The sequence below is a fragment of the Anaerosphaera multitolerans genome (genome assembly GCF_004006535.1).
Taxonomy (GTDB): domain Bacteria; phylum Bacillota; class Clostridia; order Tissierellales; family Peptoniphilaceae; genus Anaerosphaera; species Anaerosphaera multitolerans.
On record NZ_RLIH01000006.1, the window covers coordinates 1 to 57,671 of the forward strand.

Below are 57,671 nucleotides of genomic sequence, written 5' to 3' on the forward strand. Positions count from 1 at the left end.
CGCTGTTTTAAAACAGCTTATTTATTATATTATGCTTACACTTTGTTGTCAATACCTTTTTTTATTTTACTTTAAAAGTTTTATCACTTTTAAAATAAAGCAATCAGCCTCAGCTGACTTAATTTAGTTTACCATTTCTACTTTTTTATGTCAATCATTTTTTACTTCATTTTTTTAAAATTTTAATCTTTATTCTATTAAATTTAAAAGTTCTTCATTAGGCTCCAGTTGATAAGCTTTTTTTAAATATTTTTTATAATTATCATCTTTTTTATTCAATAAAAGTATACCCAAGTTATAATTTAAGATATAACTATCCTCAACTTTAGATAGACCGTCTAAATAAGTTTGTATAGCTTCATCGGAATAGTCCATAGCTATATAGCACATTCCCTTTTGATTATAAAATTGCTCTTCCCTATCATCTAAACTTATAGCTATATCAATACTTTCTAAGGCTTCGTTTATAAATCCCAAATTATATTGACTTAAACTGAAATAGTAATATAGAAGCGACTGTTCCGGATATAATCCAGATACATTTTGTAAAACACCATAGGCATCTTGGAACTTCCCGTAGCTTATATAGGTTTCAGCAATTTCTACATTGGCATAATCCTCCAGCTCCATAAGCACTTCTCTTACTTCTGTCTTTAAATCCTCATAATCACTTTCACTATTTAAAAATTTTTCAAAATACAATTTTGATTTTAAATATTTTTTTAAATCTCTAAATATATATCCCAATCTATAGTAGGCTAAATAATATTCTTCATCCTTACTTATAATTTGTTCATAGGATTTAACTATATTATTTATCATCTTTTCCTTGTCTTTTTCTTCTATTTCATTAAAATAACGGTTATATATATTCTCCAGTATATTTGTCTTCATAAACTTTATTTCATTATCTTCACCTATTATTGAACTTAAGCCATTTAAGTAAATATAACCATCTATCAGCTCATTATTTTCAACTGATTTTGAACTTAAATAAATCACGTAATTTTTTAAATCTCTAATACTGTGATTTAAAATTTCAATATACTTTTCCCTATATTTAAATTCTCCGTCTATTCCCAACAAATAGATAATTCCTTGATTTATCTTCTCTATACTGATTTCTTCTTCAAACTCACTTGTCCTAATTCCCTCTACTAAATTATTTAAATTCATAGGTAGAGGTAAATCTCTATCTATTTTAAAATTGGCAATTTCAGTGTCTTTTTTCAATTCTAAAAAAACTATATTTTTTAACTTCTCTTGTATCTCCATCTCTAAATTCATTAGATACCACCTAAATTTTTCAATTGTTTTTCGTTAATTTTTTACATACATCTAAAAGGACATTCGCTCCATTTTCAATATCTTTATCCTCAGTCTTTTCATTTGGATTGTGACTTATACCTCCGATACTTGGTACGAAAATCATTGCAGTCGGAGCTATTCTGGAAATCATCTGCGCATCATGTCCTGCTCCGGAAGTCATTTTCTTATATGTGAATCCTCTTTTTTTAACCGCTTCTTCTATTATATTTACAATGATTTTATCAAACTTAACCGGATCAAACCTAACTAGCTGCTGAGATTTTATTTTTACTCCGTCAGTTTTTTCCAATTCTTTATAAAATTCCTTTAGTTTGTTTTCTTCCTCTAATAATGTTTCATTGTCAGGATTTCTAAAATCTATAGTAAACTTCACCTCCGCCGGTATTATGTTTATAGCATTTGGCTTAAACTCCATAGTTCCAATAGTAGCAACTGTGGACTTATTTATATTTGCTCTTTCTCTTAAGTATGTGTTGATTTTTGCAGCAACAAGTCCCGCATCTTTTCTTAGATAAGTAGGCGTTGTACCGGCATGGTTTGCTTCACCTAATATAGTAACCTCCTGCCATGAGATTCCCTGTAGGTTTTCTACAACACCTATGGAAATTTCTTCCTTGTCCAAAATAGGACCTTGCTCTACGTGAAGTTCTATATAGTGTTCTATTTCAATAAATCCGGGTTCCCCTATCCCCGGCATATCCAATACGATTTAATTCATCGCCAAGTACTGTCCCGTCAATTCCAATTGTAGATAGAGCTTCATTAATATCTAAACCGCCCGCATAGACTAAAGAGCCCATCATGTCAGGCTGGTACCTAATTCCTTCTTCATTGGTAAATGCTCCTATTACAATAGGACGACCGGGCTTATAATTTAATTCTTTTAAAGTTCTAACAACTTCTATTCCTGAAAGTACACCGTAGCACCCGTCATAAATTCCAGCATCTACTACTGAATCAATATGAGAACCAATCATTAATACCTTTTCATCTTTGTTTTCCTCATCTTCCCAAATTCCAAAAATATTTCCTATCCTATCTACTTCAACTCTAAGTCCAATATCTTCCATTAGCGATACTACGTAGTCTCTTCCCGCTTTATCCTCATCACTTGCGGCAACTCTTGACCTTCTGCCCTCTTTATCTATTCCCTTACTACCAAGTTCCTTTAAAGTACTAACCAATCTATTTCCATTAATAGTACTCATAGTATCTCTCCTTATCCTTCTATATTATATACAGCTTTAATTAACGCCTAATAAAATTGTTTAGACGTATCCTTGTGCCAAATTATATAATAACCAGCAATTAAATACGCCTTTAACTAACAAATTTTAAATTATAGTTTAATTTTACTATTAAATACCACCCATGTACTGTCTCTTTCTCATAGAGCTTGAACTTAAAATCCTAAACAGCTCTCCTCTAAAAACTACATATATGGCAGTTATAACCTGAATCACAAAAGTATGAGCCAGTACCCTAATTGCCACATGTACAGGTATACTCAATGATAAATAGACATCCATTCCCAAAGTTACTTCAATTATATTTCTTTGGATAATGTTTCCAAAGTTGTATCCTAAAACTTGACATACTACCATGTAGATAGCCAAGGGTATTAACCAATGAATAAAATTTTCCTTCATAAAATTCAAAGAATATCCATAGGCAGATGTATAGGATTCTCCTCTTACATAAATTGCTTCTGAGAGAGGATTAAATATTACAAATACCACGATTAAAACTAACTGATACAATGAATATCCAAAGCTACCTCCAACTATGTTTATTAACATCAATATAAAGTAAGCTGAATAAATTGCATAAAAATAATTTTTAAATGAGGAACTTAAATATTTAAAACTTATCCTATTATAAAAATGTAAATCGGAAAGTAGGCTAAAATAACTTGATAATATTAAGGCATAGGCTATTGCTATAATAAATCCCATTAAAAAAGATCCGCCTGTATAAAATCCCACTCTAGATAAAATATTATTTATTAAGAAAAAAATAAAACTATATATAAAGGGCAACAATAAAACTATGGGATTTTTTTTAATTCGGTTTAAAGTTTCCATAGCAGCCTTCTTATATACCATACCTATATCATTTAAATAATTCATATAAATACCTCCATTTGATTATTATACCAAATTAATATCCATATCTTAAACTTTTATAGATAAATATTTGAGAAATCTTTTAATAACTATTATACTTATACTTATAAATAAAGTTAGGAGGATTATATGAAAGATAAGATTAGAAAAATATTGGCTTTAATCTTAATTACATGTTTACTTAGCACACCTTTAAGTGTATTTGCAGAAGAACCTCAATTTTCTGAAATAATTTCTCAAGGTGTTACAAGGGAACAATATACCGTTAACAGAGGTGGCTATGATACTGTAGTTAACGTATTAAAATGCGACCTTACAAACCAATACTTAAATATAGAAGTCGTTGCAGGAGGAGGAAAATATACCAATAAGGCAACTGTTTCCGAAATGGCCAGTAGAACAGATGCCACAGCTCTTGTAAACGGAGACTTTTTCAATATGTTATTACAAGGTGCTCCCGAAGGACCTTCAATTGTAAGCGGAAAACTTGAAAGTTCTCCATGTGTCTATACAGGATTGTACTCTTTAGGTATTACCCAGGATAATACAGCACATATTGAACAAATTCAATTTAGCGGTAAAGTAACTGCCAAGAACGGAAAGTCATACCCTATTGACGGACTTAATAAATCCTACTATTGGTATGACGGAACTAATGAATATTCTCATGAAAATAAAATTCAACTTTACAGTGACTTTTGGGCATCATCTTCAAGAGGAGATAAAAACAATTCCGAAATCCTTGTAAATGGAAATGGTGTTGTTGAACAAATAAGTGAAAATCAAAATTTTAATTTCTCAGTTCCTGATGGAAAGATGATTTTGCAAGCTGACGGACTTGCCTATGATTTCATAAAACAAAATATAAAAGTTGGCGACGTTATAAAAGTGGATTACGCAATTACCCCTCAAAGAGATTTTAAATTTTTAATTGGAGGACATGCGCTTTTAGTAGACAACGGAGAAATTGTTCCATATACCAAGGACGTAAATGTACTTGGCGGAAGCAGAGCCAGAACAGCAGCCGGTATCTCTAAAGACGGCAAAACTCTGTACTTGGTTTCAGCTGAAGGTAGAACTTCCCGAAGTGACGGTTTTAAACTTGAAACCCTAGCTGACTTTATGAAATCCATAGGTTGTCATAGAGCTGTTAACTTAGACGGTGGCGGTTCAACAGCTATGGTCGTTAAAAACCTAGGTGAATTTGAAAGAACCAGAGTTATAAATCCTGAAAGAAATGCAGCTGAAAGAAAAGTAGTAAGCGGAATCGGAATTTATAATACCGCTCCAAGTACCGGAGTTCCTATAGGAGCCAAAATTAAGGGGCCAGACGTTTTAGTAATTGGTCAAAGTGCTGAATACTCTCTTGGCGGAGTTTGGGATGAAAACTACAAACCTATTAATACGGAAAACTCCGTTTATACTTTTTCTTCTGATGAAGCAACAGATGGCGTGTGGGACGGAAAGTGGTTCTTAGCTTTAAATTCCGGTACCGTTAACCTACACTTAACCACTGCTCAAGGATTTAAAACTACAAAGCCAATTGAAGTTAAAGGTTTTGACTATATTGATACACTAAGTGTAAAGGCAAATAAACAAAGAGTCAGTGAAGGTGAAACTATTAATATAACTGCCGAGGCTACTCTAAAAAATAAAGAAAAAGTTGTTTTAAGTCCAAAAGTTTTAGAGTATAGCATTGAGGGTTTTGACGGAAGTTTTGATGAAAACGGCAACTTATTAATAAATGCTCTTAATGATAATCTAAGCGGTAAAGTAACGGTTAAGGCCGGTGATGTAACTGGTAGCACTACGCTTACAGATAATAATGCTAAAATTATAAATATGAATATTGGCAAAAAAGACTACACTTTAAATGACGAAAAGAAAGAAATGGATGCAGCTCCTTACATTAGTAACAATCGTACCTTCGTTCCTGTAAGATTTATAGTAGAAGGCTTTGGCGGAAAAGTTGATTATGATGAAGAAAATAAAGTGGTAAAAGTAACTTATAATAACAATGAGATTTTAATACCTGTTGGCAGCAGTACTATTGAAGTTAATGGAGATGAAGTTACAATTGATGCACCGGCAGTAATTAAGGAAAATCGAACTTACATCCCGGTTAGGTTTGTAGCTGAGGCTTTGGGAATGGAAGTAGATTACAACTCCGCTACTAGAGGAATTACCATTATAGAATTAGCCAAAGAAAATCTACAAACTAATAATGATTTTGATGAAACTATTATAGAGAATATTGAAGAAGAAAATTTAGAGATAAATTTAAATAATGTTGATGAAAACTCTGAAGATGTTCAAAATATAATAATTGAGGGTTCAAAAGAAAACAATACAATTAATTAAACAAAAAATCGATTATCATTTATTTGATAATCGATTTTTTTACGCTCCTAAATAAGCTTCCTTAACTGATTTATCCTCCATTAACTCAATGGAAGTTCCTTCCTTTACAATTTTTCCCGTTTCAAGTACATAGGCTCTATCTGAAATCGAAAGGGCCAAATTTGCATTTTGTTCAACTAAAAGAATAGTTACTCCCTCTTTCTTTAAAGTCTTTATTACATCAAAGATTTTTTCTACAAATAAGGGAGACAAACCCATAGATGGTTCATCTAAAAGAATAAGTCTGGGTCTACTCATAATAGCTCTTCCCATAGCAAGCATTTGCTGCTCGCCTCCGGATAAAGTTCCTGCAAGCTGATCCTTTCTCTCCAATAAAATCGGAAATCTTTCATAGATTTTCTCTATATCTTTATTAATATTTTCTTGGGAATCCCTAACTGTAAAGGCTCCTAATTTTAAATTGTCAAGTACGGAGAGACCTGTGAAAATCCTTCTGCCCTCAGGCACTTGAGCTATTCCATTCTTAGTAATTACATTTGCCTTCGTCTTGGTAATGTCCTTACCTTCAAAAATTACTGTTCCCTCTCTCTTGGGAATAATTCCTGAAATACTTTGAAGTGTAGTAGTTTTACCTGCACCGTTTGCTCCTATTAAACAAACAATTTCTCCTTCATCAACAGTTATATTTACTCCCTTTAGTGCATGGATATTATCGTAATAAACATTTAAATTTGTAACTTCTAACATCTTACGCACCTCCAGAGCCCAAGTAGGCATTAATTACTTTTTCGTCGTTTATAACTTCTATGGGATCTCCCTCTGCCAGTACTTGGCCATAGTTTAAAACCATTAATCTTTCACATATTCCCAGTACAAGTTTCATATCGTGTTCAATTAAAAGTATGGTAATCCCAAATTTATCCCTTATAAATTTTATTGTATTCATTAACTCTTCAGTTTCTGTAGGATTCATTCCCGCCGCAGGTTCATCTAATAGCAGTAGCGACGGATTTGTTGCCATGGCTCTTGCTATTTCGAGCTTCCTTTGTTGTCCATAGGGAAGGGTATTCGCGGAGTATTGTTTGTAATTATCCAAGTCAAAGAGTTTTAAAATTTCCATTGCCTTTGAGTTTACCTCAAACTCTTCCTTCCAATATCCCTTAGTCCTAAACATACCATTTAAAATGGAATATTTCATATCCTTATTCATTGCAATTTTTACATTGTCTAAAACGGAAAGATATCCGAATAACCTAATATTTTGAAAAGTTCTTGCAATTCCCGACTCCACTATTTTGTGAGGTTTAAATCCGTTGATCTTCTCCCCATTTAAAATTATATCGCCTTCAGTAGGTGCATATACTCCTGTAATCATGTTAAATACAGTTGTCTTTCCTGCACCGTTTGGTCCTATAAGTCCAAGCAATTCTCCCTTATTAATTTTCAAATTTAAATCTTTAACCGCCTGCAATCCGCCAAATCTTATTCCCACATTCTCGCAAGTTAAAACCGTATCGCTCATGATTTTTCACCTCTCTTTTTCTGGGATCTATTAACTATGCTGTTAACCAAACCTGTAATAGAAAATTCCTTTCTTCCCAGTAATCCCTCCGGTCTAAAAATCATCATTAATATTAATACCAATGAATACACAATCATTCTATACTCGGCAAACTTTCTCAACATCTCCGGTATAATAGTTAAAACAGTAGATGAAAATACAGCTCCCGTAAAAGAACCCATACCTCCAAGAACTACCATTACCAAAATATCAAAGGATTTATTGTAGCCAAAGTCCTTCGCCCCTATAAAACCTACGTTATGCGCATACATTGCACCGGCGACTCCTGCAAAAAAAGCCGAAAGTGCAAAGGCAAAAGTCTTATAGTAAGTTACATTTATCCCGGAGCTTTGTGCTGCAATTTCATTTTCACGAATGGCAAGTACTGCTCGACCATGACGCGAAGTCATAATTGAAAACATAAGTGCCACAGAAATACACATAACTGCAAATAAAATACCGAAATTCTGAACTCTAGGTATTCCCGCTATACCTTGGGCTCCTCCAGTAAAGTCAAAATATTCAATTAATACTCTTATAATCTCTCCAAAAGCCAATGTTACAATGGCAAGATAATCCCCTTTTAATCTAAGGGTAGGTATTCCTATTAAAACTCCTACTAAACAGGCAAATAAACCTGCCAATAACAATCCCACAACATATCCCGGAATTCCCGGAATAACTCCAGTCTTTGCAAACAGAGCAGCTGTGTACGCTCCAATGGACATAAACCCTGCATGACCTAAGGTAATCTGTCCCAAGTTTCCCACAGTTATATTTAAACTAACTGCAAGGACTATATTTATACATACAAGTCTTATAATTGAAATTCCATAGCTATTTATTATTCCCAGTTTATTAAAGGCAAATACAAGTACATAGAAAAGTACCAGTAATATTAAGATTAAAGTATATATTCCTTTTTTCTGTCTCGTCATAATATCACCTATACCTTTTCCTTTAAATTCTTTCCAAGTAAACCTGTAGGCTTTACTAAAAGAACTACTATTAAAAGTCCAAATACAATGGCGTTGGTAAGTTTGCTGGAAATATAGGCCTTAGTTAGAGCCTCTATAATTCCAAGTATTAAACCGCCTAAAACCGCTCCCGGGATTAATCCTATTCCTCCTACAACTGCCGCAGTAAAAGCTTTTATTCCCAGTGTTGAACCCATAAAGGGATCTACTTGGGGATATGCCGAAACATATAGCACTGCTGCAACACCTGCAAGAGCCGAACCTATAGCAAAAGTCATTGTCAAAGTATTGTCTACGTTAATTCCCACTAATTCCGCAGCAGCATAATCTTCACTAGTAGCCACCATAGCTTTTCCATACTTGGTTTTCTTCATAAATAATTGCAATAAAACAGTTAAAATAAGAGTTATCAATATGGTGTAAAGGCTGGTCTTAGAAATAGTAAAGTTTGCCGTACTAATTGCTGTTCCTTCAAAAATTGGCGGTACCGGTTTTGCCGTAGCCCCAAAAATTTTCATTACGGAATTTTGTAAAAGTAAGCTCACTCCAATTGCAGTTATTAAATTGGCAATTCGCGGGCTGTTCCTTAAAGGCTTATAGGCCAATCTTTCAATTAATACACCAAAAATTGTACATACTATTATTGAAGGTATTATTGCAAGATAAAAAGGAAGTCCCATATTTAAAAGTGCATATTGAATTGCCAAAACTGTAGTATAGGCGCCAATCATTATAATTTCGCCGTGAGCAAAGTTAATTAAAAGTGCTATTCCATATACCATGGTATATCCCAAAGCCACAAGAGCATATATGGAACCCAGTTGCAATCCATTGATAATCTGTAGTATTAAACCCACTTTGGTCTCCTTTCTCTAATCATAAAAGCGGCAAAAAAAGGCTTTTGCCGCTTATTACATATGCTTATCTTCTATTCCGGTGAAACTACTGAGTCAAAAGTATATTCTCCATCAGCTATTTTTATAATAGTTGCAGTTTTTACAGGGTTGTTGTTTTCACCGAATTTTATTGAACCGGTTACTCCTTCAATTTCCACAGCCTTAATGGCTTCAACTATATCTTCATTTGAAAGTGACTTTGCTGATTCAATAGCTTCTTTATAGATATAAACTGTATCGTATCCAAGTGCCGCAAAAGCAGATGGAGCTTCATTGTATTTTTCTTCATAAGCTTTTACAAAGTTTTGAACTTTTTCAGCATCATCTTTTACTGAATAGTGATTTGTAAAGTAAACGCCGTCAAAAGATGATTCCGTTCCATCAACTGCTATGGCTAAAACACCATCCCAACCGTCCGGTCCAACTATAGTCGCATCTATTTCAAGTTCCTTCGCCTGTGTTAAAATAGTTACGTCTTTTTCATAGTACTCAGGAATTAACAATACATCAGGTTCTTTTTCTTTAATCTTTGTAAGTTGAACTTTAAAGTCCACATCATCTTCACTGTAGCCTTCGTCTGCTACAATTTCAATTCCCTTAGCCTCAGCTTGAACTTTAAAAGCATCTGCTACTCCGTTTGAATAATCATCGTTATTATTTCTTAAAACAGCAGCTTTTTTAGCTTGCAACTTGTCAGCTGAAAAGTTAGCTAGTATTTGTCCCTGTAACGGGTCTGTAAAACAAGTTCTAAATACATTGTCCTTTCCTTCAGTTATAGATTCCATAGTACCTGTTGGAGTAATTATTGGAGTAAAATCATCTACAGAATTTTCTGCAACAGCAACTGTAGGTTTAGAAGTTATTCCTCCTATAATTCCATGAACTCCTTGTTCCACTAATTTTGTGTAAATAGTAACAGATTCTGTCGGATCGGCCTTGTCATCTTCAGAAGTATATTCAACTTGCTTTCCACCAATACCTCCATTTGCATTGATCTCATCAATAGCAAGTTTTATTCCGTTTTCAGTAGTATTTCCATAAACAGCAGCTGCTCCGGTTTTAGGAATAATACCTCCAAGTTTTATAACCTCTGCTTCAGCTGTATCTCCGCCATTTGCCGCATTACCGTTATTGCCATTACCGCCACAAGCTGTTAACAACATTGTCATTGACAAAATTGCCACTAATAATTTTTTCTTCATTTAGTTTCCTCCCACATATTAAGATTTTTTCCATTATATCATTTATATTTAGCTTATCAAAGGATAAAAAACAAATTATTTTTAAAATAAGTTACTAACTGAAATATAAGAAATTAAATAGTATGACATAATATTTTAATTTCCTGTAATTTTTTTCAATTTCAAACGTAGTACTTATTAGAAAGGCAAATAAATATTAATTATACTGTGCATAGTTAATTTAATACAATATAATAAGGAGGTTGCAATGGAAAATGTAACTACAGATTACTACAGGGAGGTAATTGATACTTTGAGCTTCGATGAAATCTATGAAAAGTTCTATACTAAAGTCTATCGATACGTTGGATATAGAATCTATAACAAAAGTGACGTTGAAGATTTAGTGTCACAAATTTTCCTTAAAATATATAAAAATTTTAACAGCTATAATTCCAATAGCGGTTCTTACTCCCAATGGATATTTACTATTGCAGGTAATACAATTAAAGACTACCATAGAAAAAATTCCATTAGAAATATTCTGTCCTTAGGAGCGCTTAATAAAGAACCTGAAGATGATTTTTCTATGGAGGAAAACTTTGAACGTCTAGATGAATATAAATATCTTAGAAAAATTATTCACAACCTTCCAAAAAGAGAACAGAATTTAATTTCTTTACGCTATGGTGCGGAACTTAGTTACGATGAAATAGCAGGAATTATGAAACTTAAACCGAATCATGTGGGAGTTCTGCTCCATCGCAGTTTAAAGAAGATAAAAAGTAATATGGAGGAATATTATGATAAATAAAGATTTAGATAAATTGCTCTATGACCTTGTAGACAATGGCGAAGAAAGCAAAAATAAAATATATAATAATACCGTCCAGCACAAAGATAAAAAGAAAATGAAATTCAAACCTCTAGTAGTTACTTGTATACTACTTCTAATCCTTACTACCTCAGGAATTGCAAGAGATGTTTATAACTACGTCACATCTTCAGATCTGCCATCGGGAGAACACATAGAATCCCACGAAGACAAGTATTCACTTCGTCATAAAATACCGATGCCCATACCGAAATTTTTAAATTTAGCAGGAAAGGTTTTTGATGAAGATGGCAAAAAAATTCATTTAATTACAGGAAATGATTGGCATGAAAAGCTATTTATATGGAATGAAGGTAAAGATTCTACTCTTTACAATATAAAAGGCGAACCCATTGTAGACTATGATAAGGAAAAAGGAGAAGTTTTTACTGCTGCTGAACGAGAAGCAAAAATAAAAAAAATAACTTTAGAAGAGGCATTGCCAAAGCTCACCTTTAATCCTTTTATTTTAAAAGACGATTATGATTTTGAATACGTCATTGGAAATAATATTGATGAATTCGATAAATCTGATTACCTATTTATTAAATATCAAATGGGCGACAAGGATATCTCAATTACAGAAAAGAAAGCTATACCTGAAACTATTATCTATGGATCCTTTGACCAAAAGATAATAGAGAAAGAAATTGAAGGAGTTAAACTACAGATAATGGAAACTACCCTTACCTTTGAAAAAGATGGAGTAATAGTTACTTTCAGTATTGAAAAAGATGGGAAAACAGTGAGAGCTACTCCTGAAGAATTAATAAATATTTATAAGGGCTTTGTTCCCTATGAAGCTAATTAAATAATATTGAAAAATATAGAAAAACCACTTTAAATCAATCAAAGTGGTTTTCTATATTGACTTTATATTTTATAGAGCACCTCTTCTAATTAAAGATTTTTAGTTACTACTTTAACTACAAAGATAAATGTAGTTTTTTTAACTATTAAGTTAAAGAATTTTTTTAACTTACAAGTTCAACAAAACTTTACAATAAATTAAAACTTCTATTTGTAATGATTTATTACTATTGTATTTCTCCTATGATTAAAACTTAGGTGAAAAATTATTTTTTTATTCTCATATATTACTTTCTATACCATCAAAAAATAATTTTAGTATAAGCTAGGCATTAAACTTTTATGTTTAAGTTTTAATCCTCCAATAAATTTACTTTGTTTTACTTTTATTTGGACTTAATACCAATATAATAGTAGATGCACATATTAATATTATAGCAATAATATTTAAGCCACTTAATTTTTCATGTAGGATAAAGACTCCCACTATTAAACTAGTTACAGGTTCAAAAGCACTTAATATTGAAGCCTGCTTTGCACTTATTGAAAGAATTGCCCTTTGATAAAAATTCGCAGCCCCCACACTTAATACAGCCGAATAGAGTATTAGGATTAATAGGTTTTTAGCTGAAGAAATATTAAAATTTATTCCTCCTGAAGGCAAGGAAACAACGTAGGCCATTATACTACTAAATAATATTAAATAAAAACTTAATTTAATTACATTCATGCTTCCCAACCCACTTTTTTCTAACCAAATGGAATATAGAGCATAAGTTAATCCCGATCCGAAAGATAATATAATGCCAAATATATTGTTAACTTCTCTAAAGTCCATTAACATTGTTATTCCAAGCATAGCAAATATAATGCATGTTTTTTCTCCACTTTTTGCTTTTTCTTTATATATTAAAACCGATGCTAAAAAAATTAAAATGGGATAAGAAAAATGTATAGTCGTTGCAGCTCCAGAAGATATGTAATTATAAGAATAATACAATAAAATCGGAGTGAAAACATAGCCAAGAGATAAGATTAATAGCTTTAGAAATTCATCTTTCGTAATTAATAAATTTTCTTTATAAACATACTTTGCCATAAACCAAAGTATTGCAATAGACATAGCATTTCTGTAAAAAACTGCATCAATTGCATTCATTCCTATTCCATAGACTTTTTTAGTCATCAACGGCATCAAGCCAAAGATAACTGCCGAAATAATTGCATATAAATATCCAGATTTTAAGTTTCTCATTTAAACCCCATTTCTTTAATTATATAAAATTATAATAAATAAAAATAAGTACCGTCTATCTTAATATAATAACATAGCTGGTACTTTAAAAAATTCAAATTACTTACATTTTTTCAGGAGCTTCTACTCCAATTAAGTTAAGTCCTTCTTTAATTACTGTCTTAACAGCATAACAAAGCATAAGTCTAGTGTTTTTAAGAAGCTCATCCTCTATTAAAATTTGAGTTGAATTGTAATACTTGTTAAATTCTTTAGCCAACTCAACAGTATACCTAGTTACAAAGTAAGGCTCATATTTTTCATGAGCATCAATTACTATATCAGTAAATTTATAAAGCAATCTTAGTATATTAATTTCTTCCTCTTTAGTTAAAAGAGAAGGATCATACTTATTATTAAGGCTGAAATTTCCTTTTTCCAGCAGAGAGGAAATTCTGGCATGAACGTATTGAACATAGGGTCCGGTTTCCCCTTCAAAGGAAAGCGTCTTTTCCCAATCAAAGACATAATCTTTAATCCTTTGATTAAAAAGTTCTTGGAATTTAACAGCTCCAATACCTACTTGGGCTGATAGCTCCTCCTTATTTTCAATTTTTATTCCCTTATCTTCCTCTCTAGCAGTTAAAATCTCTTCAACTTTTTCCTTTGCTTTATTTAATACATCCTCAAGATATACAACTCTTCCCTTTCTTGTAGAAAGTGTACCATCTTCAAGAGATACCATACCAAAGGCAACGTGTACAATTTCATCTGCCCAGTCATAACCCATTTCTTTTAAAACAGCTTTAAGCTGTTTAAAGTGAAGTATCTGTTGAGAACCTACTACATAGATATTCTTATAGGGTTTATAAGTGTCATGTCTATACTTAGCAGCTGCTAAATCTCGCGTAATATAAATTGTAGAGCCATCAGATTTTATAATTAATGATGGAGGTAAATCATATTTTTCCAAATCTACAATTTGTGCCCCCTCTGATTCCGTAAGTGCTCCGCTGCTCTTTAAGCGTTCTACTATTGCAGGCATTTTATCCGAATAAAAGCTCTCACCTGCATAGGAATCATAATGAATATCAAGCATATCATAAACTTTATTAAACTCCTTTAGAGATACGTCTCTAATCCACTGCCAAAGCTCGGTTTCTTCTTTTCCTCCATTTTCCAATGCAGTAAAAGCCTTTCTTGAATCTTCAAGCAAAGTAGGATCTTCTTCCATTTCAGCGTTTATTTTAACATATAATTTCAGAAGTTCGGAAATAGGATTTTCTTCAATTACTTTAATATCTCCCCACTTCCTTATAGCCACAATTAAAAGTCCAAATTGTGTACCGTAGTCACCAAGATGATTTATAGAAATTGTATTATAGCCTAAGAAATCGTAAATTCGTTTTATTGCATCTCCAATAATAGTGGTTCTAATATGTCCTATATGGAAAGGTTTGGCAATGTTTGGAGAGGAATATTCCACAATTACATTTCTCCCCTCTCCTATATTAACTTTCCCAAAATTTCCCTGCCTATTATGAGCTTCATTTAAAACTTCACTTGAAAGTTTTTCCTTATTTACAAAAAAATTAATATAGGCGGATTGCGACTCAACCTTTTCAAAATATTCACTTTCTATAGACTCCGCTATTTCAGCGGCTATTATTGCAGGATTCTTTCTGTAAACCTTAGCCAATGAAAAAACCGGAAATGCATAATCTCCCATTTCATAATTTGGAGGTGTCTCTATGGAATTTCTAATTTCTTCCTCTGTAAGATTTTCAATTTTATTTGCTAAGAGCTTTACAATTTCCTCTTTAAAATCAATCATAGTTTCTCCTTTTCTCGTTATAATTTAATAAAATTTATTATACATCACTTATTTTAATTCCACAATGCTGACGCCCATTCCGCCCTCATTGTAGTTGGCATCTTTAACGGACTTTACATTTTTATTTTTCCTTAAATCCTGTTGCAATTTATCCCTTAAAACGCCCGTACCCTTACCATGAATTATTCTAACACTTTTTATTCCCGAAAGGTATGCATCATCAACATATTTATCCACTATTACTTTAGCTTCATCAAAATTTTTACCTCTTACATCTATTTCCGATTTTATAAATCTGGATTTTGTATCAATAATTCGCTTTACCTTACTTTTGCTTTTCTCTTCACTTTTATCTGAGTAGACAAGGGTATTCTTCGGAAGTTTCATTTTCATCATACCCATTTGAACCAGAACATTATCGTCATTATCAGGCAGTTCCAATACAACTCCCTCCACATTTAGCGAAACGGATTTTACGCTGTCTCCGATCTTTAAATCTTTAACGGGTTTTTTAGCCTTTTCTAATTTAATTTCATATCCATCATCAGAAACCTTTTTAATATTATCTCTAAATAGATCCTGTGCCTGTTGCAATCTTCTTGCCTGTTCCGTAGTTAACTCAGCTTTAATTTCATTTATCTCTTCAATTATTAAATCAATTTCCCCTCTTACTTGATTTAACATTTTTTTAGCTTCCTGTTTTGCATCTCTAAGAACTTTATCCCTTTGAGCTTTAACTTTTTCAATTTCTTTCTTAAGCTCTTCATTTTTTAACTCAAGCTCCATTTGACTTTGCTCAGCTCTTAATTTATGTTCCTCTATTTTACTTCTGTCCTCTTCTATGGACTGTAGTACATTTTCAAATTCAATATTATCTTCACTTATTAAATCTCTTGCGTAGTCAATAATTTCATCAGATAGCCCAAGTCTTTTGGAAATTTCAAAGGCATTTGATTTTCCCGGAACCCCTATTAGAAGTTTGTAGGTAGGAGATAGTGTATCTACATTAAATTCCATTGACGCATTGGCAACTCCATCTACAGTTAAAGCATATATTTTAAGTTGGTTATAGTGAGTTGTAGAAACCGTCCTTATTTTTCTTTGCAGCATATAGTCCATAATAGCTCTTGCCAATGCCGCACCTTCAGTAGGATCCGTTCCCGCTCCAAGTTCATCAAAAAGCACTAGGGACTTTTCATTTGCCCTTTTTAATATTTCAACAATATTTACCATATGGGAGGAAAAAGTTGAAAGCGACTGCTCAATACTTTGTTCATCGCCTATATCCGCAAGTACTTCCTCAAAAATTCCCATTTCAGAACTTTCCTGTGCAGGAATGTGCAAGCCGTATTGAACCATTAAAGTCAAAAGTCCTAAAGTTTTTAAAGTAACAGTCTTTCCGCCAGTATTGGGACCGGTAACTATTAAAGAAGTAAATTCATCCCCTAGGTAAATATCTATGGGAACTACTTTTTCCACATTTAAAAGAGGATGTCTTGCCTCTTTTAAGTTTATATAACATCTGTCATTTAATATAGGTCTGTTTCCCTTTAACTCAATGGAAAGTTTCCCCTTTGCAAATATAAAATCCAACTCTTTTAATATTTCTTCATTTGCTTCCACTTGATATCCTATATCTGCCACTAATTCAGATAATCTCAAAAGAATTTTTTCAATTTCATCTCTTTCTTCCGCCTGCAAAGTCTTTAACTCATTATTTAAATTAACAACTGCCATAGGCTCTACATAAACTGTTTGTCCACTTGAACTTACGTCATGGACCAAACCCTTTACTTTGGATTTGTTTTCCTGCTTTACGGGAACTACGTACCTTCCCTCTCTTATAGTTACTATGGAGTCCTGTAAATACTGTCTTTCAGAGTCACTTGTTACTATGGAGTTTAATTTATCTCTTATTGCATCTTTCTTTTTCAATATCTGTCTTCTTATTGAAGCCAACTTTGAAGATGCGTTGTCCGAAATTTCATTTTCTGAGATAATAGCGTTATTTATCTCATCTTCAACACTTTTAAAAGTATTTAAGCTTGTAGCAAGTTGCTCAAGCAAGGGGAAATTCTCCGCTCCCTCTTCAAAATTAAAATATTTTTTTAAGTACCTTGAAACTCTTAAAAAATCCGAAATTTTTATAAGTGCTCCAGGACTTAAACTGCCACCTATTTTAACTCTTCTCATATAATCCCTCATTGGGTATATGCCAAAAAGTGGTGGTTCTCCTTTTTTTATAATTATACTTGAAGCTTCTGAAGTTTCATCAAGCCTTCGATTAATTTCATTTATATCAGTGGAAAGTAATTCCTCAGAAGCTTTAGCTCTACCTAAATCCGATACGATAATAGAATTTAATCTGTCTAAAATCTTATCAAACTCAAGTACTCGCTTGGATTTTTCAACTAAATTATCCATTTAAAATCCCCCTATTATAATGACCATAGGTTATATTTTCATATTTTTTTATTAACATTTCTTTAAGTTGTGAGCTGTCCACATCTTTTCTTTCTATTGCCTCTTTATATAATGAGCTGGTAAAGTTTATATCCTCTCTAAGATTTAATTTAAAACTTGAAACTCCATAATTTTTAAGTTTTTGCAGTTTGTCTATTAATACTATGGGATAGGGGTTAAAAATTTCCGAAACTCCATTATATCTTTCTACTAAAAAGTCCACATTCCTTTTATCTCTAATATAAAATCCCTTTTCAAAGTTACAATTTCGGCAATCAACATCACTACTACAATTTTTAACTATTGATGCAGGACAGTGCTTCATAGTCATTACCGGTACCAAACCATGAGCTAAAACCTCAATTACATCTCCGTAATTTTTTGCTATGGTCCTAATTTGAGAGCTATTAACCTCAGGTGATAGGATAATTCTATTAAAATTCTGTTCTAAAAGGAATTTCACACTGAATGAATTAAAAATATTTAAACCTATATCTGCAACTTTTCTGATTTTTAAATTTTTAAATTTTTCTACTTGCCCTATATTATTTATAAGAATTTCATCTATTATATCTAAGTGGTTATTAATAAAATTAAAATCTTCTTCTAATTCAGTTGAATTTTGAAATTTTCTTAAAACTACACTTACTTTTAAATCATTAGCTCTTAGATAATCTGTTATTTCCGCTGTAAAAACCTTAATAGGAATATAAATTCCCTTTACCTTTGATGTTTCCAGCTCTTTCAAAGAACTTAAATTATATATTTCAACTCTTATACCCACTTCTTTTTCTCCAGGTTCTCTATTTATATTAAAATCAGAATCATTAATTGTAATAGTTTCCCTATCTACGGAAATAAAAATATTATTTAACTTTTCAATAGCTTCTCTTCTTAAACTGTTTAATATTGAAATCGGTAAAAATATATTGTCATCACTATTAATTTCAATACTATTTAACTTATAGACACTATCTCCCAGTTTAGAAAGATTTTCTTTTATTTTCTCCTCAGTTAATGGAGCTTTTTTAGCTTCTTCGACAATAGCATTAGAAAATACTTCCACCTCTATATCTTCAGAGCTAACTCTTATATTAGGTTTCTCACCTAGTTTAAAATTTCCCTTTATATCTATGGTTCTATATTTAGGCTCACTGTTTAAATCTCTTTCTATATTATCCGATAACTCTTTAGAATAGGTTTTATAAATTCTAGAACCAACTGCAAGATTTTTATTGGTTTTAAAAATATACTTACCTTCTGTGTTAAAGTTGGAATTAAATCCGAAGCTTTTTTCCTTGCTGAAAATTTCAAGTCCGTCGCCTCCTTCTATGGGATAAGTAAAGTTTAAAATATATCCGTCTTTAACTTTTTTTAAAACTTCTCCTACTAAAATCCCTCTGTTGTCCGGTCGGTCATAGGATATAAAGGCTCTGCCAAAGTCTCCATTAAAAAGCCCCTTAGTAAATCCTCTATTAAATATTTGTTCTGTATTTTCCAAATCAACCTTGTTTAAATTTTCTTCCAAAGCCTTTTTATAACTGGATACAATTTGATATACGTATTGAGGTTTTTTCATTCTACCCTCTATTTTAAGAGAGTAAACTCCTCTTTTTACATAATCATCTACAGTTAAAAGAGTGTTTAAATCCTTGGGAGATAGAATATATTTTTCTTCAGAGATAAGGTCTTTCTTTAAATTTAAAATACCATATTCCTTTCTACAAGGTTGGGCACATTCTCCTCTATTGCCCGATCTGCCCCCTATCATGGAGCTCATAAGACATTCCCCTGAAAAACAAACACAAAGGGCTCCGTGAACAAAGCCCTCTATTTCAATATTCGTATTCTCTTTTATTTTATTAATTTCATCCAGTTCCGTTTCCCTTGCAAGTACAACTCTGTTAAAGCCTAAATTTTCAACTGCTTTTGCTCCGTAAAAATTATTAATTGCCATTTGAGTACTTGCGTGAATATCAAAATTCTTAAAAATACTTTTAGCTAAAATTCCGAAACCTAAATCCTGAACGATTATACCGTCTACTCCTATTTCATACAAATAGTTTGTAAAATCAATAGCCTCTTTTACTTCACTATCTTCTAATAAAATATTCATTGTAACGTATATTTTCACTTTTCTTAAGTGCGCAAAATCTACAGCCCTTTTTAAATCCTCATCGGAAAAATTTTTTGCCTTTGCCCTTGCGCCGAAATTTTTCCCGCCAAGATAAACAGCATTGCAACCTGCTGTTATCCCCGCTTTTAAAGATTCAAAATCACCTGCCGGAGCAAGTATTTCATAACTATTTTCATTCATTAGTTTTCAATTTCCCTACTTAAATCTATTATTCTCTTTTGAGCATCATAAATTTGTTCTTCTAAAGTTTTTTTGTCCTTTTTAAGATTCTCAATTTCAGCTTGTAGCTCAATAAATTCTTTATCTCTGCTGATTTTTTCCAATCTCAATTCTTTATTTTCAGCTTCCAAGTCTCTTACTTCATCTCTATATTTGGAAATTAGTTTATCACTTTTTTCTTTGTCATCTATAAGTGTCTTTTGGAACTTCTTTAATTCATCAATAGTTTTAAGACTGTCCCTATAAAGCTCGCCGTTTTTATCTAACTTTTGTACTTTATTCTGTTCGCTTTTAAACTTTTCTTTTTCATCAAGTATGTTTAAAGCCGTTAAAACCAAGCATTGAGTTTGATTTAATTTATAATTGGACTTTTGAACTTTCTTTATTCTATCATTTAGCGACTTCGCCAGACTTTTTATATAATTAGCATCTTCATCACCAACTACATAAAAATTCATATCATTAATTTGAACTTTTACTTTTTTATCCGTTGCCACAATAATCCCCTCTTTACTCAATAAAGGAAATTTATATTTCCCAACACTATGCTCTTAGTTTTGCTTCTAACTTAACATTTAAATCGGCGATAATAGATTCAATTATATCGTTTACTTCTCCATCTACTAAAGTTCTATCATGAGCTCTAAACTGCATTGAAAATGCAACAGACTTTTTATTTTCTTCAATTCCCGCTCCTGTATATACATCAAATACATTAAACTCCTCTAAAAGATCTCCTCCATGTTTTGAAACTATATTTTCAATTTCAATTACATCTATATCTCTATCGATTATAACAGCCAAATCTCTCTTAATAGCAGGATGTTTAATAAGCTCTTTAAATAAATAATTTTCCTTGCTGTACTTTATTAGCTTTTCAAATTCAATTTCAGCTACATAGCATCTCTTCTTTAAATCATGGTTTTTGGTAACATTTGGATGAACCTCTCCAAAAACGCCCACTTTTTCGCCATTTAAACTTATTACAGCTGATCTTCCCGGATGTAGAAATGAAACATTCGCTCTTGAATATTCCAGCTTTTCAATTCCTATATTCCAAAGAGACTTTTCTATAGCTTCCTTTAAATAATAGAAATCTCCCAAGTCATAAAAACCAATGGCCAGTTTTAGATTTTCTTCAGGCAGTTCTCCTTCTTGCGGAATAAAAGTATTTCCAAATTCAAAACCACCTACATTTTCATTTCCTCTGTGTTCATTTTTTGAAAGCACCTCTAGAATATTTGATACTATAGTAGTTCTCATAATACTATATTCCTCACCAAGAGGATTAATTATTTTAACAACCTCTCTTAAAGGCGAATTTTCATCTAATTCCAATTTATCAAATATAGAAGGGCTTACAAAGGAATAAGTCATAAATTCACTTAATCCAAAGGACATTAAAATTTTCTTTACTCTATCTTCAAGGTGCTTGATTTTAGGTTTCCCTCCCACAGTAAGAGCTCCTTCAAGTTCCTTTGGCTCAATATTGTGGTAACCATAAATCCTTGCCACCTCTTCAATTAAATCCTCTTCTATATCAATATCCAACCTAAAAGTCGGTACCTTTGTAACTACAAGGTCTTTTTCAACTTTAGACTTTAATTGCAGTCTATTTAGAATTTCTGCTGTTTGCTCCGCACTTAATTCAAATCCTATTAAGTGATTGCATCTATCAACTCTTAAGCTGACTTCTTTTTCTTTTCTTATGTTTTTATAATTGTCTATTTCACCTGCAACTATTTCACAAGCTCCAAGCTCCTCTGCCAATTGACAAACTCTATCTACTGCTATCTTAGCTATATTTGGATCAATTCCCTTTTCAAATCTCGATGAGGCCTCAGATCTAATCTGTAATTTCTTAGAGGTTTTTCTTACACTTTCATCACTGAAATTAGCACCCTCCAACAATACATTTACTGTTGTAGGTTTGATTTCAGAGTCAAAACCACCCATTACACCTGCAATACCTACAGCTTTTTCTCCATCTGTTATAACTACGTCTTCCTTAGACAAAACTCTATCTACGTTGTCAAGAGTTTTAATTTCTTCACCTTCTCTAGCTTGACGAACTACAATTTTTCTTGACTTTAAAAAATCTAAATCATAAGCGTGAAGAGGTTGTCCATATTCCAGCATTACAAAGTTTGTAAGATCTACTATGTTGTTAATAGGTCTTACTCCCGCTGCCATTAGACGATTTTGAATCCAAATTGGCGAGCTTTCTATTTTTACATTTTTTAAAACCTTTGAATAAAATCTACTACAGTTGTCAGTTTCAATTTCTATAGCATCAAAATAATCGTAAACATCTTCAACTTCATTTTTAAATTTTATTTCAGGTTCTTTTAAATCCTTATTAAAAGTTGCAGCTGTCTCTCTTGCCATTCCAATAATACTTAGACAATCAGGTCTGTTTGGAGTTACCTCTATTTCTATAATTTCTTTATCTAAATCTAAAACTTCAATGGCATTTTTCCCAATTTCTACATCTTCCGGAAAAATATAAATTCCATCTCTAGCCTCTTTAGGTATTACAGAATTGTCATATCCAAGTTCTTCTAATGAGCATAACATTCCATTAGATTCTAGACCTCTTAACTCACCCTTCTTAATTACCAAATCATTAGCTAGGTGAGCTCCATCAACTGCTACAGGTACTATAGCCCCTTCAAATACATTAGGCGCCCCTGTTACAATTTGAAGAACTTCACTTCCTATATTTACTTTACAAACCACAAGCTTATCCGCATTTGGATGTTTTTCTATCTTTTCAATTTTTCCAACTATTACTTTTTCAAGTCCGAAGGATCTATCTTCTATGGACTCAACATGAGAACCCGTTGCAGTAATTTCATCTGCAATTGCCTTTATATTTTCATCTATCTCAACATAGTCTTTTAACCACTTAACTGGTAATAACATTCTAAACCTCCACTAAAACTGTCTTAAAAATCTTGCATCATTTTCAAATAGCAATCTAATATCGTTAATTCCATATTTAACCATTGCAATTCTATCAATTCCCATTCCAAATGCAAAACCACTATATATCTCCGGATCTATTCCACAATTTCTAAGTACATTTGGATGTACCATACCGCAACCCAACAGCTCCATGCTCCAACCGGTATAGTTACAATCTGCACATCCCTTTCCACCACAAGTCATACAAGTTACGTCCACTTCCGCACTTGGTTCAGTAAAAGGAAAATTATGTGGTCTAAATCTAGTCTTCATTTCATCTCCAAAAAGAGTCTTTACAACAATATTTAAAGTTTCAAATAAATTTGCCATAGATATATTTTTATCAACTACGATTCCTTCCAATTGATGAAACATAGGAGAATGTGTAGCGTCAACTTCATCTGATCTAAATACTCTTCCCGGACATACAACTCTAAGTGGTGCTCCAAGATCTTTCATAGCTCTAATTTGTACTGGAGAAGTCTGAGTTCTCAAAATAGTTTTATCATCTATATAAAAAGTATCACTTAAGTCTCTAGAAGGATGGTTTGCCGGAGCATTTAACAAATCAAAATTATTTTCTACAGATTCAACTTCAGGACCATCATAAACTGTAAAACCCATTCTAATAAATAAATTTTCCAATTCTTCCAAGGTCTTTTTTAGAGGATGTTCATGACCTAAAATTTCAGTATTCTTTCTTAAAGTAATATCTATTCTTTCATCTTTTAATCTTTTATTAAGTACAATGTCATTTAATTCTTTTGTTTTTTTGGCAATACTTTCTTCAATTTCAGCTCTAACTTCATTTGCCAAAGCACCAATTACCGGTCTTTCTTCCTTTGACAGTTTGCCCATTTCTCTCAATACAAGTGTTAGTTCACCTTTTTTCCCTAAATAAGAAACTCTTATATCTTCAATTCCTTTTAATTCTTCCACTTTATCCAACTTACTAACAACTGTATTTTTTATTTCAATAAGTTTCTCTTTCATCATGTCCTCCCATTTCATTATAACTTAGATTATAGCATTTAAGCTCTATATTATCAACGTTAGCACTATTTATATTATAGCTGGAAACTACTAATATAAACTTTATGCTTGATAATGTAAAATTTTTATGGTATCATTATTAATGCTCAGGGCGACATAGCCAAGTGGTAAGGCACGGGTCTGCAACACCCTTATCACCAGTTCGAATCTGGTTGTCGCCTCCATAAGTACTAATCTTTAGGTTAGTACTTTTTTATTTTTGAAATCTTTATACAAAAAAATGATATACCTAAGCATACCATTTTAATCTTTTGATTTAATTATAAACCCTTCTCCTCTATGTACTTCAATAGTGCAACTGTCCTTTAGTATTTCATTACTTACTCCGCCAATGGGATATTTTTTAATTATTAAATGATTAGTTTCATATTTTAAACCCTTTGTCGAATATTCCAACTCTTCACTTATGGGAATTACACTGATATATTTAAATCCATTTTTAGCATAACTGTAAACTCCCTTTTTTACATAGTATATCTCGTTGTTATCGTCTATAATTACGCTTTTTATTTTAGTATAAAGCCCTTCTAAAAGTAACATATTTGAAAGCGTATGGTCCATTCTCGTACCCGTTGCAGATAAAATAACAAGATCATCAACGCCTTGTTCCAATAATATATTAAGCGCAGCTTCCGTATCGGTAAAATCTTTTTCACTGGGATATTTTTCCACTGCTATTTTATTATCTTTAATAAATTTTAACCCCTCTTTGTCAATGGAATCAAAATCCCCTACAACTGCATCTGGAATTATGTCAGTCCCAACAAAGTTTTTAATACCCCCATCAGCACATACTATAAAACTATCTCTTCCATATTTTTCCAAAAGCTCTTTATTTATTTTATTTCCACTTGAAACTAAAAGCCCTTTCATTTTAAAAGTTCCTTAAATTTTAAAATTTCAGAAGTAGGATCCTCTTTTCCAAATATTGCAGAGCCGACAACTAAAATATCAGCTCCCGCATTATAAACTTCTAAGGCATTATCCAGTTTAATACCTCCATCAGCTTCTATTAAACAATTATATCCACTATTATCTATTATTTCCCTTGCCTCTCTTATTTTCTTTAGAGAAGAACTAATAAAGCTTTGTCCTCCAAATCCTGGATTAACGCTCATAATCAAAAGCAAATTTATATCTGAAAGTGTATACTTAAGTATATCTAAATTTTCAGCAGGATTTATTACTATACCCGCTTTAATTCCAAAACTTTTTATTAAGTTCAAAGTTCGATTTAAGTGAGTCGTTGAGTTTGGATGCACAGTTATAAGATTAGCTCCCGCCTTAACAAAGTCCTCAATATAGTTTTCCGGTTTCTCAATCATAAGATGGACGTCAAAATCAATAGAAGTCAACTTTCTTAGTTGCGATACTATTCCGGGACCAAAGGAAATATTCGGTACATAATTTCCATCCATAATGTCAACGTGTACAAAGTCCACCTTTGTCTCATTCATTATGTCAAAATCTCTTCTTATATTTGTAAAATCTGCCGATAAAATAGATGGTGAAATCATTAATACCTCTCCTTTTCCTTTAACTCCTCATATATCAATTTATAGTTCTCATACCTTGACCTAGGTAATTTTCCCTCATTAACTAGCTCTACTACTTTACACCCGGGTTCGTTTAAGTGCTTACAATCATTAAATTTACAATCCTTAGAGGGAATAAAAAATTCCCTGAAATAATCTTTTAAATCCTCAGGCTTCATATCTAAATCAAAACTGGAAAAACCCGGAGTGTCAAATAGATATATTCCCTCTTCTCCGCTTAATAACTCCACATGTCTAGTAGTATGTTTTCCCCTTCTCGTCTTTTCACTTACACTGCCCACTTCAACTTCTCTATTTAATATATAACTTGCAATTGTAGACTTTCCGGCAGCAGAAACACCACTTAAAGCAGTTGTCTTATTTTTTAAATAATCCTTTAATAAATCTAAAGTAAAAGTATATTTATAGGAAATCATAAAGGTTTTAAATCCTGCACTTCTATAAATTTCCATTAAATATCTTGCCTCTTCTTCATCTAAATCATACTTGTTTATGGCTATTAATACATCTACCTTATTTTCATATTGACATATTAACTTATCAACTAAATTTAAATTATACTTGGGATCTTTTACGGGAATTACTATTAATACCTGATCTACATTGGCAACGGCCGGTCTAATTAGCATATTTTTTCTGGGATATATTTTTTCAATATATCCCAGTCTATCTTTTTCATATTTAAACTCAACTTCATCACCTACAAGAGGTTTAATATCTTCATTTCTAAAGTTTCCCCTTGCTCTAGTTTCATAAATTGTAGAATTGGAATTTACATAGTAAAAACCGCCAGTAAGTTTTACTATCTTTCCTCTCATTAATCCTCCTAATCTATTACTTCCGTATTGTTAAGTATTCCATCAATATAGACTTCAAACTTTTCCCCTTTGTAAGCATCCTTTATAGGTACTTGAATAGGATTGTCTTTGGAAGTTTTGTTATAGTTGAAAAAATCTATAACATTTCCGCTGGAAAGCGTCCTCTTAACTAAAACATGGTGTCTTTCACCATCATCAGGTACTCTTATAGTCAAATTTCTAGACTCTGTATCACTTTCCTTTGAATCTTCATTATTATCTTCAGTATTTGTATTTTCTTCTTCCAATCCTCCACTACTTGGTTCTCCATTATTTACATAGAGGATTATTACACTACCTTCTAATGCGGTTCCCTTAGGATCATAGTCGGCAACTTGACCTATACCTACATTTTTAAAGTAATCTTTCTTTACTTCAACTATAAAGCCCTTAGCCTCCAAGTTTGATCTAGCTTCTTCCTCATCCCATCCTTTAAAGTTTGGAATGGAAATTTCTTCTTTTTCCTTTTCTCCCTTGGATACTACAACTGTTATTTTTTTATCTTTAACTGCACTACTGCCGGCTGTAGGATCTTGACTTATAATTTTACCTTCTTCAACTTCATCGTCATGTTCTTCTACAACCTCACTAATTTCTAGTCCATTTTCTTTCATGATTTCCTTAGCCTCATCTAAAGTTTTACCTACTAAATCAGGCATATTAATTGCATCTGGTAGAACATTTACTGTAACTTTAATAGTTGAACCTTTTTCTACTTCCGTTCCTTCCTTCGGATCCTGTGAAACAACTTCTCTATCTTCATACTTAGGATCTTCAGTATTTCCTTCAATAGATATTACCAATCCCACAGCCTCTAATTTTTGTCTTGCCACATCGTCAGTTTCTCCAACTATAGGAGGAACTGAAATCATTTCAGCTGCTTCATCTGATCTATTAAAAACTCTCGGTGCAACATATAATAACAGGAAGAATATTAAGAAAGCAGAAACTATTCCCAAAATCACAGGAAGCGGAGAACCTTTCTTTTTCTTTTTAGGTTTTTTCTCCTCAATTTCCCTACTAGGTCTATCTTCTCTTCTTATTACCTTTTTATTTTTACCGTTAGGATTACTTTGAACTCTCGGATCGTCCATAATCATAGTTTCCTGATATGATGTCCTTGCAAAGTCAGTATTTGAAGTCCTGCCCAACTGTATGTTTTTTATATCACGTATTAAAGTATATACGTCACGATACCTGTCATCAGGATTTTTCATAGTCAGTTTTAAAACTATTGAATCAGCGGCAGGTGAAATATCTGAATAGCTTTTAGACGGTAGAGGCATATCATTTTGCACCTGCATTAATGCCACTGATACCGGATTTTCCGCATCAAAAGGCAATTTCCCCGTAAGCATTTCATATAATACAATACCAAGGGAATATAAATCCGACCTATTGTCTACATTTGCTCCCCTTGCCTGCTCAGGCGAAAAATAATGAACAGACCCCATTATAGCATTAGTCGCCGTCACCGTAGCATTATCTGCCACTCTGGCAATACCAAAATCAGTTACCTTTACTCTGTCGTCTCTGGTAACCATAATATTTTGCGTTTTTATATCTCGATGGACTATTCCTTTGGAGTGTGCTGTTTTAAGTGCCTCTGCAACTTGAACAGTATAATTTAAAGCTCGTTTTTCATTTAAACGCCCGTCTTCTCTAATTATCTCCTTTAAGGTCTTCCCATCTATAAATTCCATTACTATATAATGGATTTTCTTATTATCAATTTCTTCGGAACCAACGTCATAAATACTGACTATATTCGGATGTGATATGCTTGCCGCTGCCAGAGACTCTCTTTTAAATTTTCTTATAAAAGTACTGTCATCTGTATATTCCGGTTTTAATACCTTTACTGCTACAATCCTATCTAACTTTCGGTCATGGGCCTTATATACGTCTCCCATACCTCCAGTACCTATTTTTTCAAGAATCTCATATCTATTTCCTAAAACTTTTCCAATCATAAGAACACCTACTCATTATCTATTATTATCAACGTAACATTGTCAATTCCGCCATTAATAAGAGATTCCTCTATTAATTTAGTTTTTGCTTCTGTTAAATTGTTATTGTTCAATATTTCCAAAATTTTTTGATCACTTACCATATTTGTTAGCCCATCAGAGCATAATAAATATTTTTTATCTTTATCAAGTGGCGTTTTTTCCACATCTATTCCTATGTTTTGTGATGTTCCAAGAGCTCTAGTTAAAACATTTCGCTTTGGATGAATTAAGGCTTCCTCTTCATTGATTTCACCTATTTGAATTAAGTAATTTACAAATGAATCATCTTTTGTAATTTGCTCAATCTTATCAGGCTTTATTTCATATATACGACTATCACCTATATTGGTATAGTAGAAACAGTCGTCGAAAATATAGACCATTGAAAGAGTCGTTCCCATTCCCCTATAATCATCATCATCATTAGATAGTTGAAAAATTTTTTCATTGGCCTCGTGAATGGAGTTTTCAAAAGTCTCAATTAACTTTTCTTCCGAATCTATTTCCTCATGCGAAAAATATTCAGATATAATATCAATGGCCATTTGACTTGCAGTCTCACCTGCTAAATGTCCACCCATACCGTCAGCCAGTATAAATAAATTTTCAATATCTCCGGGAATGTAGTAGGAATCTTCATTGTTAGGTCTAACACACCCCTGATTTGTTGCTGCAACAAAATTCATTGCTTCCACCTCTTTTATAATCTCGTCTCAACTGTCCACATGCCGCATTGATATCTGAACCTAACTCTCTTCTAATTGTAACATTTAAAGAGAGAGCTTCAAGTTTTTTCATGAAATTTTTGATATCTTTTTGATTTGGCTTTTTCCCACTATACTCTTCTATTGGATTAAGTGGAATTAAGTTGATGTGCGACTTTAATCCTTTTAAAAGTTCTTTTAATTCATAGGCATTTTTATCTAAATCATTTTCCCCATGTATTAAAGTATATTCAAAAGTTATCCTACTCTTGGTTTTATCAGAATAATACTTACATGATTCTATAATACTTTCAAGGTTATACCTTTTGTTTATTGGCATTAAACTGTCCCTACTAATATTATTAGTTGTATGCAAGGATATTGCAAGAGTTATTGGCAAATTTTCATCTGCTAGTTCATATATTTTATCAGAAATGCCACATGTTGATATAGTCATATTTCTATAACTTAAATTTTTTCCCTTTTCATGGTGTAAAATTTTTAAAAATCTGAGAACTTCATCATAATTATCCAGCGGTTCTCCGCTTCCCATTAAAATTACATTTGAAACTATAATACCATATTTATTCTCAACTTCATATATTTGTGACAACATCTCCGATGCTGTTAAATTTCTAATTAAACCTTCCTTAGTTGATGCACAAAAAACACAACCCATTCTACATCCAACTTGTGTTGAAATACACTGAGAATAACCGTGTTTATATTTCATTAAAACGCCCTCTACTATATTTAAGTCATCTAATTCAAATAGCAATTTTTTAGTTTCATCTTTTTGAGATTGAAATTCCTCTAAAATTTTAATTTTTCTTAAAGTACAATTCTCTTGTAATTTTGTCTTTAAACTTTTAGGCAAATTGCTATTTTCTATATCTCCTCTTTTTTGAGAGTGTAAAAAAGCAAATAGTTGAGTCGCTCTATAGGATTGCTCACCATATTCTTTTATTAACTCTTCCAATTCATCTATATATAATCTATTTAATTCCATTTGTTCTCCGCTTTAGCTTGGCTATACTGAAACCATCTGTACTATCCTTTGATGGATATAGCTTTAAAATTTCTTCCCCATTTATTTTCTCCAGTGAAAATTCATTATTCTCCCTTAGAAAATTATATACTACATCTTCGTTCTCCTCTTTAGTTAAGGTACATGTTGAATAAATCATCTCTCCACCGGGCTTTAAATATTTTGAAGCATTCTTTAACATTTTCTTTTGAATTTTACTAAGTGCTTGAATATCCTCATAACTTCTATTCCATTTTATTTCCGGCTTTTTCCTATAAAGTCCAAGACCTGAACAAGGCGCATCTAAAAGCAAGTAATCAAATCTATCTTTAAAATCATCGTTATAAATTTCAGCATCATTTATTGTAGGAATAATATTTTTAATCCCCAGCCTTGCAATATTTTCCTTTATTAAGGAAATTTTACTTTTAGAAATATCACAAGCCACAATCTCTCCACTACTTCCCATAATCATACTTAAGCTTGATGTCTTACCTCCCGGAGCACTGCACAAATCCAATACTTTAGAATTCTCCTCGGGATTTAGAAACTCCGACACTAAAATTGAGGCTTCATCTTGTACGTAAAAATAACCCTTTTTAAATTCTTCACTTTCAAAAATTCCTTCAGGGTTTTCTATTACTATACCAAATTTTGACATTGTTGTGTCTTGTGATTTATATCCTTTTTCATCTAAGATTTGTCTAAGGTCCTCTCTGCTAATTAATAAAGTATTAACTCTAATAGTAAAGGGAGGCTCCATATTATTTGCTTTTAACAAATCCTCAGTAAATTCAGTTCCTTTATCCTTAAGAAACATATCTACATAGTATTTGGGATGAGAATAATAAATACTTAAAAAGAGACTTTTATCCTCTTCATATAAATCCATTAAACCGAACTTACTTTCCAAAAGTTCATCTTTTTTTCTATATAAATTTCTTAAAAGACCGTTTACATAACCCGCTGAACCTCTATTACCGAAAATATTTGCCAGTTTTACACTTTCGTTAATAATTGAATATTCAGGAACTCTATCTAAAAAAAATATTTGATAAATTCCCATTTCCAATATCGTTAAAATAATTTTATGAATTTTTTTAAATTTAACTTTTGAATGTTCTTTTATAATATAATCCAGCAGAGTTCTATTTTGAACTACTCCCTTTGTTATATTCACTACTAAATTATAATCCCGCTTGCTTATGTCAGATTTTTTTAATATTTCCAGCTCTTCTTTTAAAAAGGCACCTTTATAAAAGACATTGTCTATAATAAAAAGTGCCTTTTTTCTTATGTTTTTCATTTTTTAATTTCTCCTGTCCTGTACTATGGATAGCAATCTCAAAAGTTCAAGAACTGCTACCAAAGTAGCTGCAACATAAGTCAATGCCGCTGCAGATAAAACCTTTTTAGTTCCCACCATCATCTCCGGTGCTAAAATGGAATTTGAAAGTTCATCTTCAGCTCTACTACTTGCATTAAATTCCACAGGAAGTGTAACTATTTGAAACAATACCGCCAATGCAAATAATGCAACTCCTAGTTTAACAAAAAACACAGAAGAAAATAAACCTAAAATAATAAAAAAGAAAGATAAGTTAGAACCTATTGTCGCTGCAGGAACTAAGAAAGACCTTATTTTCAATGGAAAATACTCTGTGGCATCTTGAAGAGCATGTCCCACCTCATGGGCAGCAATACTTAAAGATGCAACACTTCTACCATAATAAACCTCTCTTGAAAGATTTAAGGTCTTATTTGAAGGATTGTAGTTGTCCGACAAGACTCCCTTAGTTTCTAAAATCTCAATATCCCTAAGTCCGTTTCTATCCATTATAATCCTTGCAACTTCCGCGCCGGTAAGTCCCGTTCCACTGTCAACTTTTTTATATTTTTCATAAGCCGATTTAATTTTTGACTGAGCATATAAACTTAGTATTAAACCGGGCAAGATATAAATTAAATATTGATAATTATATATACCATAACTAAACATATTATCCCCCTAATAATTCTCCTTTAACAAACTCATTTCCCGCTAAGTGCTCCTCAATAGTCATTATCCTCTTTCCGGGAAACTGAACTTCCAAAATACTCAACGCCCCATCTAAAGTTTTTACTACCAAACTTTTATTGACTTCAATTATTTCTCCGAGCCCTGCTTTCACATCAGTATCCACAGGTTCAGCTTTTAAAATCTTAAACCTCTCTCCCTTGTAAGTAGTGGAAGCGGCGGGTTTCTTATATAAGCCTCTTACTAAATTACAGATGGTTTTTGTATCCATGGTTTCAAAATCTATATAGCCTGTAAACTTATCTATTTTATCCGCATAAGTTGCAAGGTCACTGTCCTGTTTATCAAATCTCACTTTTCCCGCTTTTAAATTTTCAATAAATTCCACTATTAATTTAGAACCAAGCTCTGAAATTTTTTCACTTAATTCCTCTGCATTTAAATTTGAGATATCTATTTCCTCACAAAGTGCCACATCGCCTGTATCCAAACCTCTTTCCATTTTCATAATACTTACACCGGAAGTAGCATGCCCTTGAATTATCGCTCTATTTATAGGTGCTGCTCCTCTTAATTTCGGCAAACAGGAAGCGTGTATATTTATTGCATATAGCTTTGGAATATTTAAAACTTCTTCTTTTAAAATTTGTCCAAAGGCAATTACTACGAATAGATCAGCCTCTTGACCTTTTAATATTTCAATTGCTTCTTGGGAATTTATATTCTCAGGTTGAAATACTTCTATGCCAAGTTCCAAGGCTTTTTCTTTTACGGGAGGAGGTAATAATTTCTTTCCCCTTCCTTTTTTTCTATCCTGTTGAGTCACAACCAATGAAAGCTTATATTTTTCATTTAATATCTCTAGAATTGGAACGGAAATTTCAGGCGTTCCAAAAAAGACAATCTTCATTTTATTCTTCTCCATCTTCATCTTCATCAGTTATTTCATACATTTCTTCAGCAATATCTGAGTACAGTATGCCATTAAGATGATCAATTTCATGTTGTAAAATTCTAGCCAAATATTCTTTCGCTTCTATTTCACTTTCATTTCCTTCAACATCTATATATTTAACTTTTACTTCATTAGCCCTTTCAACCTTTCCCTGTCTATCGGGAATTGAAAGACAGCCTTCAAAACCAATTTGAGATCCTTGACTGTAAACTATTTCAGGATTTATTAATGCAAATCTATTTCCATCTCTATCATCTACAGTTACTACCTTTCTCAAAATTCCCACTTGAGGTGCAGCTAATCCCACTCCTTCAGCGTCATCCATGGTTTCATACATATCTTCTATTAAAATTTTAATCTTATCATCTATTTTTGTAACTTCTCTTGATTTTTTCCTTAAAATCGGATCTTCATCTGTTCTAATTACTCTTTTAGCCATTTCTACTCCTCTAATTAAATAAACTCCACATCTACATAAATATTATATTTTTCAATTTTATCTTTATTTTTAATTAATACCCCTTTTATACTTTCTGTTAACTCCTTAATATAATCAGGATCTACCTTTAAAGTGAATTTGGATTTAAATATATTTTTAATCCTAAGCATTCTTATAATCCTAGTATATTCCAATTTATATCCTCCCACACTCTTTACTATATCAAGAAGTACATCAGATGCAACTTCATCAATATATCTTTCGTCTTCTGAGGAAAAATTCACGTTAATTAATTTTGAAAAGGGCGGATAATTATACTGCTCTCTAATTTTTAATTCTCTCTTATAAAAATTTTCATAGTCAGTATTACTAGCATATACAATGCTGTAATTGTCGGGATTGTAGCTTTGAATAACCACATCTCCGCCTTTTTGTGAACGTCCTGCCCTGCCTGATACCTGTGTCAACAATTCAAAGGTGGTTTCATTTGCTCTATAGTCGGAAATATATAGAGATAAATCCGCAGCTATAACTCCCACTAAAGTTACATTTTCAAAATCCAAACCCTTAGCGAGCATTTGCGTCCCTATTAGTATATCTACTTCTCTATTTTTCACTTTATTGTAAATTTCATCGTAACTATTTTTTTGAACTGTAGTATCCCTATCCATTCTAAGCACTTTCGCTCTGGGAAATATTCTTTTTACCTCTTCCTCAACTTGTTGTGTACCCACTCCAAATTGTTTTATAAACTTACTTCCACATTCAGGACACCTACTTACCATCTTCTTTGTAGAACCACAATAATGACACCTTAAAATATTTGTATTTTTATGGTAGGTCATTGAAATATCACAGTTATCACATTTTATTACGTGTCCGCAAGATCTGCAAGATACAAAGTTGGAAAATCCCCTTCTATTTAAAAATAAAATAATCTGCTCTTTTTTCTCAAGTTTTTCAGCCATATGCTTTCTTAAAAGCTCACTAAATATGGAGGTATTGCCTTTAATTAATTCCTTTTTCATATCCACTATTTTAATATCGGGAAGTCTTGCTCCCACAACAGCCCTTTGTTTTAATTCAAATAAGTCGTACAAACCTTTCTCCGCTTTGTAGTAAGTGATTATATCAGGTGTTGCACTTCCAAGTAAGAGTTTTCCCTCTAATAACTCCATACGCTTCTCTGCAACTTCAACAGTATCATATCTAAGGGCATTGTGAAATCTATAGGAACTATCATGTTCCTCATCTACAATTATGAGTTTTAATCTATTTAATGGCGCAAATACAGCCGACCTTGCTCCTATTACAATATCCACCTCTCCATTTTTTGTCTTTTGCCATTGATCATATCTTTCTCCTGAAGATAACTTTGAATGAAGTACCGATACTCTTCCGCTGAATCTTCCCATAAATCTCTCTATCATCTGTGGCGTAAGACCTATTTCAGGCACCAGTACTATCACCTGGCCACCTTCTTTTATAATTTCTTCAGAAACTTTTAAATAGATTTCCGTTTTCCCACTTCCCGTTAATCCATGGAGTAAACTAACGGTTTTTTTACTGTTTAAAATTCCTCTAAAAGCTTTTATCTGCTCCATATTTAATGTGTTTAATTTTGTAGCAGCTACTTCTTCATAGGGCTCTCTTATAATTTCTCTGTCTAGAATTTCCAAAATGCCTTTTGTCTCCAAAGATTTAATAGGTGAGTCGGAAATCTCCAACTCCTTTAGCAACTCTGATCTCAGCACTTCGCCTTTATCTTGCAAAAACTCAACTACTTTTAATTGTTTTTCAGTAAGCTTTAAATTTCCCTTTGAAATTCTACTTAGATAATCTTCCTTAAGCTTAACAGCCTTTAGAATCTTAGCACTTATTTGAGTTTCAACTTTATATTCTATGGAAAGTACACTACTATTAATTAAATCTCTTACAAGCTTTCCATATTGCAAATTATCATCTACGAAACTTAGGTTATACTTATTTTTTTCCAGTTCTTTAAAAAAAGCAACTTCATCTTCTTTTGGAACATATTCCTCTTTTATAACTGCTATTTTTTGAATAACCTTAATGTCACCTGGAGGAAGTAGGGGTGAAAAACTTTGATTATACTTAGTTAGGTACTTTTCTTTCATCCAAAATCCAAGTTCCAATAAATCCTCACTTAAAATAGGTTCATAGTCTAGAACTTTTATTATTTCTTTTAAATCATATTCCAATTTATATTCTTCTTCTATGGATATTACCAGTCCTACTCTGTTTCTATCCCCTTTACCAAAAGGAACTTGAACTCTCATTCCCGGTTTTAATTCCATATTTTCCGGAAGCTTATAAGTGTATAGTCTATCTATTTTTGCAATGTTGTTTTGGATATATACATTTACGTACTTCATAAAATCCCCCATTAAAAAAGCAAGATTTTATCTTGCTTGCAGTAGTCTTCTGATTCTGTTTAAAATTTCATTGGCCAAGTCATTCTTGCTCATAGAGTTCAAGGATTCTACATTTTCATCTTTATCTATAATACTTGCAATATTGGTATCCGACTTAAAACCTGCTCCTTCTTTTGTTATATTGTTAACTACTATTAAATCAAAGTTCTTTGCTTTTAATTTTCCTTTTCCATAGTTAATTTCATCGTTACTCTCAGCAGCAAAACCAACTACAATTTTATTTCCCTTTATTTTTCCAAAGTGTTTTGCTATATCTATATTTTGCTCCAGTTCTATGGAGTTAAAATCCTCAGATTTAGTTTTCTTTATCTTTTCTTCAGAATAAATTTTCGGTTTAAAATCTGCAGGTGCTGCCGCCTTTATTAAAACATCAACACTGTTAAATCTGCTTTCCACTGCATTAAACATATCCTGAGTACTTTTAATTCTAACAAACTCATCTACTTTCGGAGGCTCTATGGAAGTAGGTCCTGAAATAAGAGTTACCGTTGCTCCTCTTTTTTTGGCTTCTCTAGCAAGAGCATAGCCCATTTTACCGCTGGAGTGGTTTGTTAAGTATCTTACTGGGTCTAATTCCTCAATAGTTGGCCCACTGGTAATAATAAATTTCTTACCCCTTAAATCCTTTTCAGTTAATTCATAGTCTATAGCTTGAACTATTTCCTCAGGCTCAAGCATTTTTCCCGCACCGACATCATTACATGCCAATAGATCTTTTTGAGTATCTAAAACTACAACACCAAGTTCTTCCAGCTTTTTAATATTTTCCTGATTGAATTTATTATTTAGCATAAATGTATTCATTGCAGGAGCTATAATAATCTTAGACCTGCTTGCCATTAAAACAGTAGTCAATAGATTATCGCAAATACCGTTGGCAAATTTACCTATTGTATTAGCTGTACAAGGTGCAACTACAATTACATCTGCCCACTTTGCAAGAGAAATATGCTCCACATCCATATTCATCAACTGATTAAACATCTCCACATGTACAGGCTTGTTTGACATTGTTTGAAATGTAAGTGGAGTCACAAATTCACAAGCAGCATCTGTCATTACAACTTTAACATTTGCTCCCTGTTTTTTTAATAAACTCACTATTGAAGGTGACTTATAAGCTGCAATTCCTCCAGTAACTCCCAATAAAATATTTTTATCCTTAAGCATTTTCTCCGTCACTTCCAATGAAATCATCTTCTAATTCAGTTCTACTTTCCAATTCTCTAAGTTCCCTTTCTCTTATGATCTCATACTTGGAGTTCTTTTCTTCTTCTATTTTTTTCGCATATTCTCTATCGGACATTGGCTCTCCGAAAACTATGGACTTATCCAAAATTTCTTCAATAGAAATAGTAACGGGATTAGTTGAATCCGTTTCTATTAACGGTTTAGCACCGTCTACTATCTTTCTAGCCCTTTTGGCAGTTAGAATAACCAATTCATATCTACTGTTTGTAACGTCCTTTATTTCACTAAATGATGGAATTATCAATTTCTTCACCTTTCTTTTCAGCCATTACTTCCTTTTTTATATCTTTATGTCTCTTAACTCTCAGTTTTTCAGCTGCAATTATATTTTCTATATCAGCCACAGCTTGATCTACAGTTTCATTTACGACAAAGTAATCATATTCACCAACAAAATCAAGTTCTTTAAATGCGTTTTTAAATCTTGTATTTATCTCTTCCTGCGTTTCAGTGTCTCTCTTTATTAATCTATCCTTTAACTCATCCATTGTAGGAGGAAGTAAGAAAATAAAGACAGCCTCCTTATATTTTTCCTTTATTTGAAGTGCTCCCTGAACGTCTATTTCCAAGAAAACTATTTCGCCCTTTTCTATTTCATCAAATACAAATTTCTTCGGCGTGCCGTAATAATTCGTATGCACAAAGGCATATTCCAACAGCTCACCTTTTTTTACCATTTCTTCAAATTCATCTATAGTTGCAAAAAAATAATTTTCTCCATTTACTTCTCCAGGTCTGGGTGTTCTAGTGGTAACTGAAGTGGAATAAATGATTTTATCATTTTTTTCCATTAATCTTTCACTTACAGTACCCTTCCCACTTCCTGAAGGCCCCGATAATACTAATAAAAACCCCGCTGACAAATATGATTACCTCCTATTTACACACTACTCAATATTTTGAACCTGTTCTCTTATTTTTTCTATCTCAGATTTTAAATCTACTACATTTTTTAATATTTCTATGTCACCAGTTTTGGAGCCTATTGTATTAACTTCTCTATTTAGTTCCTGAATTAAAAAGTCCAGTTTTCTTCCTACAGCTCCCTTTAAGTTAATTATATCATTAAACTGTTCAAGGTGAAGAAAAATTCTCGTTATCTCTTCATCTATTGAAAGTTTATCAGCCATTATAGCAACTTCAGTGGTTAATCTTGCCAAATCTAAATTTTCAGCATCTATATTTTGGCTAATTGTACTCCTTAACTTTTCTGTATTTTCTTTTAAGGCAATTGGCGCCCTTAACTTTATAGCTTCAGAGATTTCATATACTTTTGAAATTTTCTCCTCAAAATCCTTCTTTAAATTTTCGCCCTCTATTTCTCTCATTCCTAAAAATCCTTTAAGAGCTTGATTTAAAGCCTCTTCTATAAGTAAAAAATACTCATCGGTATTTTCTTCCTCACTTTTACTGACAATTACGCCTTGCATTAAATATATGTCACGAAGAGTAATTTCTGAATCCAGATTAAATTGATCATTTAACTTCCTAAGTACATTATAGTATTCTTCTGCCAAAGCTGAATTTATATCTATCTTAACATTTTTTGAATTTATATAATCAACATTTATAAATACGTCAATTTTTCCTCTATTTACATTTTGTTTTACTATCCTCTTAATTTTATCCTCTATGGACAATAAGTTCTTGGGTAACTTTATGGCTATGTCACAGTACCTATTATTTACTGACTTCATTTCCACTTTAATACTATAAGTATCATTTGAAGCTATGCCCATTCCATAACCTGTCATGCTGTACAAATATACCACCCCATTTTTATGTTATTATACTTTATTTTTACAATATTATCTACTGTTAACATAAGTAAAGAGAATCAAAATGATTCTCTTTACTTATAATTACTTAACTACAATATTATAAATTTTTCCCGGGACAAAAATTTCCTTTACAATAGTTTTATCTTTTGTCTGTAAATTATAACTTTCATGTTCCTTGGCTATTTTTTGAACTTCATCTTTTCCTGCATCTTTAGGAACATTGATGGTATATCTAACTTTTCCATTAAATTGAACTGGAATTTCCATAATCTCATCAACAGTCTTGCTTTCATCGTATATTGGCCAAGCTTGCTCATTTAAATATCCGCCCAAATTATTTACTTCCCATATCTCTTCAGTTATGTGAGGTGCAACTGGGTTTAACAACATTAAATAAGTTCTCAAATCCGCTTTTGTAATCTTTCCAAAGTCATTAAATTCATTTGACAAACTCATTAATGCAGCTATGGCTGTATTGGCTTTTAAATTTTCATAGTCTGTTGAAACCTTTTTAATTGTCTTGTGAATGCTGGATTCCAATTCCTTAGTATATTCCTCTCCCTCTACTAAAATAGATTGTAAATTCCAAACTCTTTCAAGGAATCTTCTACAGCCTCTTACTCCTCTTTCACTCCAAGGAGCATTTTTTTCAAAGTCACCTATGAACATTTCATAAGTTCTTAAAGTATCGGCACCAAATTCATTTACTATATCGTCCGGATTTATTACATTACCTCTTGACTTACTCATCTTTTCATTATTACCGCCAAGAATCATACCATGAGAAGTTCGTTTTTGGTAAGGTTCTTTAGTAGGAACTACACCTATATCATATAGGAACTTATGCCAAAATCTGGAATACAGCAAGTGTAAAGTTGTATGCTCCATTCCTCCATTATACCAGTTTACAGGGGTCCAATATTCAAGATTTTCCTTACTTGCAAGGGCTTCATCATTGTCGGGATCCGTATATCTTAAGAAGTACCAAGAACTTCCGGCCCATTGAGGCATAGTGTCAGTTTCTCTCTTTGCAGGCTTACCACAATGCGGACAGGTGGTATTTACCCAAGATTCTATTTTGGAAAGAGGACTTTCACCATCATCAGTTGGCTCATAATTATCTACTTCAGGAAGAATTACCGGCAAGTCTTCTTCCGGAACCGGAACCCAACCACATTCGTCACAGTATACTAACGGAATTGGCTCTCCCCAGTACCTTTGTCTTGAAAACACCCAATCACGCAATTTAAAGTTGACCTTTTTATGACCTAGCTTGTGTTTCTCCAAATAGTCAATAGTTTTTTCAATGGCTTCCTTTACTTCAAGTCCATTTAAGAAATCCGAATTTATCATATGACCGCTATCTGTATCTGTATAAGCCTCTTTTGAAATGTCTCCGCCTTCAATTACAGGCAGTATTTCCAAATTAAACTTCTTAGCAAACTCATAGTCTCTTTGGTCATGAGCAGGAACTGCCATTATAGCCCCTTTACCATAACTCATTAAAACATAATCAGATATCCAAATTGGAATTTCTTTGTTAGTTAAAGGATTAATAGCCTTTAAGCCCTTAGCTTCAACACCGGTCTTATCGTGAACTAATTCAGTTCTCTCAAAGTCGGATTTTTTGGAACTTTCATCTTTATATGCTTTTATTTCGTCTAAATTCAATATTTTAGAAGCATTTTCGTCAATAAGAGGATGTTCAGGAGCTATAACCATATAAGTTGCACCAAAAATCGTATCAGGTCTTGTGGTATAAACTTCAAGAGCATCATCAACCTCCGGGATATTAAACTTTATTTCAGCACCTTCGCTTCGCCCTATCCAGTTTTTCTGTTGTGTCTTAACCCTTTCTATATAGTCCACTTCATCAAGATCATCTATTAATCTTTGAGCATATTCCGTAATTTTTAACATCCACTGACTTTTTACTTTTCTAATTACTTCTGTTCCACATCGCTCACATCTTCCCGCAATAACCTCTTCATTTGCAAGTCCCACCTTACATGAAGGGCACCAATTTATTGGCATTTCATTTTTATAAGCCAAACCATGTTTAAATAATTGAAGAAATATCCATTGAGTCCATTTGTAATATTTGGGATCAGTGGTATTAATCTCTCTAGACCAATCAAAAGAGAAACCTATTGACTTTAATTGCTCTTTAAATTTCTTTATATTATTTTCTGTGACTTTAGCAGGATGAATCTTATGTTGAATGGCAAAGTTTTCAGTAGGCAGACCAAAGGCGTCCCATCCCATTGGATAAAGTACATTGTATCCCTCGTATCTTCTCTTTCTCGCCAATATATCCAAAGCTGTATACGGTCTCGGATGGCCTACATGAAGACCTTGACCGGAAGGATATGGGAATTCCACAAGCGCATAAAACTTCTCTTTATCATATTCATTCTTAGTGACATAGGTTTCATGTTCATCCCAAAAGTCTTGCCATTTTTTTTCTATTTCATTAGGTTTATAACTGTTCATACTCTACTCCTATATTAAAATTCTGCAGAACCTACAGTTCTTGGAAATGGAATTACATCTCTAATATTACTCATTCCTGTTATATACATTACCGCTCTTTCAAATCCAAGTCCAAATCCTGAATGCACTACACTTCCATATTTACGTAAATCCAAGTACCAGTCGTAGCTTTCCGGCTCCATTCCATTTGCCAGTATTCTGTCTTTTAATACTTCTAGTCTGTGCTCTCTTTGAGAACCTCCTATTATTTCACCTACACCGGGTACTAAAAGGTCCATTGCCGCTACAGTTTTTCCATCTTCATTTTCAGTCATATAAAAAGCCTTTATATCCTTGGGATAATCAGTTACAAATACGGGTTTTTTAAATATTTGCTCAGTTATATATCTCTCATGTTCCGTTTGAAGATCTACTCCCCAATGTACCGGATATTTAAAATCGTGTTTGGAATCTTCCAAGAGTTTAATTGCCTCAGTATAGGTTATCCTTGCAAATTCCGAATTTACTACATTATCAAGTCTGCTTAAAAGTTCTTTATCTATAAATTTATTAAAAAATTCCATTTCATACTTTGCATTTTCCAAGACATACTCAATTATATATTTAAGCATTTCTTCAGCTACATCCATATTTTCTTCTAAATCCACAAAAGCCATTTCAGGCTCAATCATCCAAAACTCTGCAGCATGTCTTGGTGTGTTGGAGTTTTCAGCTCTAAATGTAGGCCCAAAAGTATATACATCTCCAAAAGCAAGAGCAAAAGCTTCAGCTTCAAGTTGACCTGATACGGTTAAGTTTGTCTCTTTTCCAAAAAAATCTTTTTTATAGTCCACTTCACCGTCTTCTAATGGAACATTTTTTAAATCCAAAGTAGTTACGTTAAACATTTCTCCTGCACCTTCTGCATCAGAGGCAGTTATTATTGGAGTGTGAACGTAAACAAAGCCCCTATCTTGAAAATACTTGTGAATTGCAAAGGCAATTAAAGACCTTACTCTAAAAACCGCATTAAAAGTATTGGTTCTTCCTCTTAAGTGAGCTATAGTCCTTAAATACTCCATAGTATGTCGTTTTTTCTGAAGAGGATAGTCCTTATCAGAGATACATATTGCCTCAATACTTTGAGCCTGAAGTTCAATAGGTTGTTTAGCTCCTGGGCTTTCAACGATTTCCCCCTCTATTTTCAATGAAGAACTAAGGGTATACTTTTCAATTTCAGAAAAATTCGGCAGTTTATCATCATATACCACCTGTAAACTTTCAAAACTTGAACCGTCTGTCAATTCTATAAAGCCATAATTTTTAGATGCCCTGCTATTTTTTATCCATCCTTCTATCTCAATTACTTTATTAAGATATTTTTCATTGTTTTCCAAAATTTCTTTAACAGTTAACCTCATAATTCCTCCTAAATATATAAATTTAATTTAATTAATTCGCTTTTATACATAGAAAACATTATATATTAAATTCAATGATTTTTCAAAAAAATATCCAGAAAAACTCACTATTTTAGACAATTTCAATTATTTTTAATACGTTTTAGATAGATTAAGAAGAGCAATAATTTAATATCACTCTTCTTAAGAATTAATCATACCCGGCATTTTATTATTTAAACTAACCTTTTAATTTCTCAAGATATGACTTTATTTTCTTTTCATAACCATTATTACTAGGGTTATAATATTTTCTATCCTTATATTCATCTGGAAGATACTGCTGTTTTACATAATTATTTTCATAATTATGAGGATATTTATACCCTTGCTTATTATCTATATCAGGGCTATGAGTATCTCTTAAATACATTGGTACAGTAGATTTTATGCCTTTCTTAATATCGTCAATAGCACAATTAATCCCAATATAGGAAGCATTCGATTTTGGCGCACAAGCTAAATAGGTAGCAGCCTGTGCCAAATTTAATCTCGCCTCCGGAAGCCCTACAACTTCCAAAGCATTAAAAGCCGCTACTGCAACTGTCAATGCCATTGGATCAGCGTTGGAAATATCTTCTGAAGCTGAAATTATCATTCTTCTTGCTATAAATTTAGGGTCCTCTCCAGATTCAAGCATCTTTGCCAAATAAAATAAAGCAGCATCAGGGTCTGAACCTCTAATGGATTTTATAAAGGCAGATGCAGTATCATAGTGTTCATTACCATCTCTGTCATAAAACATATTTTTCACTTGAAGACAATCTCTAATAACGTCTTCATCTATATTAATAACACCTTCTACTGCATCAGTGGAAAGTACGGCTATTTCCAAAGAATTCAACAAATTCCTTCCATCTCCCGAAGAATTTTTTACTAAATAGTTAACAGCACCCTCACTAATATTTACTTTTAAATTTCCAAATCCTCTTTCATCTTCCATAGCTCTTTTAATTAACTTCCTCAAATCTTCTTCTTCAAGACTTTCTAAGGTCAATATTTGCATTCTTGAAAGGAGAGCTTTATTGATTTCAAAATAAGGATTTTCCGTAGTGGCACCTATTAAAATAACTATGCCTTTTTCTACAAAAGGAAGCAGAGCATCCTGCTGTGTCTTATTAAACCTGTGAATTTCATCTATAAATAAAATAGAGTTTCTATTGTCATACTTTAAATTATTTTCCGCTTCTGCCAATACTTCTCTTAATTCCTTTAAATTAGATGTAACTGCGGAAATCTGTATAAATTCCTTTTTAGTTGCATTTGCAATAATTTCCGCCAAAGTAGTTTTTCCTACACCGGGTGGTCCATAAAAAATCATGGAGGAAACTCTATCGGATTTTATCACTCTTTTTAAATACTTCCCCTCTCCCACCAAGTGACTTTGGCCTACGAAGTCCTCCAAACTCTTTGGTCTAAGTCTATTAGCTAAAGGTGCAGTACTTTTAAGATTGTTTTCCATATTCATTGTAAATAGATCCATTTTAATTCTTCGCTTTCATAATATCTTCCAGTTCATTAAAGAAACTTTTTATATCCTTAAACTGTCTATATACGGATGCAAATCTCACATAGGATACTTCATCTAAATCCTTTAGTTCTCTCATAACCATTTCACCGATTTCAGTGGAAGTGATTTCTTTTTTCATGGAGTTTTGAATAGTCTTTTCAATTCTGTCTACTGCAGCTTCAATATCATCTATGGAAACAGGTCTCTTTTCACAAGATTTTATTATTCCATTTAAAACTTTATTCCTATCAAAACTCTGCCTATTCCCATCTTTTTTTATTACCATAATGGGAGTTTCTTCTATTCTTTCATAAGTTGTAAATCTACCCTTACAATCTATACATTCACGTCGTCTTCTAATTGTTGAACCTTCATCAGTAGGCCTTGAGTCAACAACCTTTGAGTCTGTATAACCACAATAAGGACATTTCATAATCTCACCTCTATTATAAAAACCTCATCTTTTGATGAGGTTTTTTTATTAAAATTGATTTCTATTTGTTCGTAAGAAAGAAGGTATTTTTAATTCTTCATTATCTGTAGTTTCAGGTTCTGACTTAGCGCTAGGCTTCTGAAACTTTTCAGGAGTCTCTTTTTTCTCTTCTTCTTTATATTGATCAAATTCAGTTGCAATAACCGTTATCTTAACTTGGTCTTTTAACGACTCATCTATACCTGCTCCAAATATAATATTTGCATCTTCATCTACCCAGTCGCGAATTAAATCAGCGGCTTCATTAACTTCAAAAATTCCTAAGTCATTACCGGCAGTTATATTTAAAAGAACGGATTTAGCACCTTCTATGGAAGTTTCTAAAAGAGGAGAATTAATAGCCAATTTAGCAGCATCTGTAGCTCTTTCATCACCTGAAGCCATTCCAATACCCATGTGAGCTATTCCCTTATCTGCCATAATAGTTTTAACATCGGCAAAATCAAGGTTAATTAAACTAGGTACAGAAATTAAATCTGAAATACCTTGTATACCTTGTTTCAATACATCATCCGCCATTTCAAAAGCTTTAGAGAAGCTAGTCTTTTTATCTGAAATGGAAAGGAGTCTATCATTTGGAATTATTACTAAAGTATCTACTTTATCTTTTAATGAATTTATTCCTCGCTCTGCTGATTTTGCTCTTTTTAATCCTTCAAAGGCAAAAGGTTTTGTAACAACGCCAACAGTAAGTATTCCAAGTTCCCTTGCTATTTCTGCTATAACAGGAGCTGCACCTGTACCGGTTCCTCCTCCCATACCAGCAGTAATAAATACCATATCTGCCCCATCGAGAATATTTCTAATTTCATCACGACTTTCTTCAGCGGCTTGTTGTCCCACTTCAGGGTTTGCACCGGCACCTAATCCTTTAGTTATTTTTTCCCCAAGCTGAATTCTATTTTCAGCCAGAGAAGTTTTTAGTGCTTGCATATCAGTATTAAATACTATAAACTCAACACCTTTAACGCCTGCATTTATCATTCTATTAACGGCGTTGTTTCCTCCGCCACCAACGCCTACAACTTTTATCTTTGCAAATTCGTCGTGATCCATATCAAAATCCAACATAAGCATCCTCCTCATATCCATAATCATTTTCGTTATCATAAAATGCTATATACTCTATTTTATAAATAAATTTTGAAATAGTCAATATATAATAACTCTTTAACCTAGATAAAAACTAAATTATCAATCATTTTCCAAATTTGTTGAAGTATTTAAATTATAATTTGAGTTAAAATCCTCAGTTTCATCATCCGAGCTCTCACTTTCAGTAACAGCCATTGGATTTCCATCTTTCTCCATATATATTTCATTTACTTTTTTATTTTCTTTTTTTACATCTGCAAGAATTTTTTCCAACATATCAAATTTATAATCAATGTTTTTATAGCTTCCAAAATCAACATCGGTGTTGTCCTTCGTAACAAAATAAATTCCAATATCATCTAATTCAACTGACTTAAGTAAGGAAAAAACAGAATTCCTTTTAAATAAATCTTCTAAAAATTTATTTTTTTCTGAATCTTCAAAAGTTAAAAAACTTCCAAGTTTAAGCTTTTCAGAAGGAACTCCCACAATTTCAACTAAATTTTGCATAGGGTTATTTCTAACCTCAATTATCTTTAGTTCATCGTCTAATATATAGTAGTCAGTATAATCTACTATTTGAGCCACAGGCGTCCTTTCAACTACATCAATATCAATATAGCCACCAAAGGAAAAAGAAATGGAAGCTGTCTTAACAATTGGAATCGTCTTTATATCATTTATTCTTTTCTTTTTTGTAAGGAAAAAATAATTATCTCCAACTTTAATTCCCGATTTCTTTTTAATTTCTTCCTGCGAAGCAATTTTAGTTCCTGTAACGGAAATAGTTCTTACGTTAAAAACACCAAATTTAAGTAACGCAAATAAAGTTATTATCGCAAGGACAATAAAAAGAATAATTTTTTTTATAAATCTGTTTCGTTTTTTCTTTTTTGCATATTTCATTCTTCTAATTTGCGAACTGTTCATCTTACTGAATCAAACCTTCTATTTCATCTACTAATATTTTTACTGCATCTATATTCCCTAATTCTTTAGAAGCTTTAGCCATACTTAACCTTTCTTCATCATTATTAAGTATTTCTATTATGTTACCATATAATTCCTCAGATGTTAAATCTTTTTCTAAAATTATTCTACTTGCGCCCTTCTCTTCATAGCTTTTAGCATTAAAGTATTGATGGTTTCCCGCAGTATATGATTTAGGTATTAGTATACTTGCAACTCCCACTGCAGAAATCTCGGCTAAAGTCATTGCACTTGAACTTGCTATTACTAAATCGCTAATTGTTAAAATGTCAGGAATTTCATAGGAATAATCTACAATTTTAATATTTTCCGGCAGTTCAATACCCTTAATACTATCCATAAAATAATCGTAGTGCTCTTTTCCTGTAATATGAATAAAATTAAAGTTAAAATCCAGCTTTGCTTTTATCATACCTATTACTGCATCATTAGTGGACTCCTGACCTCCACTTCCTCCAAAGGAAAGTACAGTCTTTCCTTTTAAGTCACTACCTAGTTTTTGTGCTGATTTTTCTCTATCTAGATAGTTAAAATCATCTCTAATGGGATTTCCCGTAATAATCATATTTTCACTATCTAAGTATTTTTCAGCCTCCTTAAAATTCAAGGCAACTAAATCAGCTTTCTTAGACAGTATCTTATTGGTTTTACCGGGAAAAGCATTTTGCTCTTGAACTACGGTTTTTATTTTTTTCTTTTGAGCTACAAATAAAACCGGACCACAGACATAACCTCCCGTTCCTATTACAACGTCAGGATCAAAATCTTTTATTATGGAGCTGCTCTCTCCAATTCCCCTTAAAAGTGTCCACATAGTTTTAATCGTCTTAAAACTAATTTTTTTTCTTGGTAATCCCTCTATATGAATAGGTTTAAAATCATAACCTTCCTTTGTTACAAGTTCTTCCTCAAGGCTGTTCTTCTTTCCAATATATAATATTTCATTATTACTGTCCCTGTTTTTTATTTCCTTTGCAATGGCAAGTGCCGGATAAATATGTCCTCCAGTTCCCCCGCCAGATAAAATATATTTCATTGTCACACGTCCTTAGAAATTCGAAGTAAAATACCCACTGAAACCATTGCCACTAATAGCGCCGTACCTCCATAGGAAATAAAGGGAAGTGTTATTCCGGTAACCGGCAATAGTTTAGTACTTACTCCCAAGTTGAAAATGGCTTGAACTCCCAAATATGTAGTAAGCCCAACAGCCACAAACTTATCAAAATAATTTTTTGCTCTATAAGCTATAGTATAGCCCCTATATATTAAAAGTATAAATAAGACTATTAAAAATATACCACCAATAAGTCCAAATTCCTCACAAATTATGGGGAAGATAAAATCATTGTAAGCAAAGGGCACATTCCCGTATTTTTGTCTTGATTGAAATAATCCAACTCCCTTTATTCTGCCCATTGCAATTGCATATTGAGCTTGGTCTATTTGGTAAGTGTCGATGCTGGTATCACCAGCAAAACCAAGTATCCTACTTATTCTATATTTATACTTATCCTGTGTTAACATTAAAGCTATTAAGCCTGCCCCAAGACCTGCCATAGATACAAATTGATGCGGTTTCATTCCGGCAACTAAGAACATAAAAAATAAAGATGCTCCTATTACAACTGCCGTAGAAAAGTCTTTAGTCATTATTGGCACCACTGATACTACTAAAATGACTAAAATCATAATAAAAATTGAACCCTTGCCTATATTTTTACGATTTGCCTCTAAATAATTTGCCAAATAAAGAACGGAAGTTACCTTTACAAAGTCAGAAGGCTGTACCCGTATATTGATTATGGGGATTATTATCCATCTTGCCTGACCGTTTATTACTTTTGCCAAAGGACTCCATAATAAAGCCACTAGACATAGAGAAACTACAAATGCAAAAGTCGTCAATTTTTGCAACATTTTTCGTGGCATTATATACACTATAAGCATTGCCACAAAACCAAGGACCATAAATGCAATCTGTCTTTTTACAAAGTAAAAACCATTATTATAAGATTTTATTCCCTCAGGATAAGAAGCACTTGTAACAGCAATTAGACCAAATCCCAAAAGAAGTATTAAAACAACCAGTAAAGTTAAATCAACTTCTTTAATTTTTTGTTTATAATTTTTCATCATTATAACCCGCTTACTAAATTTTTAAAATGTCTTCCTCTTTCCTCGTAGGATGAATACATCCCCCAAGAAGCACAGGCAGGAGAAAGTAATACCGTATCTCCGTCCTTGCTTAAATCCTTTGCAGTTAAAACAGCCTCTTTCAAATCATTTACTTTATATATATTATATCCCATAGGTCCAGCTACACTTTCTATAGTATCAGATGTTTGACCCATTAATATTAAAGCTTTAATTTTTTTTCTGCCAATTTTCAGCATTTCACTATAATCAGCTTTTTTATCATAACCGCCTGCAATTAAAATAATATTCTCATCTATGGAATTTATTGCCATAATAGTGGAGTCAGGATTTGTCCCCTTTGAATCATTATAATAGATTACACCATCTAAATTTTTTACAAATTCCATTCTATGTTCAACGCCTGAGAAATTGGAAATAGTATCTTTAATTATTTTGTTTGAAATATTTAAACACTTTGAAATGGTAACGGCAGTAAGTATATTTTCTAAATTGTGAGTTCCCGGAATTTTTATATCTTTTACAGATAGTATTTCCTCTTCTCTTAAGTCATTATTCCTAAAATAGACTTTATCATTTTTTACATAACATCCCAGTTTATTTTCATCTTTTAAAGCAAAATAAAATATATTCCTATTAAACTTTAAAGCATTTAAAGTATTATCTCTATAGTTTAAAATAGTAAAGTCATTTTCATCTTGATTTTTAAATATTTTAAACTTTGCATTTTTATAATTCTCCATAGACTTATGCCAATCTAAATGATCTACAGTTATATTAGTAATAGCTGATACTTTAGGTTTAAAGTCCTCTGTATTTTCCAATTGAAAGGAGCTTGATTCTATTACAATAAAATCATCTTCTCTCGCATCTAAAGCAACATCTAAAATACCCTTTCCTATATTTCCTACTGTATAAGTAGTCCTTTCTCTACTTAAAATTTCAGAAACTATAGTTGTCGTTGTGGTTTTACCGTTAGTACCTGTAATTGCAATTAAATTTTTACATTTTGTTATTTTATATGCTACTTCAATATCTGAAAGAATTTTAATTCCTTTATCTCTAGCCCTAATTAACAGTTCATTGTCAGGCGAAATACCGGGACTTTTTATTATTAAATCTATTAAATCAAAATCTTCTTCTTTAAATATATTAAATCTAATATTTAAATCATCTTTTAAATTTTCTTCATTTTTATCATAAACATAGAGGCTTCCAGTAAATTTACTCATAGCTTTTAAGGCTGATTTACCGGTAAGTCCAAATCCAAAAATCAAAATATTTTTATTTTCAAACATAATATTCCCCTAAAATAGCATATAGTAGGCTACTATACACAAGATAACTTCAACTATACAAAAAACCAATACCACTTTAGTTTCTTTCCAACCCTTTTGCTCATAGTGATGGTGAAGGGGTGACATTAAAAATACTCGTTTACCTGTGGTTTTAAAAGAAACAACTTGAATTATTACCGATAAAGTTTCAATAAAGTATATTCCTCCGGCAATGGGAAGAATTAAGGGTAAATTTAACAAAACCGCTATGGCACTAATTGCTCCGCCTAACGCTAAAGAACCGGTATCCCCCATAAATATTTTAGCAGGAAATTTATTATAGTATAAAAATCCTACAAGTGCTCCTAATAATATTATGGAAAACAATTCAATGTTACTCCTTCCCATTTTATGAGCCACTATTGAGAAAAAAGCCAAGCAGATTATTGTTACTCCACTTGATAGACCATCAAGACCATCAGTTAAATTTACGGAGTTTACCGTCCCCACAACTACAAATACTGTAAAAGGAATATAGAGTAAACCCAAGTTAACAGATTTATTTAAAATTGGAATTATTACATCTGTACTTAATCCTTCTCCATTATATTGGTAGACCAGTATAATCAAGGCAGTTAAAATTTGAAAAAATAATTTTTGCTTTGCTGTAAGTCCTAGATTTCTCTTCTTTATAACTTTTATATAGTCATCTAAAAAGCCTACTAATCCGAAGGCTAAAGTAGAGAACAATAACATTGCCGTTTCCATATTTATATTTCTGGATATTGCTATTCCTATTAAAAGGGTAAATATGAATATTAAACCTCCCATGGTAGGAGTTCCACCTTTACTAAGATGACTTTGAGGACCATCCTCTCTTATACTTTGTCCCGCCTTTAGTTTCTTCAATATAGGAATCATAAAGTGTCCAATAACCATTGATACCAAAAAAGCCACTAAAGCGTATATATAGTTGTTCTGCATATTTATTCCCTTCTAATTTTCAGTCTTTTTATTACTGTCTTTATTTTTTGCTGCCTTGGAACTCTTACTGTTTTTAATGTCATTTCCCTTTGAATCTTCTTTAGATTCTTTCTTTATATCACTTTCATCCACAGACATTTCCAAGGTTAAAAAACTGTCATTATCTATTTTTTCTCCCGGATATATAGATTGCGAAACCACATGTCCTCCACCTTTAATGGTGTAGTCAATACCTAAATTTTCCAAAATAGGCTGTAAATCCTTTTCGCTTACTCCATATAAACTAGGCATAACTTTCGTCTTACTTTCATTGTTACTTATTTCTAAATCCACTATGGATTCTTTTTTTACATAATTTCCCGCTGCAGGTTTCTGACCTATTACTACAGCATTATCTGTTATATTTTTAGATTTTACATTAAATTGCAAGCCCAAATCAACTAATGTTTTCCCAGCTTCAGGTAGCAATAAATTACTTACATTGGGAACTTCTATTAATTCTTCATCCTCAACCTTTACTTCTTCAGTCTTAGGTATATTTAAATATTCTAAAGTATTTTTTAAAACAGATTGAGCCGCAGGTACTGCTACAGTGGAACCGAAAAATTCTCCTTTTGGTTTTTGTACAATTACCAATACAGTAACTTTAGGATCATTCATAGGTGCTACGCCCACAAAGGATGAGATATAGTTATTTGGATCATATCCGCCGGTTTCCAAAACTGCATTTGCTGTTCCCGTCTTACCTCCAACTTGGTATCCCTCAACTTTTGCACGTCTACCGGTTCCCTCTTCCACAACTTTTCTCATTAAGTCTTTCATTATTTCGGAGTTTTCTTCTGAAATAACCCTTCTCTTTCTTTCAGTTTCAAATTCTTCAATTACATTTCCATTGCTATCTTCAATTCTATCTACCATTCTCGGTGTATTTAAATATCCGCCATTTACTATTGCAGAAACGGAATTAATCAATTGGATTGGTGTAACAGCAATAGCGTGTCCGTAGCTTAGCCTTGAAAGCTTAACAGGTGTTATATCCTTTACATCCTTAGGGATTTCTCCCTTGGCTTCAGCCGGAAGATCTATACCCGTTCTCTCCCCAAAACCAAAGGCCTTAATATATTTTAACATATTTTCAGCGCCCAAATCGTTACCTATTCTAACAAAGCTAATATTACAACTTTCTGCCATAGCCTGTTCTAAAGATCTCTGTCCCCTGTTGTCTGAAGTACAGGTTATTGGGGCGGAAGGAATCTCCGTATACACTCCATTACAAAGATAGGTTTTTTCCAAATCGGTTTTTGCCTCTTCAAGAGCTGCTGCTGCAGTAATTAACTTAAAGGTGGATCCCGGTTCATATTGAGAATTCACACAGAAATTACTCCAGTTTTTATACCAATGCTCAAGTTTTTCCTCTTCAGAATAATTGTCCCAATTTTGAATATTTTCCTCTCCCACAGGGTCCTTTGGATTGTTTAAGTCATAACCTTCATTATTAGCCATAGCCAAAATTTCTCCCGTTTGAGTATCCTGAACTATTACCGAAACCATTTCCGCATTATGCTCCAATCTGGATTTAAGCGCAGCATCCTCAGCAAATTGCTGTATATTTTCATCAAGGGTTAAAACAGGATAAACCCCTTCCTTAGGCGCATAACTTTCCTCATCAGTTAAAGGTATTTGATTTTGCGCATTGCTCTTTAAAGATATGTTTTTCCCCGGTATCCCTGAAAGTTCTTCATCATACTTAGATTCAATCCCATATTGTCCTGTCCCCTCATCATTTGTAAAACCTATTACATGACAAGCCAAGGAGTCATAGGGGTAAAGTCTTTTTGTAACATCTTCCACAGATAGTCGATTCATTCCCAGACTTCTAAGCTCATTACCCTTTTCACGAGTTACATTTGAAGCAATTTTCACAGTCTTGTTTCCCACCATGTACTTCAAAACATCTTCTACGTCCTTTTCCAACACTGAAGCTATAACCTTTGCGTCACTTTCAACCTCTTCATTAAACTTATTTTTATTATTGTCATACTTGTTTTTATCATAGGTCATATCATAGTACAAATTCGATTTAGTGACATTTATTGCCAATTCTTTTTTATTTCTATCGTAAATTATTCCTCTATCGGCTTTAACTGTTTCACTTTTTGAAAGTTGATTTAAAGCTTGACGCGTTAATTCCTCACCTTCAACAAAATTAATCATAAATAACTTTATAATTATAAGTGCAAATAAAAAAGCCAGAAGGAAAAATATGATAAAAACTTTACTATTTGCTATGTTTAAAAAGTTCTTTTTTTTAACACTATTTTTTCTTTTTGGCTTTTCAATAAAATTCCTTTTATTCATAATTCCCTCTAATCTTTAGTAAAAGATTTTAATACTGATATAATAGGGCTCAAAAAAACGTTGTTATTAACATCTTTTTGTTCTTCATCTTTACTAATGTCTACATAGACAATTTGTTCCTCTTTTGGAAATACCATTCCAAGTTTATACATAGCTTCTTCCTGAATCTGTGATGAACTTTTTATCCCTTTAATCTCACCAACTAAAGAAGATTTTGTCTTCTCTAAATCCTCAATTTCCTTTTGCTGAGCAATAATTTGTTTATCCAAATTAGCAAGTTGAGCATATGTAAATGTAACCCCAAATAAGATTATCATAACAATTAGAAGTGTTATATACAAGTTTTTTTTAGAATTTTTATAAGCTTTTTTCTTTTTCTTCTGCACCTTAACACTTGATGCCTGTTTTTTATTTAAATACATATGACACCCCTACAACTTTTCAACTACTCTTAACTTTGCACTATGTGCTCTATTGTTATCTTTTAGTTCTTGCTCAGAAGCTATAATTGGTTTTCTCGTAATAATTTCAACTTCTCTCTTTTTACCGCAAACACATACAGGTGTTTCTTTAGGGCAAATACAATCTAAATAATAGTATTTAAAAGTATCCTTAACTATTCTATCCTCTAGGGAATGAAAAGATATTACCGCCATTCTTCCGCCGGGTTTTAATCTATCTATCATTCTTCCAATGGTCATTCTCAAAATATCAAGTTCATTGTTGGTTTCAATTCTCAACGCCTGAAAAGTTTTTTTTGCAGGATGACCCTTCTTTCTCCTAGCAGGTGCGGGTATGGCTTGTTTAATTATATCAACTAACTCAAAGGTCGTATTAATAGGCTTCTCATTTCTACGCTTAACTATTAAGTCAGCTATTCTAGCAGCCCACTTTTCCTCTGAATAATCCCTTAATATCTTTGTCAATTCTTCTTTGGAATATCCGTTAACTATATCCCAAGCACTAAAGGTAGCCGACATATCCATTCTCATATCAAGTTTTGCATCATAATTATAGGAAAATCCTCTCTCGCCTTCATCAAACTGATAAGAGCTCACACCTAAGTCCAATAGAAAACCATCTACTTTATCTATATTTAAAGAATCTAAAATACTATCAAAGTCCTTATAATTGCTTTTAAATAACTTGTAATTACTATTAATTTCACTAAGTACTTCTTCAGCTTTTTTTAGCGCACTTGAATCTTGGTCTATTCCCACTAGTAGACCACTTCCATTTAATCTCCTTAATATCTCCGATGAATGTCCTGCCCCACCAAGGGTTCCATCAAGATAAATTCCATCTTTTTTAATATTTAATAATTCTATAGTATCATCAAATAATACAGGTTTGTGATTAAACTTCATTTATATCCCCAACTCAGTCATCTTTTCAGCCATTTCTTCGTAGCTTAATCCCTCATCGTCATTATAGCTGTCCCAATTTTCAGTGCTCCAAATTTCAACTCTTGTACTTACTCCAATTACTACTGCTTCTTTATTAATTTGTGAATGTTCCCTAAGGTTTTGTGGTATTAAAACCCTTCCCTGTTTATCAAGAGATTGATCAACGGCTCCAGAAAAAAAAGTCCTAACAAAGGATCTTACTGCCTTATTAGTCATAGGTAAATTTTTTAATTTATTTTCAATTTTTATCCATTCATCTTTTGGATATACAAAGAGACAATTATCCAATCCCTTTGTCATTACAAATTCTTCTCCCAATTCATCTCTAAATTTTGCCGGAATTATCATTCTTCCCTTAGAATCGAGAGAGTGCCTGTATTCACCTATTAGCATTTTGTCACCATTATTTACCACATTCAACCACTATCTACCACTTTGTATATATTCTACCTCATTAATGAGCCTTATTCCACACCAAATTAAATTTTCAAAAAATAAGGACTATAGTCCTTTTAAAGACAAAATAAAAAAATTGGACATTCTAATCCAATTTTTCATTATCATTTTTATATGCATCTGCAATAAAGTAGAAATCCGAGCCTTTACCTAATTCAGAATTTACGCCGTAGTCAAAACCGTGCATTTCCAAAATACTTTTTACTATATATAACCCAAGCCCCGTTCCCACTTCAGGTCGAATGTGATTATCTCTTTCTCTGTAAAACTTATCCCATATGTCTTTTAAATGCTCTTTTTTTATTCCGACACCTTTATCAATACAATGAAATTCAACTTTACCATCTTTTTCAACTATTTTAATAGTTAGTTCTTTTTCATCCTTTGAATAGTTAATTGCATTGTTTACTAAATTGTAAATCACTTGCTCAATTCGCTTACTATCACAATATATAACACAGTTCCCTTCAACTATATAATTAAAATTATAGTCATTTTGTTCAAAGAAAATTTTAAACCTATCCATTACCTTTGAGGTTATTTGACTTAAATCTTCCCACTGATAATTAACCTCTACTAAATCAGATTCAATTTTCGATAAATCCAATAAATCATTTACTAACATAGTCAGATGATCTGCTTCCTTTATAATAGTATCAATGTGGCGATTTCTCATTTCCTCATTGTTCCCTGAAATATCTCTTATCATCTCTCCATAGGATTTAATTACAGTAAGCGGAGTCTTCAAATCATGACTTACATTGGAGATCAAATCCTTTCGCATCTCCATTGTCTTTTCCAATTCGCTAGTTGCATAATTTAAAGTATTTGATAAATCATTTATTTCAGAATAATCATCTTCACTAAAATGCACTTCAAAATTTCCGCTTCCCAATATTTTTGCCGTTTTTGACATTCTAACTAAGGGACCGGATAATTTTTTAGAAATAAAATAAGAAAGTATTAAAGCTAAAATTAAGGACATTATTGAAACAATCATCAATAATTTCTGTAGTATACCTACAGCTGAATCTACAGGTTCAAGATCTGTTTGAATCATTAAATATCTATCCACGCCTTGAGTCTTACCTAAGTAGCCTGCATAAATAATAGTTGGATTTTCCTCATTTTTTAACTGTGTTGTAAAAACTCTATAGGGCTTTTCCCCATCCTTTACACCGTCAAAGTACTCATTAAACTCTTTTTCCTTTAGGATTTTAGGATGCATCATCATCTCAATCCATGAAAGCGGATAAATTAAATGACCTTCTTCATCAATAACCTGAACTTTAGTACCTTCAACTTGAAAGTATTCAGACAGCTTTTTTTCAAAATCTTTACTATCCGCTTCACTTAAGAGATAATTTCCGATTTTAGTAACTTCTCCCTCTTTCATAGATTCATAAAACATATTTAAAAATACAATTTGAAACAACCAGAGAGAAATTAAAATAGCCGCGGCGAACCCTGAAAAGTACTTCCAAAAGGCAAACATTATACTATTTTTATCAAGTTTTATAGTTTTATTCTCTTGTGTCAAATTTATAACCCGTTCCTCTTACAGTAACTATAAATTTTCTATAGTCCTTAATTGAATTTCTTAACATTTTAATATGGGTATCTACCGTTCTATCATCGCCGTAAAAATCATAGCCCCAAACCTTACTTAAAAGTTTATCTCTTGATAGTGCTATATTTTCATTTGTCGCCAAAAATACAAGTAAATCATACTCCTTTGGAGTCATATCCACTTTTTCATCATCAACATATACCACTTTACCGTCAAGATCTATTTTCAATCCTTCAAATTCTAAAACTTCATTTTCAACTGTCTTTTGATGCCTTTTCACTATTACATTTAATCTTGCCATTAATTCCTTTGGTGAAAAAGGTTTTACTACATAATCATCTATACCTATTTCAAAACCGAATA

At 32.3% G+C, this 57,671-nt stretch carries 50 protein-coding genes and 1 tRNA gene (1 of these 51 running past the window's edge); 4 read left to right on the forward strand and 47 right to left on the reverse strand.

Annotation, left to right across the window (positions count from 1 at the left end):
• Positions 1-189 precede the first annotated feature (189 nt).
• From EF514_RS05265 to EF514_RS05275, 4 genes are all read right to left on the reverse strand, one after another.
• Positions 190-1,287, reverse strand: a complete 1,098-nt coding sequence (locus EF514_RS05265) for a tetratricopeptide repeat protein (RefSeq protein WP_127724391.1) — start codon at positions 1,285-1,287, stop codon at positions 190-192.
• Positions 1,288-1,306: 19 nt separating this feature from the next.
• Positions 1,307-2,026: a hydantoinase/carbamoylase family amidase gene (locus EF514_RS10875; protein WP_205666374.1), complete on the reverse strand. Its 720-nt coding sequence runs from the start codon at positions 2,024-2,026 to the stop codon at positions 1,307-1,309.
• Complete coding sequence (locus tag EF514_RS10880) at positions 1,995-2,537, reverse strand: M20/M25/M40 family metallo-hydrolase (protein ID WP_205666375.1); 543 nt, start codon at positions 2,535-2,537, stop codon at positions 1,995-1,997. Before EF514_RS10880 ends, EF514_RS10875 begins: the two co-directional genes overlap by 32 nt.
• 150 nt (positions 2,538-2,687) lie before the next feature.
• Positions 2,688-3,458 carry a hypothetical protein gene (locus EF514_RS05275; protein ID WP_127724392.1) on the reverse strand — a complete coding sequence of 257 codons (771 nt, stop codon included), beginning with the start codon at positions 3,456-3,458 and terminating at the stop codon, positions 2,688-2,690.
• Positions 3,459-3,584: 126 nt separating this feature from the next.
• On the opposite strand from EF514_RS05275, the gene EF514_RS05280 reads away from it, so the two are divergent.
• Positions 3,585-5,816 (forward strand): stalk domain-containing protein, encoded by a 2,232-nt coding sequence (locus EF514_RS05280; protein ID WP_127724393.1) that lies wholly within the window; start codon positions 3,585-3,587, stop codon positions 5,814-5,816.
• A 39-nt stretch (positions 5,817-5,855) separates the two neighbouring features.
• Here EF514_RS05280 and EF514_RS05285 read toward each other — a convergent pair whose 3' ends face one another.
• The 5 genes from EF514_RS05285 to EF514_RS05305 form a co-directional block, all read right to left on the reverse strand.
• Positions 5,856-6,563 (reverse strand): ABC transporter ATP-binding protein, encoded by a 708-nt coding sequence (locus tag EF514_RS05285; protein ID WP_127724394.1) that lies wholly within the window; start codon positions 6,561-6,563, stop codon positions 5,856-5,858.
• Position 6,564: 1 nt separating this feature from the next.
• On the reverse strand, positions 6,565-7,338 hold the full coding sequence (locus EF514_RS05290; protein ID WP_127724395.1) for an ABC transporter ATP-binding protein: 774 nt from the start codon (positions 7,336-7,338) through the stop codon (positions 6,565-6,567).
• The gene (locus EF514_RS05295) at positions 7,335-8,315 is read right to left on the reverse strand and encodes a branched-chain amino acid ABC transporter permease (RefSeq protein WP_127724396.1); all 981 of its coding nucleotides are present in this window, start codon (positions 8,313-8,315) and stop codon (positions 7,335-7,337) included. The genes EF514_RS05290 and EF514_RS05295 overlap by 4 nt, the downstream gene beginning before the upstream one ends.
• An 8-nt stretch (positions 8,316-8,323) precedes the next feature.
• Positions 8,324-9,211, reverse strand: coding sequence for a branched-chain amino acid ABC transporter permease (locus tag EF514_RS05300; RefSeq protein ID WP_127724397.1), 888 nt, complete (start codon positions 9,209-9,211; stop codon positions 8,324-8,326).
• Positions 9,212-9,282: 71 nt separating this feature from the next.
• Positions 9,283-10,452 (reverse strand): ABC transporter substrate-binding protein, encoded by a 1,170-nt coding sequence (locus tag EF514_RS05305; RefSeq protein WP_127724398.1) that lies wholly within the window; start codon positions 10,450-10,452, stop codon positions 9,283-9,285.
• A 247-nt stretch (positions 10,453-10,699) separates the two neighbouring features.
• On the opposite strand from EF514_RS05305, the gene EF514_RS05310 reads away from it, so the two are divergent.
• Positions 10,700-11,245: an RNA polymerase sigma factor gene (locus EF514_RS05310; RefSeq protein WP_127724399.1), complete on the forward strand. Its 546-nt coding sequence runs from the start codon at positions 10,700-10,702 to the stop codon at positions 11,243-11,245.
• Positions 11,235-12,116, forward strand: a complete 882-nt coding sequence (locus EF514_RS05315) for a hypothetical protein (protein WP_127724400.1) — start codon at positions 11,235-11,237, stop codon at positions 12,114-12,116. Before EF514_RS05310 ends, EF514_RS05315 begins: the two co-directional genes overlap by 11 nt.
• 369 nt (positions 12,117-12,485) lie before the next feature.
• Here EF514_RS05315 and EF514_RS05320 read toward each other — a convergent pair whose 3' ends face one another.
• The 7 genes from EF514_RS05320 to pheS all read right to left on the reverse strand — a co-directional run bounded on the left by EF514_RS05320 (position 12,486) and on the right by pheS (position 23,962).
• The gene (locus EF514_RS05320) at positions 12,486-13,370 is read right to left on the reverse strand and encodes a DMT family transporter (protein WP_127724401.1); all 885 of its coding nucleotides are present in this window, start codon (positions 13,368-13,370) and stop codon (positions 12,486-12,488) included.
• A 103-nt stretch (positions 13,371-13,473) separates the two neighbouring features.
• On the reverse strand, positions 13,474-15,183 hold the full coding sequence (gene argS, locus EF514_RS05325; RefSeq protein WP_127724402.1) for an arginine--tRNA ligase: 1,710 nt from the start codon (positions 15,181-15,183) through the stop codon (positions 13,474-13,476).
• 48 nt (positions 15,184-15,231) lie between these two features.
• The gene (locus EF514_RS05330) at positions 15,232-17,607 is read right to left on the reverse strand and encodes an endonuclease MutS2 (protein WP_127724403.1); all 2,376 of its coding nucleotides are present in this window, start codon (positions 17,605-17,607) and stop codon (positions 15,232-15,234) included.
• A complete protein-coding gene (locus tag EF514_RS05335; protein WP_127724404.1) occupies positions 17,600-19,963 on the reverse strand; it encodes a U32 family peptidase in 2,364 nt (787 codons plus the stop codon). Before EF514_RS05335 ends, EF514_RS05330 begins: the two co-directional genes overlap by 8 nt.
• A complete protein-coding gene (locus EF514_RS05340) occupies positions 19,963-20,499 on the reverse strand; it encodes a cell division protein ZapA (RefSeq protein ID WP_127724405.1) in 537 nt (178 codons plus the stop codon). The genes EF514_RS05335 and EF514_RS05340 overlap by 1 nt, the downstream gene beginning before the upstream one ends.
• 46 nt (positions 20,500-20,545) lie before the next feature.
• Positions 20,546-22,927 (reverse strand): phenylalanine--tRNA ligase subunit beta, encoded by a 2,382-nt coding sequence (pheT, locus tag EF514_RS05345; RefSeq protein WP_127724406.1) that lies wholly within the window; start codon positions 22,925-22,927, stop codon positions 20,546-20,548.
• A 12-nt stretch (positions 22,928-22,939) separates the two neighbouring features.
• Positions 22,940-23,962: a phenylalanine--tRNA ligase subunit alpha gene (gene pheS, locus EF514_RS05350; RefSeq protein WP_127724407.1), complete on the reverse strand. Its 1,023-nt coding sequence runs from the start codon at positions 23,960-23,962 to the stop codon at positions 22,940-22,942.
• A 150-nt stretch (positions 23,963-24,112) separates the two neighbouring features.
• Here pheS and EF514_RS05355 point away from each other — a divergent pair.
• Positions 24,113-24,186: transfer RNA gene (locus EF514_RS05355), tRNA-Cys, on the forward strand.
• A gap of 79 nt (positions 24,187-24,265) precedes the next feature.
• Here the strand turns inward: EF514_RS05355 and EF514_RS05360 are convergent.
• The 31 genes from EF514_RS05360 to EF514_RS05510 all read right to left on the reverse strand — a co-directional run.
• The gene (locus EF514_RS05360) at positions 24,266-24,895 is read right to left on the reverse strand and encodes a thiamine diphosphokinase (RefSeq protein WP_127724408.1); all 630 of its coding nucleotides are present in this window, start codon (positions 24,893-24,895) and stop codon (positions 24,266-24,268) included.
• A complete protein-coding gene (gene rpe, locus EF514_RS05365) occupies positions 24,892-25,539 on the reverse strand; it encodes a ribulose-phosphate 3-epimerase (RefSeq protein ID WP_127724409.1) in 648 nt (215 codons plus the stop codon). The genes EF514_RS05360 and rpe overlap by 4 nt, the downstream gene beginning before the upstream one ends.
• A complete protein-coding gene (gene rsgA, locus EF514_RS05370; RefSeq protein WP_127724410.1) occupies positions 25,539-26,396 on the reverse strand; it encodes a ribosome small subunit-dependent GTPase A in 858 nt (285 codons plus the stop codon). The genes rpe and rsgA overlap by 1 nt, the downstream gene beginning before the upstream one ends.
• A gap of 8 nt (positions 26,397-26,404) precedes the next feature.
• Positions 26,405-28,408, reverse strand: coding sequence for a Stk1 family PASTA domain-containing Ser/Thr kinase (gene pknB, locus EF514_RS05375; protein ID WP_127724411.1), 2,004 nt, complete (start codon positions 28,406-28,408; stop codon positions 26,405-26,407).
• 8 nt (positions 28,409-28,416) lie between these two features.
• Positions 28,417-29,136: a Stp1/IreP family PP2C-type Ser/Thr phosphatase gene (locus tag EF514_RS05380; RefSeq protein ID WP_127724412.1), complete on the reverse strand. Its 720-nt coding sequence runs from the start codon at positions 29,134-29,136 to the stop codon at positions 28,417-28,419.
• A complete protein-coding gene (gene rlmN / locus EF514_RS05385; protein ID WP_127724413.1) occupies positions 29,099-30,163 on the reverse strand; it encodes a dual-specificity RNA methyltransferase RlmN in 1,065 nt (354 codons plus the stop codon). The genes EF514_RS05380 and rlmN overlap by 38 nt, the downstream gene beginning before the upstream one ends.
• On the reverse strand, positions 30,150-31,487 hold the full coding sequence (gene rsmB, locus EF514_RS05390) for a 16S rRNA (cytosine(967)-C(5))-methyltransferase RsmB (protein WP_127724414.1): 1,338 nt from the start codon (positions 31,485-31,487) through the stop codon (positions 30,150-30,152). Before rsmB ends, rlmN begins: the two co-directional genes overlap by 14 nt.
• A 3-nt stretch (positions 31,488-31,490) precedes the next feature.
• A complete protein-coding gene (locus EF514_RS05395; protein ID WP_127724415.1) occupies positions 31,491-32,180 on the reverse strand; it encodes a zinc metallopeptidase in 690 nt (229 codons plus the stop codon).
• A gap of 1 nt (position 32,181) precedes the next feature.
• On the reverse strand, positions 32,182-33,123 hold the full coding sequence (gene fmt / locus EF514_RS05400; protein WP_240649010.1) for a methionyl-tRNA formyltransferase: 942 nt from the start codon (positions 33,121-33,123) through the stop codon (positions 32,182-32,184).
• The gene (gene def, locus EF514_RS05405) at positions 33,110-33,592 is read right to left on the reverse strand and encodes a peptide deformylase (protein WP_127724417.1); all 483 of its coding nucleotides are present in this window, start codon (positions 33,590-33,592) and stop codon (positions 33,110-33,112) included. The genes fmt and def overlap by 14 nt, the downstream gene beginning before the upstream one ends.
• A gap of 14 nt (positions 33,593-33,606) precedes the next feature.
• The gene (gene priA, locus EF514_RS05410) at positions 33,607-35,988 is read right to left on the reverse strand and encodes a primosomal protein N' (protein ID WP_127724418.1); all 2,382 of its coding nucleotides are present in this window, start codon (positions 35,986-35,988) and stop codon (positions 33,607-33,609) included.
• Positions 35,989-36,015: 27 nt separating this feature from the next.
• Positions 36,016-37,218, reverse strand: a complete 1,203-nt coding sequence (gene coaBC / locus EF514_RS05415) for a bifunctional phosphopantothenoylcysteine decarboxylase/phosphopantothenate--cysteine ligase CoaBC (protein ID WP_127724419.1) — start codon at positions 37,216-37,218, stop codon at positions 36,016-36,018.
• Positions 37,211-37,552 carry a DNA-directed RNA polymerase subunit omega gene (rpoZ, locus tag EF514_RS05420; protein WP_240649011.1) on the reverse strand — a complete coding sequence of 114 codons (342 nt, stop codon included), beginning with the start codon at positions 37,550-37,552 and terminating at the stop codon, positions 37,211-37,213. Before rpoZ ends, coaBC begins: the two co-directional genes overlap by 8 nt.
• Positions 37,524-38,162 (reverse strand): guanylate kinase, encoded by a 639-nt coding sequence (gene gmk / locus EF514_RS05425; RefSeq protein WP_127724421.1) that lies wholly within the window; start codon positions 38,160-38,162, stop codon positions 37,524-37,526. The genes rpoZ and gmk overlap by 29 nt, the downstream gene beginning before the upstream one ends.
• 24 nt (positions 38,163-38,186) lie before the next feature.
• Complete coding sequence (locus EF514_RS05430; protein ID WP_240649016.1) at positions 38,187-39,053, reverse strand: YicC/YloC family endoribonuclease; 867 nt, start codon at positions 39,051-39,053, stop codon at positions 38,187-38,189.
• A gap of 108 nt (positions 39,054-39,161) precedes the next feature.
• Complete coding sequence (gene leuS / locus EF514_RS05435) at positions 39,162-41,573, reverse strand: leucine--tRNA ligase (RefSeq protein WP_127724423.1); 2,412 nt, start codon at positions 41,571-41,573, stop codon at positions 39,162-39,164.
• 14 nt (positions 41,574-41,587) lie between these two features.
• Positions 41,588-42,973: an asparagine--tRNA ligase gene (gene asnS / locus EF514_RS05440; RefSeq protein WP_127724424.1), complete on the reverse strand. Its 1,386-nt coding sequence runs from the start codon at positions 42,971-42,973 to the stop codon at positions 41,588-41,590.
• Between the two features lie 220 nt (positions 42,974-43,193).
• Positions 43,194-44,495 carry a replication-associated recombination protein A gene (locus EF514_RS05445; RefSeq protein WP_127724425.1) on the reverse strand — a complete coding sequence of 434 codons (1,302 nt, stop codon included), beginning with the start codon at positions 44,493-44,495 and terminating at the stop codon, positions 43,194-43,196.
• 1 nt (position 44,496) lies between these two features.
• Positions 44,497-44,955 carry a transcriptional regulator NrdR gene (gene nrdR, locus EF514_RS05450; protein WP_127724426.1) on the reverse strand — a complete coding sequence of 153 codons (459 nt, stop codon included), beginning with the start codon at positions 44,953-44,955 and terminating at the stop codon, positions 44,497-44,499.
• A 48-nt stretch (positions 44,956-45,003) separates the two neighbouring features.
• Positions 45,004-46,086, reverse strand: a complete 1,083-nt coding sequence (gene ftsZ / locus EF514_RS05455) for a cell division protein FtsZ (RefSeq protein WP_127724427.1) — start codon at positions 46,084-46,086, stop codon at positions 45,004-45,006.
• Between the two features lie 123 nt (positions 46,087-46,209).
• Positions 46,210-47,040 carry a cell division protein FtsQ/DivIB gene (locus tag EF514_RS05460; protein WP_127724428.1) on the reverse strand — a complete coding sequence of 277 codons (831 nt, stop codon included), beginning with the start codon at positions 47,038-47,040 and terminating at the stop codon, positions 46,210-46,212.
• A gap of 1 nt (position 47,041) precedes the next feature.
• Complete coding sequence (gene murG, locus EF514_RS05465; RefSeq protein ID WP_127724429.1) at positions 47,042-48,136, reverse strand: undecaprenyldiphospho-muramoylpentapeptide beta-N-acetylglucosaminyltransferase; 1,095 nt, start codon at positions 48,134-48,136, stop codon at positions 47,042-47,044.
• 2 nt (positions 48,137-48,138) lie between these two features.
• Positions 48,139-49,236, reverse strand: a complete 1,098-nt coding sequence (locus tag EF514_RS05470; RefSeq protein WP_240649012.1) for an FtsW/RodA/SpoVE family cell cycle protein — start codon at positions 49,234-49,236, stop codon at positions 48,139-48,141.
• Positions 49,237-49,238: 2 nt separating this feature from the next.
• Positions 49,239-50,555, reverse strand: coding sequence for a UDP-N-acetylmuramoyl-L-alanine--D-glutamate ligase (gene murD, locus EF514_RS05475; RefSeq protein WP_127724431.1), 1,317 nt, complete (start codon positions 50,553-50,555; stop codon positions 49,239-49,241).
• A 9-nt stretch (positions 50,556-50,564) separates the two neighbouring features.
• The gene (gene mraY, locus EF514_RS05480) at positions 50,565-51,518 is read right to left on the reverse strand and encodes a phospho-N-acetylmuramoyl-pentapeptide-transferase (protein WP_127724432.1); all 954 of its coding nucleotides are present in this window, start codon (positions 51,516-51,518) and stop codon (positions 50,565-50,567) included.
• Between the two features lie 12 nt (positions 51,519-51,530).
• Positions 51,531-53,876, reverse strand: coding sequence for a penicillin-binding transpeptidase domain-containing protein (locus EF514_RS05485; RefSeq protein ID WP_127724433.1), 2,346 nt, complete (start codon positions 53,874-53,876; stop codon positions 51,531-51,533).
• 8 nt (positions 53,877-53,884) lie between these two features.
• Positions 53,885-54,298: an FtsB family cell division protein gene (locus EF514_RS05490; RefSeq protein ID WP_127724434.1), complete on the reverse strand. Its 414-nt coding sequence runs from the start codon at positions 54,296-54,298 to the stop codon at positions 53,885-53,887.
• A gap of 9 nt (positions 54,299-54,307) precedes the next feature.
• A complete protein-coding gene (rsmH, locus tag EF514_RS05495) occupies positions 54,308-55,243 on the reverse strand; it encodes a 16S rRNA (cytosine(1402)-N(4))-methyltransferase RsmH (protein WP_127724435.1) in 936 nt (311 codons plus the stop codon).
• On the reverse strand, positions 55,244-55,675 hold the full coding sequence (gene mraZ, locus EF514_RS05500; protein WP_127724500.1) for a division/cell wall cluster transcriptional repressor MraZ: 432 nt from the start codon (positions 55,673-55,675) through the stop codon (positions 55,244-55,246). It abuts the gene before it with no gap.
• A 148-nt stretch (positions 55,676-55,823) separates the two neighbouring features.
• Complete coding sequence (locus EF514_RS05505) at positions 55,824-57,278, reverse strand: sensor histidine kinase (protein WP_338067653.1); 1,455 nt, start codon at positions 57,276-57,278, stop codon at positions 55,824-55,826.
• Positions 57,262-57,671 carry the 3' portion of a response regulator transcription factor gene (locus EF514_RS05510; RefSeq protein WP_127724436.1) on the reverse strand. 262 nt of this gene lie beyond the right edge of the window, so the window shows 410 of its 672 coding nt (coding positions 263-672); the start codon falls outside the window, past its right edge; it ends in the stop codon at positions 57,262-57,264. The genes EF514_RS05505 and EF514_RS05510 overlap by 17 nt, the downstream gene beginning before the upstream one ends.

Coding starts and splice junctions, on each gene's coding strand:
- EF514_RS05490 (WP_127724434.1), bottom strand. CDS start 54,298: ATGTATTTAAATAAAAAACAGGCATCAAGTGTTAAGGTGCAGAAGAAA.
- EF514_RS05485 (WP_127724433.1), bottom strand. CDS start 53,876: ATGAATAAAAGGAATTTTATTGAAAAGCCAAAAAGAAAAAATAGTGTT.
- fmt (WP_240649010.1), bottom strand. CDS start 33,123: ATGGAGAAGAATAAAATGAAGATTGTCTTTTTTGGAACGCCTGAAATT.
- EF514_RS05330 (WP_127724403.1), bottom strand. CDS start 17,607: ATGGATAATTTAGTTGAAAAATCCAAGCGAGTACTTGAGTTTGATAAG.
- EF514_RS05380 (WP_127724412.1), bottom strand. CDS start 29,136: ATGAATTTTGTTGCAGCAACAAATCAGGGGTGTGTTAGACCTAACAAT.
- murG (WP_127724429.1), bottom strand. CDS start 48,136: ATGAAATATATTTTATCTGGCGGGGGAACTGGAGGACATATTTATCCG.
- EF514_RS05310 (WP_127724399.1), top strand. CDS start 10,700: ATGGAAAATGTAACTACAGATTACTACAGGGAGGTAATTGATACTTTG.
- rsmH (WP_127724435.1), bottom strand. CDS start 55,243: ATGAAGTTTAATCACAAACCTGTATTATTTGATGATACTATAGAATTA.
- EF514_RS05315 (WP_127724400.1), top strand. CDS start 11,235: ATGATAAATAAAGATTTAGATAAATTGCTCTATGACCTTGTAGACAAT.
- pheT (WP_127724406.1), bottom strand. CDS start 22,927: ATGTTATTACCAGTTAAGTGGTTAAAAGACTATGTTGAGATAGATGAA.
- rpe (WP_127724409.1), bottom strand. CDS start 25,539: ATGATTTCACCATCTATTTTATCGGCAGATTTTACAAATATAAGAAGA.
- rsgA (WP_127724410.1), bottom strand. CDS start 26,396: ATGAGAGGAAAGATAGTAAAACTTACTGGCGGTTTTTACTATGTAAAT.
- murD (WP_127724431.1), bottom strand. CDS start 50,555: ATGTTTGAAAATAAAAATATTTTGATTTTTGGATTTGGACTTACCGGT.
- argS (WP_127724402.1), bottom strand. CDS start 15,183: ATGATTGATTTTAAAGAGGAAATTGTAAAGCTCTTAGCAAATAAAATT.
- EF514_RS05470 (WP_240649012.1), bottom strand. CDS start 49,236: ATGAAAAATTATAAACAAAAAATTAAAGAAGTTGATTTAACTTTACTG.
- nrdR (WP_127724426.1), bottom strand. CDS start 44,955: ATGAAATGTCCTTATTGTGGTTATACAGACTCAAAGGTTGTTGACTCA.
- pheS (WP_127724407.1), bottom strand. CDS start 23,962: ATGAAAGAGAAACTTATTGAAATAAAAAATACAGTTGTTAGTAAGTTG.
- EF514_RS10875 (WP_205666374.1), bottom strand. CDS start 2,026: ATGCCGGGGATAGGGGAACCCGGATTTATTGAAATAGAACACTATATA.
- rsmB (WP_127724414.1), bottom strand. CDS start 31,487: ATGAAAAACATAAGAAAAAAGGCACTTTTTATTATAGACAATGTCTTT.
- EF514_RS05430 (WP_240649016.1), bottom strand. CDS start 39,053: ATGACAGGTTATGGAATGGGCATAGCTTCAAATGATACTTATAGTATT.
- EF514_RS05395 (WP_127724415.1), bottom strand. CDS start 32,180: ATGTTTAGTTATGGTATATATAATTATCAATATTTAATTTATATCTTG.
- EF514_RS05360 (WP_127724408.1), bottom strand. CDS start 24,895: ATGAAAGGGCTTTTAGTTTCAAGTGGAAATAAAATAAATAAAGAGCTT.
- priA (WP_127724418.1), bottom strand. CDS start 35,988: ATGAAGTACGTAAATGTATATATCCAAAACAACATTGCAAAAATAGAT.
- ftsZ (WP_127724427.1), bottom strand. CDS start 46,086: ATGTTGGATTTTGATATGGATCACGACGAATTTGCAAAGATAAAAGTT.
- rlmN (WP_127724413.1), bottom strand. CDS start 30,163: ATGGAATTAAATAGATTATATATAGATGAATTGGAAGAGTTAATAAAA.
- pknB (WP_127724411.1), bottom strand. CDS start 28,408: ATGATTGGAAAAGTTTTAGGAAATAGATATGAGATTCTTGAAAAAATA.
- EF514_RS05335 (WP_127724404.1), bottom strand. CDS start 19,963: ATGAATGAAAATAGTTATGAAATACTTGCTCCGGCAGGTGATTTTGAA.
- EF514_RS05460 (WP_127724428.1), bottom strand. CDS start 47,040: ATGAACAGTTCGCAAATTAGAAGAATGAAATATGCAAAAAAGAAAAAA.
- EF514_RS05320 (WP_127724401.1), bottom strand. CDS start 13,370: ATGAGAAACTTAAAATCTGGATATTTATATGCAATTATTTCGGCAGTT.
- EF514_RS05290 (WP_127724395.1), bottom strand. CDS start 7,338: ATGAGCGATACGGTTTTAACTTGCGAGAATGTGGGAATAAGATTTGGC.
- EF514_RS05265 (WP_127724391.1), bottom strand. CDS start 1,287: ATGAATTTAGAGATGGAGATACAAGAGAAGTTAAAAAATATAGTTTTT.
- EF514_RS05275 (WP_127724392.1), bottom strand. CDS start 3,458: ATGAATTATTTAAATGATATAGGTATGGTATATAAGAAGGCTGCTATG.
- EF514_RS10880 (WP_205666375.1), bottom strand. CDS start 2,537: ATGAGTACTATTAATGGAAATAGATTGGTTAGTACTTTAAAGGAACTT.
- mraZ (WP_127724500.1), bottom strand. CDS start 55,675: ATGCTAATAGGTGAATACAGGCACTCTCTCGATTCTAAGGGAAGAATG.
- EF514_RS05445 (WP_127724425.1), bottom strand. CDS start 44,495: ATGGATCTATTTACAATGAATATGGAAAACAATCTTAAAAGTACTGCA.
- EF514_RS05280 (WP_127724393.1), top strand. CDS start 3,585: ATGAAAGATAAGATTAGAAAAATATTGGCTTTAATCTTAATTACATGT.
- def (WP_127724417.1), bottom strand. CDS start 33,592: ATGGCTAAAAGAGTAATTAGAACAGATGAAGATCCGATTTTAAGGAAA.
- leuS (WP_127724423.1), bottom strand. CDS start 41,573: ATGAACAGTTATAAACCTAATGAAATAGAAAAAAAATGGCAAGACTTT.
- EF514_RS05285 (WP_127724394.1), bottom strand. CDS start 6,563: ATGTTAGAAGTTACAAATTTAAATGTTTATTACGATAATATCCATGCA.
- mraY (WP_127724432.1), bottom strand. CDS start 51,518: ATGCAGAACAACTATATATACGCTTTAGTGGCTTTTTTGGTATCAATG.
- EF514_RS05295 (WP_127724396.1), bottom strand. CDS start 8,315: ATGACGAGACAGAAAAAAGGAATATATACTTTAATCTTAATATTACTG.
- coaBC (WP_127724419.1), bottom strand. CDS start 37,218: ATGCTTAAGGATAAAAATATTTTATTGGGAGTTACTGGAGGAATTGCA.
- EF514_RS05305 (WP_127724398.1), bottom strand. CDS start 10,452: ATGAAGAAAAAATTATTAGTGGCAATTTTGTCAATGACAATGTTGTTA.
- asnS (WP_127724424.1), bottom strand. CDS start 42,973: ATGAGGTTAACTGTTAAAGAAATTTTGGAAAACAATGAAAAATATCTT.